Source organism: Roseovarius marisflavi, assembly GCF_900142625.1.
Taxonomy (GTDB): Bacteria; Pseudomonadota; Alphaproteobacteria; order Rhodobacterales; family Rhodobacteraceae; genus Roseovarius; species Roseovarius marisflavi.
This window is the reverse complement of the sequence record NZ_FRBN01000017.1, coordinates 1-57,028: the sequence shown is the minus strand read 5'-3', so window position 1 is coordinate 57,028 and position 57,028 is coordinate 1. Positions and strand designations below refer to the sequence as shown.

The 57,028-nt window shown below is 60.4% G+C and carries 52 protein-coding genes and 1 pseudogene (1 of these 53 cut by a window edge); 22 read left to right on the top strand and 31 right to left on the bottom strand.

Features of this window, described 5'->3' with window-relative positions:
• A protein-coding gene (locus BUB78_RS14225; protein ID WP_073199072.1) for a bifunctional transcriptional activator/DNA repair enzyme AdaA crosses the window boundary here: on the top strand, window positions 1–957 show its 3' portion. 111 nt of this gene lie to the left of the window's left edge; only the last 957 of its 1,068 coding nucleotides appear in the window; its start codon lies off the left edge, out of view; the stop codon is at window positions 955–957.
• 70 nt (window positions 958–1,027) lie between these two features.
• On the opposite strand, the gene BUB78_RS14220 is transcribed toward BUB78_RS14225, so the two are convergent.
• The 3 genes from BUB78_RS14220 to BUB78_RS14210 are packed head-to-tail and all read right to left on the bottom strand — an operon-like array spanning window position 1,028 to window position 3,137.
• The gene (locus BUB78_RS14220; RefSeq protein WP_073199070.1) at window positions 1,028–1,996 is read right to left on the bottom strand and encodes an alpha/beta fold hydrolase; all 969 of its coding nucleotides are present in this window, start codon (window positions 1,994–1,996) and stop codon (window positions 1,028–1,030) included.
• 26 nt (window positions 1,997–2,022) lie between these two features.
• Complete coding sequence (locus tag BUB78_RS14215; RefSeq protein ID WP_073199068.1) at window positions 2,023–2,652, bottom strand: pyridoxamine 5'-phosphate oxidase family protein; 630 nt, start codon at window positions 2,650–2,652, stop codon at window positions 2,023–2,025.
• Window positions 2,653–2,672: 20 nt separating this feature from the next.
• On the bottom strand, window positions 2,673–3,137 hold the full coding sequence (locus BUB78_RS14210) for a nuclear transport factor 2 family protein (RefSeq protein ID WP_073199065.1): 465 nt from the start codon (window positions 3,135–3,137) through the stop codon (window positions 2,673–2,675).
• A gap of 220 nt (window positions 3,138–3,357) precedes the next feature.
• Here BUB78_RS14210 and BUB78_RS14205 point away from each other — a divergent pair, with 220 nt between their 5' ends.
• Window positions 3,358–3,930, top strand: a complete 573-nt coding sequence (locus BUB78_RS14205) for a TetR/AcrR family transcriptional regulator (RefSeq protein ID WP_073199063.1) — start codon at window positions 3,358–3,360, stop codon at window positions 3,928–3,930.
• 54 nt (window positions 3,931–3,984) lie between these two features.
• On the opposite strand, the gene BUB78_RS14200 is transcribed toward BUB78_RS14205, so the two are convergent.
• A complete protein-coding gene (locus BUB78_RS14200) occupies window positions 3,985–4,824 on the bottom strand; it encodes a translation initiation factor 3 (protein WP_073199061.1) in 840 nt (279 codons plus the stop codon).
• Window positions 4,825–5,035: 211 nt separating this feature from the next.
• On the opposite strand from BUB78_RS14200, the gene infC reads away from it, so the two are divergent.
• The 5 genes from infC to BUB78_RS14175 all read left to right on the top strand — a co-directional run bounded on the left by infC (window position 5,036) and on the right by BUB78_RS14175 (window position 8,574).
• Entirely contained in the window at window positions 5,036–5,581 is a 546-nt protein-coding gene (gene infC, locus BUB78_RS14195) for a translation initiation factor IF-3 (protein WP_073199059.1), read from the top strand.
• A 124-nt stretch (window positions 5,582–5,705) separates the two neighbouring features.
• Window positions 5,706–6,068, top strand: a complete 363-nt coding sequence (locus BUB78_RS14190) for a DUF4177 domain-containing protein (RefSeq protein WP_073199057.1) — start codon at window positions 5,706–5,708, stop codon at window positions 6,066–6,068.
• 167 nt (window positions 6,069–6,235) lie between these two features.
• Complete coding sequence (locus tag BUB78_RS14185) at window positions 6,236–6,859, top strand: J domain-containing protein (protein ID WP_073199054.1); 624 nt, start codon at window positions 6,236–6,238, stop codon at window positions 6,857–6,859.
• 111 nt (window positions 6,860–6,970) lie between these two features.
• Complete coding sequence (locus BUB78_RS14180) at window positions 6,971–7,183, top strand: YgaP family membrane protein (protein ID WP_073199052.1); 213 nt, start codon at window positions 6,971–6,973, stop codon at window positions 7,181–7,183.
• Window positions 7,184–7,320: 137 nt separating this feature from the next.
• Window positions 7,321–8,574 (top strand): sensor domain-containing phosphodiesterase, encoded by a 1,254-nt coding sequence (locus tag BUB78_RS14175; protein WP_073199050.1) that lies wholly within the window; start codon window positions 7,321–7,323, stop codon window positions 8,572–8,574.
• Between the two features lie 14 nt (window positions 8,575–8,588).
• Here BUB78_RS14175 and uvrA read toward each other — a convergent pair whose 3' ends face one another.
• The 7 genes from uvrA to BUB78_RS14140 form a co-directional block, all read right to left on the bottom strand.
• Window positions 8,589–11,447 carry an excinuclease ABC subunit UvrA gene (gene uvrA / locus BUB78_RS14170; protein WP_073199048.1) on the bottom strand — a complete coding sequence of 953 codons (2,859 nt, stop codon included), beginning with the start codon at window positions 11,445–11,447 and terminating at the stop codon, window positions 8,589–8,591.
• A 98-nt stretch (window positions 11,448–11,545) separates the two neighbouring features.
• Entirely contained in the window at window positions 11,546–12,103 is a 558-nt protein-coding gene (locus BUB78_RS14165; protein WP_073199046.1) for a class I SAM-dependent methyltransferase, read from the bottom strand.
• A gap of 151 nt (window positions 12,104–12,254) precedes the next feature.
• Window positions 12,255–13,649, bottom strand: a complete 1,395-nt coding sequence (gene lpdA, locus BUB78_RS14160; RefSeq protein WP_073199044.1) for a dihydrolipoyl dehydrogenase — start codon at window positions 13,647–13,649, stop codon at window positions 12,255–12,257.
• A gap of 137 nt (window positions 13,650–13,786) precedes the next feature.
• The gene (locus BUB78_RS14155) at window positions 13,787–14,365 is read right to left on the bottom strand and encodes a DUF924 family protein (RefSeq protein WP_073199042.1); all 579 of its coding nucleotides are present in this window, start codon (window positions 14,363–14,365) and stop codon (window positions 13,787–13,789) included.
• 104 nt (window positions 14,366–14,469) lie between these two features.
• Entirely contained in the window at window positions 14,470–15,723 is a 1,254-nt protein-coding gene (locus tag BUB78_RS14150) for an MFS transporter (RefSeq protein WP_073199040.1), read from the bottom strand.
• Window positions 15,724–15,825: 102 nt separating this feature from the next.
• Entirely contained in the window at window positions 15,826–16,878 is a 1,053-nt protein-coding gene (queA, locus tag BUB78_RS14145) for a tRNA preQ1(34) S-adenosylmethionine ribosyltransferase-isomerase QueA (RefSeq protein ID WP_073199038.1), read from the bottom strand.
• Window positions 16,875–20,213: a YhdP family protein gene (locus BUB78_RS14140; protein WP_073199036.1), complete on the bottom strand. Its 3,339-nt coding sequence runs from the start codon at window positions 20,211–20,213 to the stop codon at window positions 16,875–16,877. The genes queA and BUB78_RS14140 overlap by 4 nt, the downstream gene beginning before the upstream one ends.
• 107 nt (window positions 20,214–20,320) lie before the next feature.
• Here BUB78_RS14140 and BUB78_RS14135 point away from each other — a divergent pair, with 107 nt between their 5' ends.
• From BUB78_RS14135 to BUB78_RS14120, 4 genes are all read left to right on the top strand, one after another.
• Window positions 20,321–20,782: a peroxiredoxin gene (locus tag BUB78_RS14135; RefSeq protein ID WP_073199034.1), complete on the top strand. Its 462-nt coding sequence runs from the start codon at window positions 20,321–20,323 to the stop codon at window positions 20,780–20,782.
• 20 nt (window positions 20,783–20,802) lie between these two features.
• A complete protein-coding gene (locus BUB78_RS14130) occupies window positions 20,803–21,606 on the top strand; it encodes a ferritin-like domain-containing protein (RefSeq protein WP_073199123.1) in 804 nt (267 codons plus the stop codon).
• 176 nt (window positions 21,607–21,782) lie between these two features.
• Entirely contained in the window at window positions 21,783–23,102 is a 1,320-nt protein-coding gene (locus tag BUB78_RS14125) for a M23 family metallopeptidase (protein WP_170865078.1), read from the top strand.
• Window positions 23,092–23,631: a bactofilin family protein gene (locus BUB78_RS14120; protein WP_073199030.1), complete on the top strand. Its 540-nt coding sequence runs from the start codon at window positions 23,092–23,094 to the stop codon at window positions 23,629–23,631. Before BUB78_RS14125 ends, BUB78_RS14120 begins: the two co-directional genes overlap by 11 nt.
• Before the next feature lie 96 nt (window positions 23,632–23,727).
• On the opposite strand, the gene BUB78_RS14115 is transcribed toward BUB78_RS14120, so the two are convergent.
• The 3 genes from BUB78_RS14115 to BUB78_RS14105 form a co-directional block, all read right to left on the bottom strand.
• On the bottom strand, window positions 23,728–24,312 hold the full coding sequence (locus tag BUB78_RS14115; protein ID WP_073199028.1) for an HNH endonuclease: 585 nt from the start codon (window positions 24,310–24,312) through the stop codon (window positions 23,728–23,730).
• Window positions 24,313–24,487: 175 nt separating this feature from the next.
• Complete coding sequence (locus BUB78_RS14110) at window positions 24,488–26,308, bottom strand: ABCB family ABC transporter ATP-binding protein/permease (RefSeq protein ID WP_073199026.1); 1,821 nt, start codon at window positions 26,306–26,308, stop codon at window positions 24,488–24,490.
• Window positions 26,309–26,373: 65 nt separating this feature from the next.
• A complete protein-coding gene (locus BUB78_RS14105; protein ID WP_073199024.1) occupies window positions 26,374–27,687 on the bottom strand; it encodes a LysM peptidoglycan-binding domain-containing protein in 1,314 nt (437 codons plus the stop codon).
• Between the two features lie 103 nt (window positions 27,688–27,790).
• Between BUB78_RS14105 and BUB78_RS14100 the strand changes: the two genes are divergently transcribed.
• Window positions 27,791–28,342: an LOG family protein gene (locus BUB78_RS14100; RefSeq protein WP_073199121.1), complete on the top strand. Its 552-nt coding sequence runs from the start codon at window positions 27,791–27,793 to the stop codon at window positions 28,340–28,342.
• Here BUB78_RS14100 and rarD read toward each other — a convergent pair.
• The 6 genes from rarD to BUB78_RS14070 form a co-directional block, all read right to left on the bottom strand.
• Window positions 28,303–29,199 carry an EamA family transporter RarD gene (rarD, locus tag BUB78_RS14095; RefSeq protein ID WP_073199022.1) on the bottom strand — a complete coding sequence of 299 codons (897 nt, stop codon included), beginning with the start codon at window positions 29,197–29,199 and terminating at the stop codon, window positions 28,303–28,305. The two genes, BUB78_RS14100 and rarD, sit on opposite strands and share 40 nt — an antisense overlap.
• 163 nt (window positions 29,200–29,362) lie before the next feature.
• Window positions 29,363–29,962 carry a superoxide dismutase gene (locus BUB78_RS14090; protein WP_073199020.1) on the bottom strand — a complete coding sequence of 200 codons (600 nt, stop codon included), beginning with the start codon at window positions 29,960–29,962 and terminating at the stop codon, window positions 29,363–29,365.
• Between the two features lie 110 nt (window positions 29,963–30,072).
• Window positions 30,073–30,642 (bottom strand): sarcosine oxidase subunit gamma, encoded by a 570-nt coding sequence (locus BUB78_RS14085; protein ID WP_073199017.1) that lies wholly within the window; start codon window positions 30,640–30,642, stop codon window positions 30,073–30,075.
• Window positions 30,635–33,646: a sarcosine oxidase subunit alpha family protein gene (locus tag BUB78_RS14080; RefSeq protein WP_073199016.1), complete on the bottom strand. Its 3,012-nt coding sequence runs from the start codon at window positions 33,644–33,646 to the stop codon at window positions 30,635–30,637. The genes BUB78_RS14085 and BUB78_RS14080 overlap by 8 nt, the downstream gene beginning before the upstream one ends.
• Before the next feature lie 62 nt (window positions 33,647–33,708).
• Complete coding sequence (locus BUB78_RS14075; protein WP_073199014.1) at window positions 33,709–34,038, bottom strand: sarcosine oxidase subunit delta; 330 nt, start codon at window positions 34,036–34,038, stop codon at window positions 33,709–33,711.
• A gap of 12 nt (window positions 34,039–34,050) precedes the next feature.
• Entirely contained in the window at window positions 34,051–35,295 is a 1,245-nt protein-coding gene (locus BUB78_RS14070; RefSeq protein WP_073199011.1) for a sarcosine oxidase subunit beta family protein, read from the bottom strand.
• 214 nt (window positions 35,296–35,509) lie between these two features.
• On the opposite strand from BUB78_RS14070, the gene ccmI reads away from it, so the two are divergent.
• Genes ccmI through BUB78_RS14055 form a run of 3 tightly spaced genes read left to right on the top strand, consistent with a single transcriptional unit; the run spans window position 35,510 to window position 37,448 of the window.
• On the top strand, window positions 35,510–36,742 hold the full coding sequence (ccmI, locus tag BUB78_RS14065) for a c-type cytochrome biogenesis protein CcmI (protein ID WP_073199009.1): 1,233 nt from the start codon (window positions 35,510–35,512) through the stop codon (window positions 36,740–36,742).
• The gene (gene ruvX / locus BUB78_RS14060; RefSeq protein WP_073199007.1) at window positions 36,739–37,215 is read left to right on the top strand and encodes a Holliday junction resolvase RuvX; all 477 of its coding nucleotides are present in this window, start codon (window positions 36,739–36,741) and stop codon (window positions 37,213–37,215) included. The genes ccmI and ruvX overlap by 4 nt, the downstream gene beginning before the upstream one ends.
• Window positions 37,212–37,448: a DUF1289 domain-containing protein gene (locus tag BUB78_RS14055; protein ID WP_073199005.1), complete on the top strand. Its 237-nt coding sequence runs from the start codon at window positions 37,212–37,214 to the stop codon at window positions 37,446–37,448. The genes ruvX and BUB78_RS14055 overlap by 4 nt, the downstream gene beginning before the upstream one ends.
• A gap of 16 nt (window positions 37,449–37,464) precedes the next feature.
• On the opposite strand, the gene BUB78_RS14050 is transcribed toward BUB78_RS14055, so the two are convergent.
• The 3 genes from BUB78_RS14050 to dusA form a co-directional block, all read right to left on the bottom strand.
• Entirely contained in the window at window positions 37,465–38,082 is a 618-nt protein-coding gene (locus tag BUB78_RS14050) for a hypothetical protein (RefSeq protein WP_073199003.1), read from the bottom strand.
• A gap of 93 nt (window positions 38,083–38,175) precedes the next feature.
• Window positions 38,176–38,955, bottom strand: a complete 780-nt coding sequence (locus BUB78_RS14045) for a phytanoyl-CoA dioxygenase family protein (protein ID WP_245813493.1) — start codon at window positions 38,953–38,955, stop codon at window positions 38,176–38,178.
• Window positions 38,956–39,111: 156 nt separating this feature from the next.
• The gene (gene dusA / locus BUB78_RS14040) at window positions 39,112–40,134 is read right to left on the bottom strand and encodes a tRNA dihydrouridine(20/20a) synthase DusA (protein WP_073198999.1); all 1,023 of its coding nucleotides are present in this window, start codon (window positions 40,132–40,134) and stop codon (window positions 39,112–39,114) included.
• Window positions 40,135–40,242: 108 nt separating this feature from the next.
• Here dusA and BUB78_RS14035 point away from each other — a divergent pair, with 108 nt between their 5' ends.
• A complete protein-coding gene (locus tag BUB78_RS14035) occupies window positions 40,243–40,704 on the top strand; it encodes a hypothetical protein (RefSeq protein WP_181444379.1) in 462 nt (153 codons plus the stop codon).
• Between the two features lie 34 nt (window positions 40,705–40,738).
• Entirely contained in the window at window positions 40,739–41,908 is a 1,170-nt protein-coding gene (locus BUB78_RS14030) for an ankyrin repeat domain-containing protein (protein WP_220084012.1), read from the top strand.
• A 303-nt stretch (window positions 41,909–42,211) separates the two neighbouring features.
• Here BUB78_RS14030 and BUB78_RS14020 read toward each other — a convergent pair whose 3' ends face one another.
• Both BUB78_RS14020 and BUB78_RS14015 read right to left on the bottom strand, forming a co-directional pair.
• A complete protein-coding gene (locus BUB78_RS14020; RefSeq protein ID WP_073198992.1) occupies window positions 42,212–43,405 on the bottom strand; it encodes a pyridoxal phosphate-dependent aminotransferase in 1,194 nt (397 codons plus the stop codon).
• Window positions 43,406–44,001: 596 nt separating this feature from the next.
• Window positions 44,002–44,292, bottom strand: coding sequence for a hypothetical protein (locus BUB78_RS14015; RefSeq protein WP_139279354.1), 291 nt, complete (start codon window positions 44,290–44,292; stop codon window positions 44,002–44,004).
• A gap of 306 nt (window positions 44,293–44,598) precedes the next feature.
• Between BUB78_RS14015 and BUB78_RS14010 the strand changes: the two genes are divergently transcribed.
• The gene (locus tag BUB78_RS14010) at window positions 44,599–45,114 is read left to right on the top strand and encodes a universal stress protein (protein ID WP_073198988.1); all 516 of its coding nucleotides are present in this window, start codon (window positions 44,599–44,601) and stop codon (window positions 45,112–45,114) included.
• 60 nt (window positions 45,115–45,174) lie between these two features.
• The gene (locus BUB78_RS14005; protein WP_170865077.1) at window positions 45,175–45,819 is read left to right on the top strand and encodes a phosphoribosyltransferase; all 645 of its coding nucleotides are present in this window, start codon (window positions 45,175–45,177) and stop codon (window positions 45,817–45,819) included.
• Window positions 45,820–45,845: 26 nt separating this feature from the next.
• Here BUB78_RS14005 and BUB78_RS14000 read toward each other — a convergent pair whose 3' ends face one another.
• Window positions 45,846–46,901 carry a hypothetical protein gene (locus BUB78_RS14000; RefSeq protein ID WP_220084011.1) on the bottom strand — a complete coding sequence of 352 codons (1,056 nt, stop codon included), beginning with the start codon at window positions 46,899–46,901 and terminating at the stop codon, window positions 45,846–45,848.
• Window positions 46,902–46,910: 9 nt separating this feature from the next.
• Complete coding sequence (locus tag BUB78_RS13995; protein ID WP_073199118.1) at window positions 46,911–47,333, bottom strand: DUF2267 domain-containing protein; 423 nt, start codon at window positions 47,331–47,333, stop codon at window positions 46,911–46,913.
• Window positions 47,334–47,444: 111 nt separating this feature from the next.
• Between BUB78_RS13995 and BUB78_RS13990 the strand changes: the two genes are divergently transcribed.
• Together BUB78_RS13990 and BUB78_RS13985 are read left to right on the top strand one after the other, a co-directional pair.
• A complete protein-coding gene (locus tag BUB78_RS13990) occupies window positions 47,445–48,437 on the top strand; it encodes a ribose-phosphate diphosphokinase (RefSeq protein WP_073198982.1) in 993 nt (330 codons plus the stop codon).
• The gene (locus BUB78_RS13985) at window positions 48,389–48,925 is read left to right on the top strand and encodes a CBS domain-containing protein (RefSeq protein ID WP_245813492.1); all 537 of its coding nucleotides are present in this window, start codon (window positions 48,389–48,391) and stop codon (window positions 48,923–48,925) included. The genes BUB78_RS13990 and BUB78_RS13985 overlap by 49 nt, the downstream gene beginning before the upstream one ends.
• 943 nt (window positions 48,926–49,868) lie before the next feature.
• On the opposite strand, the gene BUB78_RS13975 is transcribed toward BUB78_RS13985, so the two are convergent.
• The 4 genes from BUB78_RS13975 to BUB78_RS13960 form a co-directional block, all read right to left on the bottom strand.
• Window positions 49,869–51,080: an ABC transporter permease gene (locus BUB78_RS13975; RefSeq protein WP_073199116.1), complete on the bottom strand. Its 1,212-nt coding sequence runs from the start codon at window positions 51,078–51,080 to the stop codon at window positions 49,869–49,871.
• 1 nt (window position 51,081) lies between these two features.
• Window positions 51,082–51,786, bottom strand: a complete 705-nt coding sequence (locus BUB78_RS13970) for an ABC transporter ATP-binding protein (RefSeq protein ID WP_073198976.1) — start codon at window positions 51,784–51,786, stop codon at window positions 51,082–51,084.
• Complete coding sequence (locus tag BUB78_RS13965; protein WP_073198973.1) at window positions 51,779–53,050, bottom strand: efflux RND transporter periplasmic adaptor subunit; 1,272 nt, start codon at window positions 53,048–53,050, stop codon at window positions 51,779–51,781. Before BUB78_RS13965 ends, BUB78_RS13970 begins: the two co-directional genes overlap by 8 nt.
• A gap of 295 nt (window positions 53,051–53,345) precedes the next feature.
• Window positions 53,346–56,111 (bottom strand): cation-translocating P-type ATPase, encoded by a 2,766-nt coding sequence (locus BUB78_RS13960; RefSeq protein WP_084732879.1) that lies wholly within the window; start codon window positions 56,109–56,111, stop codon window positions 53,346–53,348.
• Between the two features lie 271 nt (window positions 56,112–56,382).
• Between BUB78_RS13960 and BUB78_RS21200 the strand changes: the two are divergent.
• Window positions 56,383–56,789, top strand: a pseudogene (locus tag BUB78_RS21200) (IS110 family transposase); the annotation flags it as partial.
• Between the last annotated feature and the right edge of the window lie 239 nt (window positions 56,790–57,028).

Sequence of the window (57,028 nt, the reverse complement as noted above, 5' to 3'; positions counted from 1 at the left end):
CGCCTGACCTGCCCTGCACGCAAACCCAGGCCCGAGAATTGCAGGTTTTTCGCCTCGGTCGGCGCCTGTATTGAGGCGGGTTTCAGGGCCTGCAAACGCTGTCATCCGCTGGCGCCCATGGCCAATGCTGATCCCGCTATCGCGACCCTCCTGAACGCCCTTGAAGAGCGCCCCGAATTCCGCTGGCGCGAGACCGATATCGAGGCCATGGGGTTTGATCTCTCGACCGTTCGGCGCAGTTTCAAGCGCCAGTTCGGTATGACCTTCCTTGACATGGCCCGCCACCGGCGTCTGCGCGACGGGTTCGAGGCGCTTACCGAAGGCAGCAAGGTTATCGACGCCCAGCTTGATGCGGGGTTCTCTTCGCCCAGTGCCTTTCGCGCCGCCTTTGCAAGGCTCATTGGCCGCGCGCCCGGCAGCCTGAGCACGACCGGGGTGTTGCTGGCCGATTGGATCAAGACCCCGCTTGGCGACATGATCGCAATCAGCAGTGCCACGCATCTCCACCTTTTGGAATTCATCGACCGCAAGGCCCTCAAATCCGAGATCGCCACCCTTGAAAAAGCGGTAAAAGGTCGGCTTGGCCTTGGCTCGCATGCCCCGACCGACCAGATCAGAGCCGAGCTTGAGGCGTTCTTCGCCGGTCAATCCGCCACCTTTACCGCGCCGCTGGCCCTGACTGGCACGCCCTTTGCCCGCGCGGTCTGGGCCGAGCTTCAGCGCATTCCGCCCGGCGTCACCAAAAGCTATTCCCAGATTGCCCAACAGATCGGTCGCCCCTCGGCCACCCGCGCCGTGGCCCACGCCAATGGCGCCAACCAACTGGCGCTTGTCATTCCCTGCCACCGTGTCATCGGGGCCGATGGGTCTTTGACCGGCTATGGCGGCGGGCTCTGGCGCAAGCAGCGGCTTTTGGAGCTTGAACGTCAATACAGGGGCCTTGATCAAGGGCCCTAGCAGACGGCCCCAAAAGCAGAGGGGCCGCGCCCTGTTCAAAGGCGCGGCCCTGCCTGTGTCCTTGCCTGATCTACTCGTAAACGCGATCAAGGAACTCCAGCATCTCGACCGCCATCTCGGGGCCAAATTCCTCAAGCGCGAAATGGCCGGTGTCGAGGATATGAAATTCAAGATCATTGAGGTCGGCCTTATAGGGATGCGCGCCCTCTTCCGGGAAAATCGGGTCGTTCTTGCCCCACATCAACAGCGCCGGCGGCTGATGCTCGCGAAACAGCGCCTGCCATTTCGGGTATTCGCCGACATTGGTGCCGTAATCCAGGAACAGCTCAAGCTGCACCTCCTGGTTGCCGGGGCGATCCAGAAGGTATTGCACGGTCCAATAGTTATCGGGGCTGATGGCTTCGGGGTTCTGAACGCCTGCGGTGAACTGCCATTTGGTCGCCTCAAGCTCAAAGAAGCCACGCAGAGCATCGCCGTTCTCGGTCGTTGGCGCCGCCCAATAGGCCTTGATCGGGTCCCAGAACTCGCGCAGGCCCTCGGCATAGGCATTGCCGTTCTGGATCACGAACCCGTCCACGCGCTCTGGGTCATCGGCGAACATGCGGTATCCGACCGGCGCACCGTAATCCATCACATAGGCCACGTAGCCCTCAACGCCCTTTTGATCCAGAAGCGCGGTCATCATCCCGGCGATATTGGCAAAGGAATACTCGAACTCCGTGGCGGGCGGCATCGCAGAGGCACCAAAGCCAGGATAATCGGGGGCAATCACGTGATAGTCCTGCGCCAGTTCAGGGATCAGGTTGCGGAACATATGCGACGAGGTCGGAAACCCGTGCAGCAGCAGAACGGTAGGATGCGACGGATCGCCCGCCTCGCGATAGGCGATTTCGATGCCGTCGATGCTGGCGGTCTTAAAGGCCACATGATCGGGCGAGGCGAGTTCAAGCGCCTGCGCCTGCATGGGAAGGGTCGCGCCAAGGGCAAGCGACACGACGAGCGCACCGGTGTGTAGCATGTGTTTGAAAGAGGGGATCATGGGATTGGCTCCTTTGGGTTTGGGGCTTAGGACGCGGTGCCAAGCAGATCGCTCAGCCGCGCATTCTCGGTGGTGAGGTCGGAAATTTGCGCGCGCAGTTGCGCGAGATAGGGTTCAAGCTCGGCCTCGGTGAGGCGTTGCGGAATATGGGCGGGACAGTTCCAGTCAAACGCCTCGACCGTGATCAGGATCGCGCGTTCGGGCCGCCCGACATAATCGGGATCGTGCAGGGCCGGAAGGATCTCGGCGGCGGCTTCGCCTTCGACAACCCGCGCCCTGCCCCAGATCTTGATCCGTCTGCGGTTGGGGTAATCCATCAGGATCAACGCGATACGGCTATCGCCCGCAAGATTGCCAAGGCTCACATATTGGCGGTTTCCGCGATAATCGGCGTACCCGATGGTGCGCGCGTCAAGCACCCGCAAGAATCCCTTGGGGCCGCCGCGAAACTGAACATAGGGCCAGCCGGTTTCGGAAACGCTCGCTTGGTAAAACCCGTCGCGGGCCTCGATGAACGCGGCCTCGTCGGGGCCAAGCGCCGCGCCGCCACTCACATCGGGCGACAGGAATTTCTCATAACCCGCCGCAGACCCGTGGCGCGCCTGCGCGGCGCGCACGTTGGGGGTAAAGGCGATTTCGGCAAAGGCGCGGGGCATGTCACTCTCCTTTCTGGGGATTAGAGGCCAAGGTCGCTCAGGCCGGGGTGATCATCGGGACGGCGCCCCTGTGGCCAGTGAAACAGGCGCTCTTGCGGGGTGATCGCAAGGTCGTTGATGCTGGCAATCCGGCGGCGCATGCGGCCGTCTTCGGCAAATTCCCAGTTCTCGTTGCCGTAGGAGCGAAACCACTGCCCCGCCGCATCGCGCCATTCATAGGCAAAGCGCACGGCGATCCGGTTTGTCGTCCAGCTCCACAGCTCCTTGATCAGGCGATAGTCCTGTTCGCGCGCCCATTTGCGGGTGAGGAAGGCCTCGATTTCGGCGTGACCGGTCAGAAACTCGGCCCGGTTCCGCCACTGGCTATCCTCGGTATAGGCCTGGGCGACGGCCTTGGGGTTTTGGCCATTCCAGCCGTCTTCGGCGGCGCGGACTTTCTGGATGGCAGTACTTTCGGTGAAGGGCGGAAGCGGTGGGCGGCTCATGTCTGGCTCCTTGGGGGCATGGATTGATTACTGATCGGTACACTTTGTTAACCTTAAATGTACAGATCGGTAACCCTTGTCAAATCTTTTTTCCTACTGAACGCTCAGAATTCCAACGACAATCGAATTATACCGTTGCTTTTATTTGGAATTATTTATCTGGAGAAATCACCTACCCTACCCTATATTGTGGACAGTTCAGTACATACAAAGGTAAAATATGAGACCCAACAAACGAGACAAGCTGGTGCGAAACGCGCTTGAGGTGTTCTATCGCGACGGCTTTCACGCCACCGGGATGGACAAGCTTGTCGCGGAAACCGGCATCTCGAAAACCTCGATGTACAAACATTTCCGCACCAAGGAAGAGATGATCCTTGCCGTGCTCCGGCTGCGCGACGAGCGGTTTCGCAACTGGTTTTGCCGACGCGTGGAAGAGATTGCCGACACCCCGAAGGAGCGCCTTCTGGCGGCCTTTGACGTGCTCCACGAATGGATCGCATCGCCCGGTTTCAAGGGCTGCATGTTCATCAAGGCGGTGGCCGAATTTCAGGACCCCGAGGATCCGATCCACATTCAGGCGGCGACCCATAAGCGTATGCTGCTTGAATATGTGCACGAGATCGCCGTGCGGGCCGGGGCCCGTGACCCGGCGGCGCTTGCGCGCCAGCTGATGCTGCTCAAGGAGGGTGCGATCGTGACCTCTGTGATGCTCGGCAATGCCACCCCGGCGCTCGACGCCAAAGCCGCCGCAGAGCTGTTGATCGAGGCCGCAGCCTGTCGCCAGACATAAAAAAACCCGCGCCGGAGGGGACCGGCGCGGGGTGTTTGGTCTTAGGTCGGCCGATCAGTAGCCAAGCGCGCTGCGGGCGGCCTCAAGCGCTGATTTCAGCAACTCGGGATTGTTCTGCGCCTTTTGGATCGTTTGCAGCAGCAGGGTCTTCTGCATGGCCCCAAGATCGGTGCCTTCGATCAGGCTCTTGGCGCTTTCCATGTTGAAACCGTCCATGGTCAGGGCTTCGGGCGCTTCGGCTGTGCCGGTCGCGGCCTCGACAGCGGCCTGCGCGGCATCGCCGGTTTCTACGGCAACGTCAGCCGCGCTTTCACCCGTGGCGGCCTCGACGGCCTCTTGGGTGGCGTCCTGCGCAGCGTCAACCCCATCCTGAGCGGTGTCGGTCACGGCCTCGGTGGTGGTGTCAACGGCATCAGACGCAGCCTCTGTGGCGGTATCAGCCGCCTCGGTCGCGGTCTCCGCGGCGGCATCAGCCGCCTCGCTTGCCGTATCGGCCGAAGCGTCTACAGCCTCGGCAGCCGTGTCGGCGGCGCTATCTGCGGCGCCGGTTGCGGCCTCAACGGCGCTATCGACGGCCTCTGACGCGGCATCAGCAGCTTCAGCCGCCGTATCGGCAACCGCATCGGCAGCTTCGGTTGCCGTCTCGGTTGCGGCATCCACGGCCTCGGCAGCGGTATCAGCCACCGCATCGGCGGCCTCGGTCGCGGTATCGGCGGCGGCCTCGGCGGCCTCGCCAACGGCTTCGCTTGCATTTTCAAGCGCTTCCGGGGCCTCGACCTCTTTTGCGGTTTCGCTTACCGTATCGACAACCTCTGTCACCGATTTTCCGGTAAACAGCATATAGCCACCGCCAAGAACGACGGCAGCCAAAACAATCCATAGTAGGTTCTTCATAAACCACTCCCTCATACATGCGGGTCCGGCAAATCACGCCACCCCTTCGCTTCTTGCTCTCAGATGGAGCGCAAAAAGGAAAGGTACAAGGGGGAATAACCCTTCAATCGGCTCAGATCAGCCTATTTTGGCGCTTGAAAGCTGCCCCGGCCAGGTTTACGTTGCACCCTCGAATTCACCACAAAACCAAAACGATTGAAGGAACAAAGCCATAGCCCGCAGACCTCATAACGCGCCCCCGCAACGCGACACCGGCCCTCGTATCAATGAACGTATCCGCAATGACGAAATCCGCCTCATTGGCGCCGATGGCGAAAATGTAGGCGTGGTCACACCGGACCGGGCAATGGAAATGGCCGCAGACGCCGGGCTTGATCTGGTTGAAATCTCGCCGAACGCCAACCCGCCGGTCTGTAAGATCATGGATTTCGGCAAGTTCAAATACGAGACCCAGAAACGCGAAGCCGAAGCGCGCAAGAAGCAAAAGATCATCGAGGTGAAAGAGGTCAAGTTTCGCCCCGGCACCGACACGCATGATTATGACGTCAAAATGCGCAACGTGGTCAAGTTTCTGGACAACGGCGACAAGGTAAAGATCACCCTGCGCTTTCGCGGCCGCGAGATGGCTCACCAGGATTTGGGTCGCCAGCTTTTGGAGCGCATCGCGGCGGACATCAAAGAGATCGGGCGCGTTGAAAACATGCCCAAGATGGAAGGCCGCCAGATGATCATGATCATCGGCCCCGGCCCGAAATAAGGCCAGCCTCCACCTTGGAAATTTCATGACCCCCGGCCACATGGATCGGGGGTTTTGCATGCCCCCTTGCGCCGCGCCGCCAGTCGCGTAGGATGCATCGCTCTTACAAGACCCGGAAGGTTCCATGACCGTTTACGAATACAAGGTTGTCCCCGCCCCGACCCGTGGCCGCAAGGCTGCCGGTGTCAAAACGCCCGAGGCCCGCTTTGCCCTTGGATTTGAACAGGTGCTGAACGAAATGGGTCGCGACGGCTGGGAGTATCTGCGCGCAGATATCCTGCCCAGTGAAGAACGTCAGGGGCTTACGTCAAGCCATACGGTCTATCGCTCGGTGCTTGTGTTCCGCCGCGCAATCGCCGCGTCGGAACCGGTGGTCGAGGGCCTGCGCGCCGACGCCGCACAGGCCGCGCCCGCGCCTGTTGCGCCCCCTCTGACCGCCCAGAGGTGCGACCCCGCCGATGAGACGCCGAAAACCGACAAGACCTAGACGCCCCTAAGACCGTTCTGCTTTTCATAGCATGGGGTTAGGCAATCGCCCTCGCCTGTCTGCGCAACAGCCTCGCGCAAAGGTGAGGTGATTTTTTTTGCCGTGCCCCCTTCAAATTGCCGCGTTTTGGCATACACTCTCGTCTCCGACTCGAAAAGGTAAGTCCCATGTCCAAGTCAGATCCCTTCGGTTTCGATATGTCCGTTTCTTCAGCCAAGAAGAAAAACCCGCGTGGCCGACGCGGTATGTCGGGCGCTTCCGAAACTTCGGTGCGGGTGTGCGAGCATGAAGGCTGCACCGAGGCCGGCAAATTTCGCGCCCCCAAGGCGCCCGATGTGCTTGATGATTATCTCTGGTTCTGCCAGCAGCACGTGCGCGAATATAACCTCAAGTGGAACTTCTTTGACGGCACCACCGAGGCCGAAATCAACGCGCAGGCCTCGAAGGACAAGGTGTGGGAGCGTGAAACCCGCGCCTTTACCGACCCTGAAACGCGGGCCTGGGCGCGGCTTGGCATCGAGGACCCGCATCAGGTTCTGGGCGGCAATGCCACGCAGAACCCCGGCAAGAAACGTGGCGGAAGCCGCAAGTTGCCCCCCACCGAGCGCCGTGCCGTCGAGATTCTCGAGGCCGAGGACACCTGGACCAAGGCCGATCTGCGCAAATCCTACAAATCGCTGATCAAGGTGCTGCATCCCGATATCAACGGCGGCGACCGTAGCCAGGAAGAACAGCTTCAACAGGTGGTCTGGGCCTGGGAACAGATCAGGGACAGCCGCAATTTCAGATAATTTGCGGGCTTTGTGACCTTATCACCGACCGCCACGCACCGACGTTATATCATTTGTCTGTAGATAACGGGTCATTTCGACTCGATACGTCACTCAGTCAAAGGTGCTATCATGCTCAAGAAAAACGTCGGAACAATCGACCGCGCCCTGCGTATCATCGTCGGCCTCGCGCTGTTGGCGGGCTTTTTCCTCAATCGCGACGGGGCCTATAGCTGGCTCTACCTGATCGGGATCATTCCGCTGGTAACTGGCCTGCTGTCAAGCTGTCCGCTTTACACGATCCTCGGATTGCGAACCTGCCCGATGAACAAGCCCGACGCCTGACCGGGTGCCCGGCGGGTTTCAGACAAGACGTCTAAAACCCTAAACAAATAGCGGTGGCGCCAGGCGCCGCCGTCAAGGATTTGTCCGGTATTTGCCACTATCCCTTGAGCGGTATCCATTACGCGAAAGGGACCGCCATGCAAACCGATCCACAGATTTCCCAACTTATCCCTCAGGTCACCGGGATCGCGGGGCAATCCGGCGATGCGATGATCAATACCGCCCTGGAATTTGTGCGTACCCACCTGAACATGGAGGTGGCCTATCTGTCTGAATTCATTGGTGATGACCTTGTCTTTCGCGCCGTAAGTGCGCCGGGATTCGAGGACATGTGCCATGTGGGCGGCTCGATCCCGCTGGATCAGGTTTATTGCCGCCATATCCTTGCCGGGCGCCTGCCCGAGCTTATCCCCGACACCGGCACCGAAGAAATCTGTCAGTCGCTGGCGCTGACCCACGCGATTCCGATCAAATCACACGTCAGCGTGCCAATCCGGCGGCGCGACGGCTCGCCTTATGGCATGTTCTGCTGTCTGAGCCGCAGCCCCCGCTCGGACCTGACGCCGCGCGACCTGAACGTGATGCGCGCCTTTGCACAGCTGTCCTCGGACCAGATCGACGACCGGATCATTGCCGAAACAACCCAAAGCCAGATCCGCGCCGACCTCTCCGAGATCATGACCGCTGGCAAGTTCGACATCGCCTATCAGCCGATCATGGACGCCATCGAGCGTCGTCCCAAGGGGTTTGAGGCGCTCTGTCGCTTTCGCTCTGATCCCTACCGCCCGCCAAACCTCTGGTTTGAGGACGCCGAAAGGGTGGGCATGCAGGCCGACCTTGAAATCGCGGTGATCGAGGTTGCGCTAAAGGCTCTGAAAGTCTTGCCTGCCGATATCTACCTGTCGGTGAACGCCTCGCCCGCCACCGTGGCCTCGGGGCGGCTTCCGACCGTCTTCGCGCCCTACCCCTGCGAACGCATCCTGCTTGAGGTGACAGAACACTCCAAAGTCGACAACTACGACGCCCTGCTGAGCGAACTTGCCTATCTGCGGTTTTCCGGTGTGCGCCTGGCGATCGACGATGCCGGCGCGGGCTATTCCGGTCTGCAACATATCATTAAGCTGCACCCGGATGTGATAAAGCTTGATATGTCGCTGACCCGCGATATCGACAAGGATCTGGTGCGCCGCTCTCTGGCCGCGGCCCTGATGCGGTTTTCCAGCGAAACTGACGCACAGATCGTCGCCGAAGGTATCGAAACCGAGGAAGAACTTGCCGCGCTAACCAAGCTTGGCGTGCCACTGGCACAAGGATACCTCTTGGCCAGGCCCGGTGATCTGGGCGCGGCCCTGGACTGGTTTACGACCGATAATGCCCGCTCGATAGCCTGAGCGGGGCGCATGACCTATTCCGCGGCCACCCGGCGCGCCGCCAGCATCTCTTTGAGGTAATGCCCGGTGTGGCTTCGCGGTTCTTGTGCGACCTTCTCGGGCGTGCCGACTGCCACGACCTCGCCGCCGCCATCGCCGCCTTCGGGGCCGATATCGATGATATGATCGGCGGTCTTGATCACGTCGAGGTTATGCTCGATCACGATCACCGTATTGCCACCGTCCACCAGCTCGTGCAGCACCTCTAGAAGCTTTTTTACATCATCGAAGTGCAGCCCTGTCGTTGGCTCATCAAGGATATAAAGCGTGCGCCCGGTCGACCGCTTGGCCAACTCTTTTGAGAGCTTCACGCGCTGCGCCTCGCCGCCCGACAGGGTCGTTGCCTGCTGGCCAACCTTGATATAGCCAAGCCCGACCCGCGCAAGCGCATCCATCTTGTCTCGGATGCCCGGCACCGCCTTGAAAAAGCTCTGAGCATCTTCAACCGTCATATCAAGAACGTCGGCTATGCTCTTGCCTTTAAACCGAATTTCGAGGGTTTCACGATTATATCGCGCGCCCTGACAGGTCTCGCAGGTGACATAGACATCGGGCAGAAAATGCATCTCGATCTTGATCAACCCGTCGCCCTGACAAGCCTCGCAGCGACCGCCCTTGACGTTAAAGGAAAACCGTCCCGGCTTGTACCCGCGCGCCTTGGCCTCGGGCAGCCCGGCAAACCAGTCGCGGATCGGCGTGAAGGCCCCGGTATAGGTCGCCGGATTGGATCGCGGCGTGCGCCCGATGGGGCGCTGATCAATGTCGATCACCTTGTCCAAATGCTCCAGCCCCTTGATGGTTTCGCAAGGCGCCGGTGTCTGGCGCGCCCCGTTCAGCCGCATGCTTGCGGTTTTGAACAGGGTTTCGATGGTCAGGGTCGATTTCCCCCCGCCCGACACGCCCGTCACACAGACGAACTTGCCAAGCGGAAACTCGGCCGTCACCTCCTTGAGGTTATTGCCCGTCGCCTTGACCACCTTGAGCTTTTTGCCATTCCCCTTGCGCCGCTTGGCAGACACAGGAATTTCGCGCACACCCGACAGGTACTGCCCGGTGATTGATCCGGCATCGGCGGTCACCTCTTCCGGCGTGCCGTGGCTGACCACCTGGCCACCGTGAATGCCGGCACCGGGGCCGATATCGAACACATAATCGGCGGTGCGAATGGCCTCTTCGTCATGCTCGACCACGATCACCGTATTGCCCTGATCACGCAGATTGCGCAGCGTGGTCAAAAGCCGCCCATTGTCGCGCTGATGCAGCCCGATACTTGGCTCATCCAGAACGTATAGCACCCCCGTAAGGCCCGATCCGATCTGGCTCGCCAACCGAATCCGCTGGCTTTCGCCGCCCGACAGCGTGCCGGAATTTCGGCTAAGCGTCAGGTAATCCAGACCGACATTGTTCAAAAACCCAAGCCGCTCACGGATCTCCTTGAGGATCGCGCGGGCAATTTCGTTCTTTTGTTTGCCAAGGTGCTCAGGCACGGTTTCACACCAGGCATAGGCCTCGCGGATCGACATCTGCACCACTTGGCCCACGTGCAAATCGGCGATCCGAACCGCCAATGCCTCTTGCCGCAGACGAAACCCACCGCAGGTGCCGCAGGAGCGATTGTTCTGATAGCGCTCGAATTCTTCCCGAATCCAGTTGCTATCGGTCTCGCGATAGCGCCGTTCCATATTGGGGATCACTCCCTCGAACACGCGGCTCACCTGATAAATCCGCCCGCCCTCGTCATAGCGAAACGGAATTTCCTCTTTGCCCGAACCATGCAAAAATACCTGTTTCACATGTGCCGGAAGGTCCCTCCAGGCGGCGTTCTTGTCAAACTCGTAATGCTTGGCAATGGATTGAATTGTCTGGGTAAAATAAGGGGATTTACCCTTACGCCAGGGCGCAATCGCCCCATCGCTGACCTTGAGCGCCTCATCGGGCACCACAAGGCGCTCGTCGAAAAACCGCTCGGCCCCAAGGCCATCACACTCGGGACAGGCGCCAAACGGCGCGTTGAACGAAAACAGCCGCGGCTCGATCTCGGGGATGGTAAAGCCGCTGACCGGACAGGCGAATTTTTCCGAAAAGGTCACCCGCTCGGGCTCGCCCTCTTTTGGAGCGGTTTCAAGGATCGCGATCCCATCGGCAAGATCAAGCGCTGTGCGAAAACTATCGGCAAGGCGGGTTTCAAGGCCTTCCTTGATCACCAGCCGGTCGACCACAACGTCGATGTCATGGCGGAATTTCTTGTCAAGCGTGGGCGGCTCGTCAAGCTCGTAAAACGCGCCATCAACCTTGACCCGCTGAAAGCCCTGCTTGCGCAGCTCAAGAAACTCCTTGCGGTATTCGCCTTTGCGGTCGCGCACGATCGGTGCCAAAAGAAAGGCGCGCGTGCCCTCCTCCATCCCCATCACGCGGTCGACCATATCCTGCACTTGCTGCGCCTCGATCGGAAGGCCGGTGGCAGGCGAATAGGGCGTGCCCACACGGGCAAACAAAAGCCGCAAATAGTCGTAAATCTCGGTCACCGTGCCGACGGTTGACCGGGGGTTCTTCGAGGTGGTCTTTTGCTCGATCGAAATCGCCGGACTCAAGCCGCTGATGTGATCCACATCCGGCTTTCCCATCATCTCGAGAAACTGGCGCGCATAGGCCGAGAGCGATTCGACATAGCGCCGCTGACCCTCGGCATAGATCGTGTCAAACGCAAGACTCGACTTGCCCGAGCCGGAAAGCCCGGTGATCACAACCAGTTGGTCGCGCGGAATATCCACGTCGATATTCTTGAGGTTATGCTCGCGCGCGCCGCGCACCTCGATATACTTGAGATCGGCCATTCTGCCCCCCGGGGTTCACGTGGCTTACAAATAGGTGAGAGTGGCCATAGTTCCAAGTCAAATTTGCGAACGTACCGTGAACATGGGTGATCGAGCGCCTATTTATGCGCTAGCGCCCAGGAACAGATTGGAAAATCCGGCTCATCCGTAAGATCATCGGTTTCCGGATCATAGACCGGTGGCCATTCGCCCTCAAGATTGCGCCGCGCCGCATGACGGTTGCCCCATTGGCGCGCGTTGATCTTGCTTTCGTTAAAGCCGGCCTCGATCAACAGGTTCTTCAGCCCCCGCGCCGTCCAGCGTGAACAATCGACCGGATCCCCGTGATAGGGAATGAAAAACGGCACCGCGACCCAGAAATATCCGCCAGGGCGCAACATCTCAAGAACATGGCGGGTTGCCGCATAGGGCCTGTCCAGATGCTCCCAGACCTGATTGGCCAGAACCAGATCAAAGCTCAGCGTGTTGCCCTCAGCATCGCGATAGGGCCCCTCGCAGATGTCATACTTCGGATAGCGGAACCGCTGATAGCTCTTGAAGTCGAACCGCCGCCCGTATTTCCCCGACACCTCGGCCGCATCCATCGTCGACGGGTCAAGCGCTGCCATCCACCGTCGCGAGGATTTCTGCATCACGATCCGATTGATACTTGCCACTGCCCCCCCCCTGATTTCTGCACACCCAATAGTGCAGGCGCATGAAAAAAGGCGCAAGCGTCACCCGCCCGCGCCCTCATGTTTCTTCTTGCTCTAAATATCCCGGGGGAGTCGCGTTTTCGCGACGGGGGCAGCGCCCCCCAATTCCCCCCTAGATATGGATCGCGCGGCCATAGGCCTCAAGCACCGATTCATGCATCATCTCGCTTAGGGTCGGATGCGGGAACACGGTATTCATAAGATCCTCTTCGGTGGTCTCAAGCTGGCGCCCGACCACATAGCCCTGGATCAATTCCGTCACCTCGGCGCCGATCATATGCGCGCCCAAAAGCTCGCCGGTCTTGGCATCAAAGATGGTTTTCACAAGGCCCTCGGGTTCGCCCAGGGCAATCGCCTTGCCATTGCCAATGAACGGGAACCGTCCGACCTTGATCTCGTAACCTGCGTCTTTCGCCTTGGCCTCGGTCATGCCCACGCTGGCCACCTGCGGATGGCAATAGGTACAGCCGGCGATGCTTTCGGGCTTGACCGGATGCGGATGCCCGCCCGCGATCAGCTCGGCCACCATCACACCTTCATGGCTGGCCTTGTGCGCAAGCCAGGGCGCGCCGGCGATATCGCCGATGGCATAAAGCCCCTCGACACCGGTGCGGCAATATTCGTCGGTCACCACATGGGTGCGGTCCACGGTGACGCCAAGCGCCTCAAGCCCAAGACCCTCGACATTGCCGACAATGCCCACGGCCGAAATCACCGTGTCAAACTCCTGCGTCTCAACCTTGCCGCCCACTTCGATATGCGCGGTGACCTTGCCCTTGCCGCGATCAAGCTGCTTGACCATGGCTTTTTCCATGATCTTCATGCCCTGTTTGACAAAGGCCTTCTTGGCAAAGGCGGAAATCTCGGCATCTTCCACCGGAAGCACGCGATCCATCACCTCGACCACGGTCGTATCGGCGCCAAGCGTGTTGTAAAAGCTGGCAAATTCGATGCCAATCGCGCCCGAGCCGATCACCAATAGCTTTTTCGGCATCCTTGGCGGCACAAGCGCGTGCTTGTAGGTCCAGACAAGATCGCCATCCGCCTCAAGCCCCGGCAATTCACGCGCCCGTGCGCCGGTGGCCAACACGATATGCTTGGCCGTCAGCTCCTCGGTGCCCTTGTCGGTCTTGACCGTGACCTTACCCTTGGCGGGCACTGTCGCCTCGCCCATCAGCGCGGTCACCTTGTGCTTTTTGAGAAGATGCCCAACCCCGCCATTCAGCTGTTTGGCCACCCCGCGCGAGCGTTTGACGACCGCATCAAGGTCATAGCTGATGCCCTCCGCCTTGAGGCCGAACTCCTTGGCGCGGTGCATCAGGTGAAACACCTCGGAACTGCGCAGCATCGCCTTGGTGGGGATACAGCCCCAGTTGAGACAGATACCGCCCATATGCTCGCGCTCGACAATGGCCACGTTCAGGCCAAGTTGCGCCCCCCGGATCGCAGCAACATAGCCTCCGGGACCTGCCCCGATTACGATCATGTCAAAAGCCTTAGACGCCATGCGGCCCTCCGTTTTCAAATTTAGTTTGGTATTAAACTATTTTTAGACGGACCACAACGCAGCAACGCGCACGGGCTGTGCAAATACCCGGTCACGATGTCGTCGTCGTAAAATCCTGGAAAACGACCGCCCGTGGCTCAGGCGGCTTCCTTGAAGCGGCGCAGCGTGGCGCCATAGCCACCTTCGGCCACATAGTCACGCTCCAGAGCCGTTGAGGGGCGCGAAAGCGCGGCATTGCGATAGGGAAAGCGACCAAACTGGCGGATCACTTCACGATGCGCGCGCGCATGCAACAGGTTCTCGGGGCCATGCACCGGCATCCGTTCGCACAACAGGCGCACACAGCGCTCCTGATCACAGAGGTTTTCGGAATGCATCAAGGGCAAATAAAAGAACTGTCGCGCCGGCTCATCGACCTTCATATCCCAACCGCGCTTGATCGCAACCTTGGCGGCTGCAAGCGCCGGTTGATCAGAGCCAAAGGCCCGTGCATCGCCGCGAAACATATTACGAGGAAGCTGATCCATCAGAATAATATAGGCCAAAGTGCCCGTGGGATAGGTCAGCCAAAGCCCATAGGCCCCCTCTTGTGCCTTATGCCATGCGGGCTCAAAGCGATCGCGAACCATCTGATCCAGTGCATCGGAGGCCTCATACCACCTCTTCTGCCCAACCTCATCCAACCAGAAACTCAGCACATCTTCGGTCGCAACCATAGGGTGAACTCCTCATTTTCCTATGATGTTCATCTCAAGTAAACGGCAAAAACGCCATTTGTCACAGTAACTTATTACTACAAAAGGGACACAAAACGGGCCTGTCAATCAGTTTGCGCCTCTTGTGCGGTCTCTATGGCGTAATCTTGCGCAAACTCCACAGCCATTGGCGAAGACGAGAAGGAAACCGGTGTATAACTGTCGGTCTCACTCACCGAGGGGGCGGCGCGCTGTGTCATCCGATAGATGGCATAGCCCACCAGCATGAACATAAGCACCGCCATATAGAGAAAATAGCCACCCGGCCCCATCGCGCCCATCATCCAGCCCACCAAAAGCGGGCCGGCGATCGCGCCAAGACCGTTGATAAACACCATGCCCCCGGCGGCGGCGGCCATATCGTCATGCTCCAGAAAGTCGTTGGTATAGGCAATCAGCAGCGAATAGAGCGGGTTGGACGTGCCGCCCACCAAAAAGGCCGCGACCAGAAGCATCCAGAAATTGGCTCCGAACACCATACCGATCAGCGCGCCGATCCCGGTCATGACGGACACGCCGGCAATAAGTTTGCGCCGGTCCATACGGTCCGACAACCACCCAAGCGGATATTGCACAAACACCGCCCCGACATAAAATGCCGCCACAAAGCTTGAAATCTGCGCGACGCTTAGCCCCACTTCAGCGCCGTAAACCGCCGCCATGCCAAACTGCGCGGCAAAGACACCACCGGTCAGGAACATGCCGACACAGCCAAGCGGCGAAATGTTCATGATCTGACGCAATGACAGTGGCTTGGTCGTGTCAAAGGCCGGTGTCGGGCTGACCGATAGCAAAATCGGCGCAAAGGCAAGCGACACGAGAACCGAGGGAATTACGAAAAGCACATAGCCTGCCGGATCGGCCATCACCATGATGCCCTGCGCCGACACGATGCCGATCATCTGCACGATCATGTAAAGCGACAGGGATTTGCCGCGTGTCTCATTGGTGGCCGAATTGTTGAGCCAGCTTTCAGCCGTCACATAAACGCCCGAAAAACAGAAGCCGATCATCACCCGGCCAACGGCCCAGGCCCAGGGGTCGGCAATCGTCGGATACATGATCAGAACCGCCGAGATCAGCGAGCCAAGCGCGGCAAAGACCCGCACATGCCCGACCCGGCGGATCATCTCTGGTGCCATCCGCGACCCGGCCAGAAAGCCAAGGAAATACGACGACATGACAATCGACATCTGAAAGGTCGAAAACCCTTCCAGCGCGCCGCGCACGCCCAGAAGGGTGCCTTGCATGCCATTGCCGACCTGCAACATCATCATGCCAAGCAAGAGGGCCCATGACCCCGACAGCACCTTGAACATCGCACGTCTCCTGTTTCTTTAAATCAGCCTAACAGACTGCCCCGTGATCGCAGGGCCAAAGGCGACTCACTTTGGTCCCTGCGCGGCCCCCGTGACAGCGTTTCACCGGGGGATCAACAAGGAAGCATCACCATAGGAGAAGAAGCGATAATTTTCAGTGACCGCATGCCGGTAAATCTCGCGCAGGCGATCCTGGCCGACAAGCGCCGAAACCAGCATCATCAGCGTTGATTTCGGCAGGTGAAAGTTGGTCATAAGCGCATCGGTCACCCGGAATTCAAAGCCAGGATAGATGAAGATGTCAGTCTCGCCCTGCCACGGCGCAATCTCTCCGGTGGCGCGCGCGGCCGTCTCTATCAGGCGCAGCGCCGTGGTGCCAACCGGAATGACACGCCCGCCCGCCGCACGTGTCGCGGCGATGTCGGCGGCGGCCTCGGCGCTCACCTCGCCCCATTCGGCGTGCATTTTATGGGTCGTCACATCCTCGACCTTGACCGGAAGAAAGGTGCCCGCCCCGACGTGTAGCGTGACATGGCTAAAGGTGACGCCCATCCCGGCAAGCTCGGCCAGAAGTGCGTCGTCGAAATGCAGCGAGGCCGTGGGCGCCGCAACCGCCCCCGCATGGCGCGCCCAGACGGTCTGATAGTCGGTCTTGTCCTGCGCATCCGCCGGGCGCCGCGCCGCGATATAGGGCGGCAAGGGCATTGCGCCAGCCTCGGCGAGGGCGGCATCGAAATCTTCGCCCGCAAGGTTGAAGCGAAGCCGCCCCTGCCCGTCTTCCTTGGCCTCAAGTGTCGCCGAGAGATCGGGAGAAAACACGATCACCTCGCCCTCCGAGATCTTTTTCAGCGGCTTGATAAGCGCGCTCCAGCTGCCATCGGCGCCGGGCTCCAGAAGGGTGACCTCGATGCGTGCGGCACTCGGCCCCTGCGCGCCAGCGCGGTGACGCAGCCCGCCCAATCGCGCAGGAATGACCTTGGTGTCATTCAACACCAGCCGATCCCCTGCCCGCAGCCAGTCGCCAAGCGCACTGACCCGCGTGTCGGTGATCGCATCGCCATTCGCCACCAACAGGCGCGCCGAGGTGCGCGGGCGCGCGGGCCGCGTGGCAATCAGCGCCTCGGGCAGTTCAAAATCAAAATCACTTAGCTTCATCTGTCCTGTCTTTGATTGGCAGGGGGTGTCTCCTGCGTGTCGTTTGTGTCTGGTGTCTGCGCGGGGGCATCCTCCAGCGTCGGCGACGGCTTGCGGAACAGGTTGCGCAGCGCCCCCGGTGCCAGGGCCGACAGCGGATTTACCGAGACACGCGGATCAGAGGCAAGGCCCTTCAGCTTGTAATTGAACCCGAAAAGCCCCTCGCCTGCGCGACTGAACATGCCGCCGAGCGAATTCACCAGATAGACCGGAGACACAACCCCCCGCATGTTCATTCGCCCGGTGTCCATATAATAAAACCCGTCCATTGACACGCCGAGCACTGCGCCAACCGCGCTGCCCTCAAGCAAGGTCAGGCGTTCCGGCGTCAGGCGGAACCTGGCATCGACCCGCGAAAAGTGCAGCCCCTCACCGTTGAGCTGCTCCAACAGGCCAACCACGCTGATCGTGTTCAAAAGTGCCGCAAGTGCCGGGGCCTCCTTGATGCGAAACTGGTCTATGGCAAGCGTGCCGTCATAGCTGCCCGGTTCGGGGGCCGGGGTCAGAATGAGATCCATCTCGCCCTTGCGCGCCTGTTTCAAAAGCCCGGCCGAGCGCAGTACCCCGCCCGCGTCCGCCGACTGAATACGAAACGCGCTGCGCCCGTCCCTTGGCACCACGCGCCCGTTGACCGACGTCGCGCCGTTCACCTTGCCGGTAAAATTGCCATCCGTGCCGCCCGCTGTGTCAAGCTCTGCGCGAAAATCCATCAGCGCGATCCCGTCTGAGACCTGCAGGCGGTCAAGCTGCAACGACACCGGCCCCCCTCCAGAGCCGTCTGCGGCCCCGCCACCGCCCTCGCCACTCAGAGAGGTCTGGCGCAGATCAATCGTACCGCCGCGCACCTCGACGCGTGGGCTTTGCCCGGCGCCACGCCCGACAAGTGTCACCGGCGCATTCAGCCAATCGCCGATTTTGACGCTGCGAAAGGCCGCGCGATCGAGATCGCCACTGGCGCTCAGGGTAACGCTGCCGCGCGCCTCAAGCCCGCCGCCGGTGAACTCAAGTCGATCAATATCGGGCGGCTCGCCGATTGTGCCCGCGACCTCAAGGCGCCCGGTGGCGGCCTGCGGCAAGGCCCAGCTCAGCTGTTTCAGGCTAAGCCCGACCCCCGCAAGGCGAGAGCTTAGCTCGAAGCGCGGCGGCTGGTCCCTGGCGAAGTTGATCGCGATATCCGCAGGCCCCGCCCCCGAGATGCTGCCCGGCGGCAGGCCGATGTTGAATTCGTCGGCGAATTGCTCTGAAAGCTCGATCACCCCCGACACGCTACTGTCGCCAACCGCGCCATTGCCAAGCGGCAACCGCCACGCGCCACTGACCGGCACCCGCCCGATGCGCGCGTCGCCGCCAATCTCGATGCCGGAATTGCTGGCGGCCACCTTCAATTTGCTGGCCGCCAGCACCCGGTCCCTGACCAGCGTTTCGCTGCGCACCTCGGTCAGGGTTCCGGTCACGTCATAGGCCACCTCGGCGGGAGTGAGCTTGGGTTTGAGCAACAGATCAAGCTGCCCCTTGAGGGTCGCGCGGCCATCGGCCAGCGTCACCGGCTGCCCGGCCTTGCTCAGAAACCGGAACGGCTCTTCATCAAGCAGCGACAAGGCGGCTGTCACGGTGCTGTCGGTCTGCAAAAGCACGCGGGCGGGCCCGTTTTTCAGGCGCACATCGGGGATGATGAAACTGGTGCCGGAAATATCGACCTTGCCGCCCTGGGCGGCCACCACGTGACCGCTTTGCGCGCTGATGACAAACCGGTTGTCATAGATCGACGCGTGGCCAATCCCCTCCGAAATCGGCGGCACGCCCTTGAGAAAGCGGGCCTGCAGCCCTTCAAAATCAAACCCCAGAAACACGTCGGGGCGCGCATTTGGCGTGGCGCGCAGGGCAAGTTGGATATTCTGAAGATCGGCCTTCTGCACATTGTCGGAAATCCAGTCGCGCGTCTTCGGCTTGAGGGCCAGCGGCCACAATTCCAAAAGCCGCTCTGGCGCAAGCGCGTCCATCCGACCATTGAGCGCCACATCCCAACCATCCGTCTGGCCGCGCACCGTACCATCCAGCACAAAATGCTGGCCCTGATCGGCAAGGCTCAGTTCGCCCACCGACAGCACAAAAGGGTCAAGCTGAAGCCGGATATCGGCCGCCGCACGGTCAAGAAGGACCGGCTCGGGATAGAAATCCGCCGGATCGGCGCTGATGTCGCTGACGCTGATCTGGGCCTGTAATTCGCGCGGCCAGCCATCTTCCATCCCCACCAAAAAGGCGGTGCCCTCGGCGCGCGCCGAGACCCATTCGCTATCGACGGAAAGTTCCGAAAAGCGGATTTCGTTGGCTTTGGGATCATAGGTGAAATAGCTGCGCGCCGATTCAAACGCAATTGGCGCAGTGGCGGGGGTGGGTTGCAGAACGCCGGCGCCGATCTGAAGCGTCGCACTCAGCGGCCCAAGTCGGCCCTCGCCATCAACCGAGGCCCGAAGCGCCCCCGAAATCGGCGCATCCAGCGCATCAAGCCAGGCCAGGGCCGGCGATTGCCCGGAAATGTCGCCCGAGGGCATATCGTCGAAATTCACGCCGAACTCCGCCTCTTTGCTGCCAATCTCACCGCTATAGCTGACCTCCAGCGTGGTGGCATAGTCGCGCGCGCCCAAAAGCGCGACATCGCCGCGAATGCCGATCTGCGCGCCCTCCCGCGTCAGCAAGACGCGCCCGCCATCCACACTCCAGGCGCGACCGGCGCGTGCATCCTCATAGCGCAGCGTCAGGTTGCCCGCCTCGATCCGGCTGAGTGCGGCGAATTGCGGACGGCTGAACACCGCGTCGATCTGATCGGTCAGGCTGGCAAAGCTGGCGCCATCCGCACCCTCGAAAGCAATCGCCAGAACGCCATCGGCGCGCCGCCGCAGGATAAGGCGCAAACCCGCCAGCCGGATTGACGAGGCCTGGATCCTGCCCTGCAACAACGGATTTGGCGCGACGGTGATTTCAAGCTCGGACAGATTGGCCACCTGCCCGCTGGCATCCGCCGACAGATCCACATCGCGCAATAGAAGCCGCGGCACCAGATCCTCGCTGACCACCATCGACATATCGCCAAAGGCAAGCTGCCCGCCCGGCAGATCGGCATTGATCCGCTGCGCAATTTTCTGATGCAGCCATTCGGGCGCCGTCAGCCGCGTGCCAATCGCCAGCATCGCCAGCCCCGCCCCGACCAGAACCAGAACGCAGACACACAATGACAGGCCCAGCCCAAATCGCCCGAGCCGCCGTTTTCGCGTGACTTGCTTGTCTTTATTGCTCATCTGTTCCGATTGGGTGGCTTTGTGCCGCCCTTTGCTGCCTCTTGGCTTTATTCTCGCCTTTTGAGTCCTAATATGGAACTCACAATTTCGCATCACAAGGAGCACTCATGCCCGACACATCCGATATCGCCCCCGATTTCACCCTGCCGCGCGATGGTGGCGACACCCTCACCCTGTCGAGCCTGCGCCCCAAAGCGGTGGTTCTGTTCTTTTATCCGCGCGACAACACCTCGGGCTGTACCAAGGAAGCCGTCGCGTTTTCCGGCCTCAAGGACGCGTTTGACGCCGCCGGGGCCACAATCGTTGGCATTTCCAAGGACAGCGTCGCCAGCCATGACAAGTTTCGCGACAAACAGGGGCTCAGCGTGCCGCTTGTGTCGGACGCCGATGATGAGACCTGCGAGGCCTACGGCGTATGGAAGGAAAAAAGCATGTATGGCAAGACATTCCTCGGCATTGAGCGCTCGACCTTCCTGATTGACGGCGAGGGGCGCATTGCGCGGGTCTGGCGCAAGGTCAAGGTGCCGGGGCACGCCGAAGAGGTGCTTGAGGCGGTCAAGGCGCTGTGAGCGGTCAAACCCTGTCGCAAATGGCCGTCGAGGTGCTTTGCACCGCCGACGGCCATGAAAAAACCGCCCTGTCGCGCGCCCATGCCAAGACCTGGTTCGCCGCCCGCGCCGCCGGGCAGGACATTCCCCTGGGCAACACCTCGCCGCCCCTGCAACCGGCCCGCCCCGCGCGACCGGAACTGCTTGACCCGCGCGACGTGCCGCGCCGCCGCCCCGGGTCTGAAAAGGGCCGGATCGCCATGCTGCATGCGGTGGCCCATATCGAGCTGAACGCTGTCGATCTGCACTGGGACATCATTGCGCGCTATACCGATACCGAAATGCCGATCGGATTCTACGACGACTGGGTCAAGTCGGCCGATGAAGAATCCAAGCATTTCAACCTGATAAGCGACTGCCTTGAAGCCATGGGAAGCCATTATGGCGACCTGCCCGCCCATGCCGGCATGTGGCGCGCCGCCGAGGATACCGCCGATGATTTCATGGGCCGCCTCGCCGTGGTGCCGATGGTCCTTGAGGCGCGCGGCCTTGATGTGACCCCCGGCATGATCGCGCTGTTCACCAAGGCCGGAGACACCGCCGCCGTCGAGGCAATGCAGGTGATCTATGGCGAAGAAGTGGCGCATGTCGCCTTTGGCTCGAAGTGGTTTCACTTTCTGTGCGGGCGTCACAACCTTGATCCCAAGGACGTGTTTCACGACCTGGTGCGGCGCTATTTTCACGGCTTTCTCAAGCCCCCCTTCAACGAGGAAAAGCGCGCCGAGGCCGGAATACCCCCCGATTTCTATTGGCCCCTGACCGAAATACCCTCTCCAAAAGGCTAGCCAAGCCCTTGGACATCGGCGGTTTTTCGCCACTATGGCGAGAAACGGCCCAATATACGCCTCATTTGGTCAAAATTCTTGCCCAAACGTTAAGCACTGGCTAAGCACTCTGTGAGACGCCGGGATCGTAAAAAGAGCGTCAGACGTTGCGAAGGGTTAGGTAGGGACGAGACCGCGTGAGAACACGACTTGCGATCAAAATGCACGCCATATTAGAGCGTTACTTTCCCGAACGTCGGGTCTTTTTGCGGTCTGATACCGACACCCGGTTCATCCGGCTGCGCCCCGCCACTCAGCTGATTGCCTTCTCGGGCGCTGCTGCGATTGTCGCCTGGGCGATCATTGCCACCTCGATCCTTGTGATGGACAGCATCGGCGCCGGCAATTTCCGCGAACAGGCCAAACGCGATCAGCGCACCTATGAAAACCGCCTCAATTCCCTGTCGCATGAGCGCGACAAACGCGCCGAAGAAGCGATTGCCGCCCAGGAGCGCTTTAGTTCCGCTCTCTCGCAGATTTCGGCGATGCAATCGGAATTGCTCGCCTCAGAGGTCCGCCGCCGCGAGCTTGAAACCGGGATCGAAGTGATCCAGACCACCCTGCGCCGCACCATGACCGAACGCGAAACCGCGCGCGAAGAAAGCATCGCATTAGCGCTCGCGCTCGAAGACGACGACGCATCAGGGGGCGCGTCAGACGGAGGCGCCTCCAATGACGGAACGCTTGATTTCCTCACGGCCGCATTGTCGGACGCCGCCCAGCAACGCGATGACACCATTGCCAACGCCGAGGATGCGCTGGTCCATGCCGATGAAATGGCCCGTCAGATCCGCCTGATGCAGGACCAGAATGAACAGATATTTACCCAGCTTGAAGACGCGATGACGATCTCGGTCAAGCCCCTCGACAAGATGTTCCGCGATGCAGGCCTGAACACCGACAGCCTTATTAACACAGTGCGTCGGGGGTATTCTGGTCAGGGTGGCCCGCTGACGCCGCTGTCGTTTTCCACCCGCGGCGAGGCCCCCTCGCCCGACGCCGAGCGCGCCAATCGCATCCTGGGTGAGATGGACCGACTGAACCTTTACCGGATCGCCGCCCAGAAAGCGCCCTTCTCGATCCCGGTCAAAAACGCCTTCCGCTATACATCCGGCTATGGCATGCGGTGGGGCCGGATGCATCAGGGCACCGATTTCGCCGCCGCCCATGGCACCCCGATCCATTCAACCGCCGATGGTGTGGTCATTCATGCCGGCTGGCTGTCGGGATATGGCCGTCTGGTCAAGATCCAGCACGAGTTCGGCATCGAGACCCGCTATGCCCATATGTCGAAAATTCGCGTAGAGGTCGGGCAAAGGGTCTCGCGCGGACAACAGATTGGTGATATGGGGAACTCTGGACGTTCCACGGGCACGCATCTACACTATGAAATCCGCGTCGGCGGCAAGCCCGTCAACCCCATGATATATATCAAGGCTGCAAACAATGTTTTCTAAGAGCAAAATCAACGACCCCGCGCAAAAGCCGACCGAGGCAAAGCCGACCCCGACGGAAAACCGTCTTGATGCCGCACGCCCCGACACATCGGGCGCATCGAGCACGGAATTCAAGGCCTCGGCCCCCAAGGCCAAGCCGCCTGCTTCGGTGCTCTCGTCGGATCTGCATGTGACGGGCAACCTCAAGACCACCGGCGACATCCAGGTTGAAGGCACGATCGAGGGTGACATCCGCGCCCATCTTCTGACCATCGGCGAAGGTGCCACCGTCAAGGGCGAAGTCATCGCCGATGATGTGGTCATCAATGGCCGCATCGTGGGCCGTGTGCGCGGCCTCAAGGTGCGCCTGACCTCGACAGCGCGGGTCGAAGGCGACATTATCCACAAAACCATCGCCATCGAATCCGGCGCTCATTTTGAGGGCTCTGTTCAGCGTCAGGATGACCCGCTCAGCGGCAAATCCAACACGCCCAAGCCGGTCGCCGCAAGCAGCGCGCCCCCGGCATCGGCCGCCGCCAAACCGGCCTAAGCCGAAGCGCAGACGAAACCTTATCGCAAAAGGCGCCCTGCCCTGCGGCAGCGGCGCCTTTTTCACATGCGTAGGGTGGGTGAAACCCACGCCCCTCTAGGCGTCAAGCTCTGCATCCCAATAGAGAAAATCCATCCAGCTTTCATGCAGGTGATTGGGCGGGAACTTGCGTCCCATATTGCGAAGCTGTTCTGCCTCCGGCGGGCGCGGCGCCTTGCGCAGGCTCATCCCCGCTTGCCGGAGGCTCTTGGAGCCCTTGCTCAGGTTGCAGGGGCTACAGGCCGCGACCACGTTTTCCCAGCTTGTCACCCCGCCACTGGCGCGCGGCACGACATGATCAAAGGTCAATTCGCCCTTTGCGCCGCAATACTGACAGCGAAATTCATCCCTCAGAAATAAATTAAAGCGCGTGAAGGCCACGCGCTTTTGAGGTTTTACATAGTCTTTCAACACGATGACGGAGGGTATCCGTATTTTCATGCTCGGGCTTCTGACACAATGGTCATACTCCGCCACGATATCGACCCGCTCAAGCCAGGCCGCCTTGACCGCCTCCTGCCAGGTCCAGAGCGACAAAGGATAATAGGAGAGTGGCCGGTAATCGGCGTTCAGCACAAGCGCCGGATAGCTCCGTAGCGCGGCCGGTTCTCTGACAAATTCCGTTCTGAAATCGCCGTCCATCTGACTGACTTCCCCTAACCCGGATCATGGTTGCAACTGGTCCAGGGGCGGGCGCCCCCGCACCTTCCTAATATTTACTATATATCGCGTTGAAAAACTGGCAAGGGCGATATCTAGCGCTCATATGCCGCCAATACATAGGAACCTGCTGCAACGCTTTTGTGACAGATCGCGCCTAGGCCGCAACCTCGTCCTGTTCACGCGCCTGACGCTGCCATAGCCCGGCATAGCGGCCCTGACGCGCCAAAAGTTCGGCGTGGCTGCCTTCTTCGACCACGCGGCCCTCTTCCAGCACGACAATCCTGTCGGCATCGGCAATGGTCGAAAGGCGGTGCGCGATGGTGATCACCGTGCGCCCCTCGGCGGCCTTGGCAAGCGCGCCCTGAATGTCACGTTCGGTCTGGGTATCAAGCGCGCTGGTGGCCTCGTCCAGCAGCAGGATCGGAGGATTTTTGAGCAGGGTCCGGGCGATCCCGACACGCTGTTTTTCGCCGCCCGAAAGCTTGAGCCCGCGTTCGCCCACCTGGGTGTTGTACCCCTCAGGCAGGCTCACGATGAAATCATGGATCTGGGCAGCACGCGCCGCCTCTTCTATCTCGGCCTGGGTCGCGCCGTCGCGCCCATAGCCGATGTTATAGCCGACCGTATCGTTGAACAGCACCGTATCCTGCGGCACGACGCCGATCATCGCATGCAGGCTCTCCTGGGTCACGTCGCGCACGTCCTGGCCATCAATCAAAACCGCCCCAGATTGCACATCATAGAAGCGAAACAACAGCCGCCCGATGGTCGACTTGCCCGAGCCCGACGGGCCGACCACGGCCACCGTCTGACCGGCCGGGACATCAAGCGTAACCCCCTTCAAAATCGGCCGCTTGCTGTCATATCCGAAATCCACGGCCTCAAGGCGCACCGACGCGCCTTTCACTTTTAGAACATGGGCGCCCTTTTTGTCCTTGACATCTGGCGACTGCTCTAACAATTCGAACATTTCGCCCATGTCGACCAAGGATTGCCGGATCTCGCGATAGACCGTGCCCAGAAAGTTGAGCGGCATGGTAATCTGGATCATATAGGCGTTGACCATGACGAAATCGCCTACGGTCATGGCTCCGTTTTGAACGCCGATGGCCGCCATCACCATGACCGAGACAAGGCCGCCGGTGATCAGGAAGGATTGACCGAAATTCAGGAAGGCCAGCGAATAGGAGGTCTGCAACGCGGCGCGCTCATAGCCCGCCATTGCCGCGTCATAGCGCATCGCCTCGCGGCCTTCGGCGCCGAAATACTTGACCGTCTCGAAATTCAAGAGACTATCGACTGCCTTTTGATTGGCGTCGGTATCCTGGTCGTTCATCTCTTTACGCAAACGTACGCGCCATTCCGTGACCTTGAAGGTAAAGGCCACATAGGCCGCGATCACGCCCATCACCACGGCCAGATACCAGATGTCGAACAATACCCAGAGGATGATGCCGATCATCAGCAGCTCAAGCACCAGCGGACCGATGGAAAACAGCAGGAACCGCAACAGGAATTCAACGCCTTTGACGCCCCGCTCGATAATCCGGCTAAGCCCGCCGGTCTTGCGCGTGATATGATAGCGCATCGACATCGCATGGATATGGCGAAACGTCGTAAGCGCAAGCGAGCGCAGGGCCCGCTGTGCCACGCGCGCAAAGATCACGTCGCGCAATTGCTGAAAGCCGACATTCATCAACCGCGCCATGCCATAAGCCACGGTAAGCCCGACCGCCCCCGCGCCGAGCATCCAGGCCGCCGACTGGCCCTCGCCGGCCAGAGCATCCACCGCCGCCTTATAGAAAAAAGGCGTGCCGACCGCGACGAATTTGGCCACGAAAAGCGCGATGACCGCCAGCACGACGCGCCGCTTCACCCAAGGCTCATCGGCGGGCCACAGGTATGGGGCCACGCGCCGAATGGTGCGCCAGCCGTTTTTGGGCATTTCAGAAGTTGTCACCTGGGCATGGCGCATGGGCAAGCCTTTTCAATCACTTGTCCCACACATAGGCCGCCGATAGCTCAATTGCCAGCCCCGCCCTATTGCGGCAGGGTGAACACCTGTCCGGGATAGATCAGATCGGGGTCGCGGATGCGGTCGCGATTGGCCTCATAGACGCGCACATACTTGATGCCCTCACCGTAGGCCTCGCGCGAAATTGCCCAAAGGGTCGATCCGGGCTGAACCGTGACGGCGCGCACGCGGGCCGATTGATCGGCATTGTCCTGCACGGCCAGGATCGCCTGATCTTCGCGCTTGAAGGGCGTCTCCACGCGCGAGATGACCGTGCCGTCGGCGTTCACCTCATCGACACGCAGGGTATAGACCCCGACATCGACCTCTGGAAGGTCGCTGTTCCAATTGCCATCCGCCGCCACACGCGACGTCGTGATCGGCGCATTATCAAGGTAAATGCGAACGAATCCAGTGCCTTCGGCGCGGCCAGACAGCTGGACAGTGCCCTCGTCGGAATAGGTGATCGCATCAAGCGCCACGCTTGACATGACCTCGGGCGCCGCCCCCGCTGCAACCGGGGCCTGAAGCACCCGCACGCCAGACTCATCAGCCAGAAGAACGGTTGGTGAGGCCGCAAGCTTTGCCGACTCTGGCGCGACCACGGCAGGAACGGTGCCGACAGAGGCCGCGGGCTGCGCCGCCTCGGTCACCTCCGCCTCAGGCGCCGACGCATGCTCTGTGATCACTGTCGTGACCTCTGGTAATGTCGGATTTCCCGTCGCGATCTCGGGGACTGCGGATTTGAGTGCGCCGCTTTCCGAGGTGGCTGTCTCTGGCGCAGGCAGCGTCACGGCGAGCGGTGGTTCGGCCTCGGTGGAGGCCACCTCTGCAACAGCGATCGGGGTGGCCGCGATGATGATTTCATCGACAGAGGCGAGCGTTTCGTCCCCCTCGGACGCGGCCATGCTCAGCGACAGAACACGCGGCTTGTCGCTGGTGGGGAGATCCAGAAACTGCACGAATTTCCCTGCATTATCAGGGGAAACCGTGGCAATCGTGATGCCATCCAGCAGGATCGAAATCATCCAACCGGGCGCGCCCTGACCGGCGACAAGCATCTGCCCGTCGGGGTCAAGCCGGAAGGTGTCGATTGACGGCGGATCGGGCATCGCGGGCGCGGGCGCCACCTCTGACACGACAGCATCGCTTGTCGTGTCCGCCGTGTCGGGCGCTTGCAAAACCGGCTGGGGTCGGACCACGACGGTTGGCTCCGGAGTGGGTCCTTCTGCGGGATCAAACAGACCGCCGAAATACATCGCAAGACCGGCAAATGCAATCACCACGGCCCCCGCTGCGCCAAGCGCGGGCCCAGTTCTTAAACCGGCGAATTTGCTCATGTTTTCCCTTCCGCCCCGTCCCCAGCACAGTGCACGGTTGCCGCAGAATAGCAACAAGGCTATCACGGGTCAAAGCAACCATTTCCTGGCTTGGGGTGATTTCATGACAGTCCTGTCCGTCTGTGTCTTTTGCGGCTCACGTCCCGGCAAAAACCCACGCTATAGCGAAGACGCGACCGCCGTCGGTGAAATGCTGGCGCAAAACGGCTGGCGGCTGGTTTATGGCGCGGGCGATGTCGGGCTTATGGGGGCCACCGCGCGCGCGGCCCAAAACGCGGGCGGCGACACCTTTGGCGTGATCCCGGCCCATCTGATGCGCCTTGAGGTCGGCAAGACGGACCTGACCCGTTTCGTGGTAACCGAGAACATGCACGAGCGCAAAAAGGTCATGTATATGAACTCGGATGCCATCGTGGTTCTGCCCGGCGGCGCCGGGTCGTTGGACGAGTTTTTCGAAGTTCTGACATGGCGTCAGCTCGGCCTGCATGCAAAGCCGATTTTTCTATTGAGTACAGAAGGCTACTGGACGCCCCTCATGCAATTGATGGATCATGTGATTGACCAGGGTTTCGCCGACGGCTCTCTTAAGGACTTCATGCAGCCAATTGTTAATGTTCAGGATTTGATGATCGCCCTGCGCGCCGCCCTGTCCTGACGCAGGGATGCGGTGGTATAGATCGCAAGTGCGGTCCAGATCATCACGAAGGCAATAGCGTGCCAAAAGCTGAAAACCTCGCGAAAGAGCAGTGTTGCCACCAGAAATTGCAGGCTGGGGTTGAGGTATTGCACCAGGCCCACCGTCGCCAGCCGGATACGCTTGGTCGCATAGCTGAACATGACCAGCGGGACCGCCGTCAGCGGGCCGGAAAACACCAGCAACGCGCTGTCACGAAACGACGTGCCAAAGGCGCCCTGCCCGTCCGAGTGAAGCCACCATAAAATAGCCAGGGCAATCGGTGCCAATAGCAGGACCTCGGCGGTGACCGACACCACCGGACCGACAGGAAGCCCTTTCTTTACAAGGCCGTAAAGCCCGAATGACGAGGCCAGGATAAGCGCGATCCATGGCGCCACGCCAAGGCCGATGGTCAGTGTCACCACCGCCGCCACCGCAAGCGAGACCGCCACCATCTGTGCCCGGCCAAGGCGCTCGCCAAAGGCAATCGCGCCCAAGAGCACCGCCACCAGCGGGAAGATGTAATAGCCAAGCGAGGCCTCGACCGCGCGCCCGACCTGAATCGAGGTGATGAAGACGAACCAGTTGGTCGAGATCATAAGCGCCGCAAAACCGATCAAAAGAAGCGACCGTCGCACCCGAACCGTTTGAACCAAAACCGAAATCCGCCCCTGCACCAAAAGGATCAGAGCGAAAAAGACACAGGACCAGAGCGTGCGATGCGCCAGAATTTCAATCGGCGGGATATGATCCAGCAGCTTGTAGTAAATCCCCGAAAGCCCCCAGACCGTGCAGGTGGCGACCATCGCAATGATGCCTTTAGTCTCCTCGCGCATGGGGGGTCCTTTGGGTTTTGAATGCTCTCGAACTGCTGCCTGATCCGCTGCGCTAAGGCAAGGCGATACGGGCCAAATTTCCGCCAAGGCACGAAAAAGCCCCGCTGACACGCGCCAGCGGGGCAATCATCAAGGGCCGGACACGGCCCCGAGGTGGATCAGGTCAAAGCCGCGAGGCGACGTTTTCCCAGTTCACCAGGTTGTCGAGGAAGTTGGTGAGGTAGGCCGGGCGCTTGTTGCGGAAGTCGATGTAATAGGAATGCTCCCACACATCACAGCCCAAAAGCGCGGTCTGACCAAAGCAAACCGGGTTCACGCCGTTCTCGGTCTTGGTGACCTTGAGGCCGCCATCGGTGTCTTTGACAAGCCACGCCCAGCCAGAGCCGAACTGACCGGCACCAGCGGCCGAAAACTGCGATTTGAACTCGTCAACCGAGCCAAAGCTGTCGTTGATGGCTTTTTCAAGCTCGCCGGGCATGCCGGTCTTGGTCGGGCTCATCATTTCCCAGAACTGGTTGTGGTTCCAGAGCTGGCTGATGTTGTTGAAAATGCCGTTTTGCGCCACGGCACTCTTGTCATAGGTGCCGACAATGATCGCCTCAAGCGACTTGCCGTCCCATTCGGTGCCGGAAATCAGCTTGTTGCCGTTGTCGACATAGGCCTTGTGGTGCAGGTCGTGGTGATACTCGAGCGTTTCGGCGGACATGCCATGCGCGGCAAGCGCGTCGTGGGCATAGGGAAGATCGGGAAGTTCAAAAGCCATTGGGTTATCCCCCTGTTCTGTGCGTTCAAATCAGATGCCCCATACATGGTGGCCTGATCCGTCAAAGGTCAACCCCGCTTGACGGAGTTTTTCTGTCGGGTTTACCGGGATCAGGCGAAATAGCCCACTTCGCCGCCGGGTTTTGCCGAGGTTTTCAACAGGTTAAAGGCGTAATCTGCAATCGAGCGGAAACAGATCAGATGAAACGCGCCTGCCTCGTCAAGCCAGAAGGCGGCCGGCACCTGCGCCATGCGGGTGCGGCGGAACATGCCGGGGGTAAAGGCCTCGGGCGAGAGATCGACCGGACAGACCTTGGCCAGAACCTCGCGTGCGCCCGCGCCGCTGATGCGCAGGAAGGTCCGCGCGTCAGAGACGTTGACGGCCAGGAAATGTTGACCTGCGAGGGCGGTTTCGATCTTTTCGATCACCGCCGCCACATCGCCGTAAGGGCACATCAACAGCAATTCGTCCGGCGACATCCAGAGCGCGGCGGTGTCCTTGCCGCTCAGCGCCTGACGCTGGCCCGGCATGCCAAGGCCGGTGGCGGATTTGACGGCGGCCTTGACCTCTTTGCTGGCAAGATCCCCGCGCAGGGTAATCATGCCGTGCAGGCCCTGATCCTCAATCCGGGCAAAACCATCATAGCTGGCCCCGGCCAATGCGCTGACTGCGTTAGACATTCTGCTTCTCCCCGTCCTTGTCGAAGAAGATCGGATCGACGATCTTCGCCTTGACGATCCCGCCATCCACCTTTGGAATTTCGATCACATCGCCCATCCGGTCGGGCCCATCAAGCACAAGGCCCATGGCAATCCCGCGCCCGAGGGTCGGCGAATAATAGGTCGAGGTGACCCGGCCTTGGGTTTCGCGCTGACCATTGGCGTTGTGCCCTGCGGCCGTGGCATAGGCGCCATCCGGCAGAACCGAGCCATCGAGGGTTTCAAGCCCGACCAGCTTCCAGCGGTTGGGATCGGCCATATGGCTGCGCTCTTGCGCGCGCTTGCCAAGATAGTCGTCCTTTTTCTTGGAAATCGCCCATTGCATGTTGAGATCCTGCGGGATCACCGTGCCGTCGGTTTCATCGCCGATCATGATAAAGCCCTTTTCGGCGCGCATCACGTGCAGGCCTTCGGTGCCATAGGGCATCACGCCGAATTCTGCGCCCGCCTCAAGCAGAGCATCCCAAAGCGCGCGGCCATAGCTTGCAGGCACGGCGATTTCATAGCTCAGCTCGCCCGAGAACGAAATCCGGTAGGCGCGAGCAGGCATGCCCGCCAGCGTCAGATCCTTCCAGCCCATAAAGCTCAACCCGTCGGCGGAAATGTCATCCGAGGTCAGCTTTTCAAGAACCGTGCGGGCCTTGGGGCCGACCACGGCGATCTGGGCATATTGCTCGGTCACATTGGCGGTATAGACCTTCCAATCCCACCATTCGCATTGCAGCCAGTCTTCCATGTGGCCATGGATCGACTCGGCGCCGCCGGTCGTGGTGTGGCACAGGAACGTATCGTCGTCGATCCGCGCGACCACGCCGTCATCCATCAGAAAGCCGTTCTCGCTGCACATCAAACCATAGCGGCAGCGCCCCGGTTTCAGGGTGCTCATCATGTTGGTGTAGAGCATGTCGAGAAACTTGCCCGCATCAGGCCCTTTGACGATGATCTTGCCAAGGGTCGAGGCATCGAGCAGGCCAAGCGCACCACGGGTCTGGTTGATTTCGCGGCTTACCGCGTCGCGGTGGCTTTCTTCGCCTTTCGGGAAGCAATAGGGCCGACGCCATTGGCCGACCGGCTCGAAATGCGCACCGTTGTCTTCGTGCCAGCCGTGGATCGGCGTCTTGCGCAACGGTTGGAAAATCTCGTCGCGCGCTTCGCCACCGATGGCCGCCAGAGAGATCGGCGTATAGGGCGGGCGGAAGGTGGTTGTGCCGGTTTGCGGAATGGGCTGATTGAGCGCATCCGACAGAATGGCCAAGCCGTTGATGTTGCTCAACTTACCCTGATCCGTCGCCATGCCGAGCGTGGTATAGCGCTTGGCGTGTTCAACGCTCTCAAAGCCTTCGCGCGCGGCCAGTTGCACATCCGACACCTTGACGTCGTTCTGGTAATCCAGCCAGGATTTCATCCGCAGATTGATGCCCGCGCCCTGCGGCATGAGCCAGACCGGCATAAGCGGCGCCTCATCACTTGCCGAGCCTTGCGGCGCGGCGGCGCTCTTTGGCTTGTGCCCGGTGGCCTTCGCCGCGGCCTTGCCCGCCGCGTCGGCGTCCGCCAGCGTCGTGGCCAGATCGGCCGCGCCATTGGCCGCGCCGGTCGCGATGACAAAACCTTCGCCACTTGCGCCGAGCGGCGGTTTGGTCGGGTCAGGACGGAAATGGGCGCGCTCGGCGTCCCAGGTCAGCTTGCCACCGCAATGCGACCACAGGTGCACCACCGGCGACCAGCCGCCCGACATGGCGACCGCGTCGCATTTGATTTCCTCAAGCACGGCGCCTTCGCCGGCTTGCGCACAGATCGCCACGCCGGTGACCCGCTTGCCGCCTTTGACCGAGGCGATGGCCTTGCCATTCTCGACACGGATACCAAGCGCGCGCGCCTCGTCGGCAAGCGCCCCGCCGCCCGAGGCACGAGCGTCCAGGATCACCGGGATATCGAGGCCAAGCGATTTGAGCGTGATCGCGGTGCGGTAAGCATCGTCATTGTTGGTCACGACAACCGTGCGGTCGCCGATCGAAACGCCGTAGTTCACCGCGTAATCGCGCACTGCCGAGGCCAGCATGACGCCGGGGATATCGTTCCCGGCAAAGCTGAGCGGGCGTTCGATGGCGCCGGTGGCGGTGATGATCTGGCCTGCGCGAATCCGCCAGAGGCGGTGACGCGGCGCGTCAAGTTCAGGCGCGTGATCGGTGATCCGCTCGTAGCCGAGCGCATAGCCGTGGTCATAGACCCCCGCACCCATGCAGCGATTGCGCAGGGTGACATTTGGCATGTCCTGCAATTTTGCAATGGTGGCGTCGATGAAGGCCTCGACCGGCGCGCCATCAACAGTGCCGCCATCGACCGGAGCACGACCGCCCCAATGGGCGGTCTGTTCCAGAACCATCACCTTGGCACCCGATTGCGCGGCGCGCAGGGCGGATTGCAGCCCGGCCACACCGCCGCCGATCACCAGAACGTCGGCAAAGGCATAGAAATGCTCATAGCGGTCGCCATCGCGGTCTTTCGGCGCCTTGCCGAGGCCGGCAGCCTGACGGATGAACGGCTCGTAGACATGTTTCCAGAACGGGCGCGGATGGATGAACATCTTGTAATAAAAGCCCGCTGGCATGAAGCGGCCGAGTTTGGCGTTGACCGCGCCGACATCGAAGTCGAGGCTCGGCCAGTGGTTCTGGCTTGTCGCCGAAAGCCCGTCAAACAGCTCGGTCGTGGTGACCCGCTGGTTCGGCTCAAAGCGCGCGCCTGTGCCGAGGCCGACGATGGCGTTCGGTTCTTCGGCGCCGCTGGCGACGATGCCGCGCGGACGGTGGTATTTGAACGACCGCCCCACCAGCATCTGGTCATTGGCGAGCAGGGCCGAGGCCAGCGTATCGCCTGCATGACCGCGCAAGCGTTTGCCGTTAAAGGTAAAATTGACGGCGCGGGCCTTGTCGAGAAGGCGGCCGCCGGTGGCCAGACGTGTGCTCATGGGTTAGACCCTCGTGCCTGTGGCTGCGGTGAGAAGGTGAGTATTTGTGCCAAGAAGAAGGATCATGAGAAGTCTCTCCAGGTCCAGCCGGGGCGTTTGGCGGTAATCGCGTCGCGGATGTGTTTTGGCGGCTCAAGGGTCTGGGCGGAATAGGTGCCGAAGACCTCGAGTGTCATGGTATCGCGGGCCGCGAGGAACCACTTGCCGCAGCCATTGTTGTGGCGCCAGCGTTCAAAGTGCACACCCTTGGGGTTTTCCTTTGAAAACAGGTAAGTGTGGAACTCATCATCGGTCGAGCCGGGGCCGAAGCGCTTGAGGTGCGCCTCGCCACCGCCGTGAAATTCGGTTTCTTCGCCACGCACGCCGCAGCAGGGGCATTCCAGGATCAGCATTGGTCGTTCTCCTTAATGCGCGACGCCGGCGGCGACGGATTCATCGATAAATCGGCCCTGGTGGAAGCGATCAAGGCCGAAGGCGTCAGTCAGGGGCGAGTGGCCCTTGGCGATCATTTCGGCAAAGCCCCAGCCCGAGCCGGGGATCGCCTTGAAGCCGCCGGTGCCCCAGCCACAGTTGATGAACATGCCATCCACCGGGGTTTTGCTGATGATCGGCGAGCGGTCACCCGTGACATCGACAATGCCGCCCCACTGGCGCAGCATCTTGAGGCGGCTGACCATCGGGAAGGTTTCGACCAGGGCGCGCACGGTTTCCTCGATATGGTGGAAAGAGCCGCGTTGGGTGAAGTTGTTATAGCCGTCGGTGCCACCACCGATGACCATTTCGCCCTTGTCGGATTGCGACATATAGCCATGCACGGTGTTGGCCATGACCACGCAATCCATGCAGGGCTTGATCGGCTCCGACACAAGCGCCTGAAGCGCGACGGATTCGATCGGCAGGCGGAAGCCGGCCATATCGGCGAGGTGGCCCGAATGGCCCGCCACCACGACGCCAAGCTTGTCGCAAGCGATCTCGCCGCGATTGGTGCTGACGCCGGTGACACGGCCGCCGTCGCGGGTGATGCCGGTCACTTCGCATTTTTGCAGGATATGCATGCCCATGTCAGAGCAGGCCCGCGCATAGCCCCAGGCCACCGCATCATGGCGCGCCGTGCCGCCGCGCGCCTGCCAGAGACCGCCGAGCACCGGATAGCGCGGCCCATCCAGATTGATGATCGGCACGATTTCCTTGACGCGGGTGGGCGAAATGAACTCGGTCGTGACCCCTTGCAGGGCATTGGCATGCGCGGTGCGCTGATAGCCGCGCACCTCGTGTTCGGTCTGCGCCAGCATGATCACGCCGCGCGGCGAATACATGATGTTATAGTTCAGGTCCTGGCTGAGCGTCTCATAGAGAGCGCGCGACTTTTCATAGATCGCCGCCGAAGGGTCCTGAAGGTAGTTCGAGCGGATAATCGTGGTGTTGCGCCCGGTGTTGCCGCCCCCGAGCCAGCCCTTTTCAAGCACCGCTACATTGGTGATGCCAAAGTTCTTGCCGAGGTAATAGGCGGTCGCAAGCCCGTGCCCGCCGGCCCCGATGATAATCACATCATACTTTTTCTTCGGCTCGGGCGAGGCCCATGCGCGTTCCCACCCCATATGGTGGCGAAGCGCTTCGCGGGCGATGGCAAAGGCGGAATAACGTTTCATGCGCGGCCTCAGGTCTAGTGGATTCGCAGGCGATACTGCGGCTGCGACCGTAATGCGCCGCGCCCGGCTTGGAAAGGATACTCTGGGCGGCGATTTGCGCACCAATTGCGACATTGCGACAACTGGGCGCTGCCTGTTGACGGGGGCGTGACCACTTGGCCCTTTTTTCCGCGCGCCTGCGACGTTACATGGGACCGGCAAGAGGGGGAAAACCATGGGTTTCTGGATCATCGTCGCGGCTTTGGCCATCGCAATCGGGGCGGTTCTGGCGCTGACATTGTTGCGGGGGCGTGTCGGGGATGCACCGCCGGCGGCCTATGACCTTCAGGTCTACCGTGATCAACTCAAGGAGGTCGATCGCGACCTTGCGCGCGGTGTGATCGGCGCGGATGAGGCACAGCGCCTGCGCTCTGAGGTGTCGCGCCGGGTTCTGGCGGCGGATGCGCAATTGCGCATGGGCGGCGAGGATGGCGGCCAGCCGCGCCTTGCCGGGGGTCTTGCGGCGGGTCTTATCGTGGCGGTGATCGCGGGGGGCGGTTTGCTGATCTATCGACAGGTCGGCGCGCCGGGGTACGGCGATCTGCCGATTGCCAAGCGAATTGCCGCATCCGATGCGGCCCGCGCCGAGCGCCTGCCGCAGGACGCGGCAGAGGCCCGCCTTGGCCCCGTCGAAGAGGCCATCCCCGAGGGCACAAGCGAGGATTACGTCGCGCTGATCGAACAGCTTCGCAAAACCGTGAAGGAACGCCCCGAGGATCAGCAGGGCCTGCAATTTCTGGTGCGCAGCGAGGCGGCGCTTGGAAATATGGCCGCCGCGCGCCGCGCCCAGCAACAGCTTATCGCGCTCAAGGGCGACGCGGCCAGTGCCGCCGATCAGGCGATGCTGGCCGATCTCATGATCAATGCCGCCGCTGGCTATGTCTCGGCCGAGGCCGAAACTGCCCTGCGAGAGGCGCTCCGGCTTGATCCGCGCGAACCCAGTGCGCGGTTCTATCTTGGGCTTTATTTGATTCAGGTCGACCGCCCCGACGGCGCGTTTCGCACCTGGCAAGCGCTGCTTGAGGAAAGCACGCCCGACGCGCCATGGGTCGCCCCGATCCGCGCTCAGATCGAGGGACTGGCGGCACGCGCCGGGGTGAAATACACCCTGCCCCCCGTGAGCGGCTTGCGTGGGCCGACAAGCGAGGACATGGAGAACGCCGCCGGGATGAGCGCCGAGGGCCGTCAGGACATGATCCGTGGCATGGTCGCAGGGCTGGCCGAGCGGTTGTCGACAACCGGCGGGACCGCCGAGGAATGGGCGCGCCTTATCAATGCTTACGGCGTGCTTGGCGAGGCCGACAAGGCCAAGCAGGTCTGGACCGAAGCGCAGGTGGTGTTTGCCGCCAATCCGGCAATGCTCGACACCCTGCGCGCCGCCGCAGCCAATGCCGGGATTGCCGAATGATTATCGAGGACATTCAAGAGCTTGGCGCCGCCCTGCCAAAGGGACAGCCGATCATGGGGCTGGACCTTGGGGAAAAGACCATCGGGGTGGCGATCTCGGACCGGCTCTTGTCGGTGGCAAGCCCGCATGAGACCGTGCAGCGCAAGAAATTCGGCCTTGATGCCGCGCGCCTGCTTGAGATTGCGACGAGCCGCGAGGTCGGCGCGATCATCCTCGGCCTGCCGCGCAACATGGACGGATCCGAAGGCCCGCGATGCCAGTCAACCCGTGCTTTCGCGCGCAATCTGGAACGGCTGACGCCGCTGCCCATAGGGTTCTGGGACGAGCGCTTGTCGACCGTGGCCGCCGAAAGGGCGCTTTTGGAGGCGGATGCGACCCGAAAGCGTCGCAAGGAGGTGATCGACAATATCGCCGCGGCCTATATCCTTCAGGGAGTATTGGATCGTTTGCGACATATGAGGGCCGCCCTGTGACCGATGAAACCCCGTGGAAACGCAATGAGGTCGACTCGCCCTGCGTCAAGGTCTGCGTGGTGCATCCCGAGGCGCGGATATGCACCGGCTGTCTGCGCACCATCGACGAGATCACCCGCTGGTCAAAAATGGCCCCCGAGGATCGCCGCGAGATCATGGCCGCCCTGCCCGACCGCCAGTCTATGCTGCGCAAACGCCGCGGTGGACGCGCGGCACGGGTTTCGCGCGGGTAAGGCCATTCTGTACGACCTATGCGCGTTTGCGATGATGGCCGGATGATCCGGGATCGCCGTGCAATCGTTCGATCATGGCATCGAAATCCCATTCCTTCCGTGCGCGTAAGCGTAACGGCATTTGCGGTGAAATCCCCCGCATGATGTGCCGCTTTACCTGGCCAACCGTCAGACACGGCCGCGCCGGGCGGCCGTTCAGGGCCCTGCCCGGGTTGGTCGAGCTCTGTACGTAGTAGCTTTGACCACCGTCATCAGATTGCAGCGAATTTGTCGTGCCACTGGCGGTGCCGATATAGGTGCTGGTCTCCCCGGCGGCAGGGCCGTCTACCGCAGTGACCGCGCCGGTATGGGTGATGAATTGCACGATGGCGCCGGTGTCGTCCGCCAAAGCGGTCGAGTCACCCATCTCAATTCCGGAAAAGCCCGGCGTCGTCGCGTCGATCACATAGACATCCGTCCCCCGAACCGTACTTTGCAATGTCAGGCTACTGAGGGAAATGGTGTGATCGACACGGCCATCGGACCCGTAGATGACCACCTCATAGGCCGAGATATCCGTACCCGCAGGAAACGCGAGTTCGATGAATTCAGGAGAATTCCCGTAGTGGTCGTATTCCGAGATATAGCCGGGCATCAAGTCGCCTCCCACTGCCTGCGAGAGAAGCATAACATCACCCGATTTCACTTCGGTTAACGCCGTAACGGCGTGGTTGACGCCCTATCCCATTCAGGGGGCCAAGAGCCAGTCCGCTGACGAGTGATCGCCAAATTCCGGTCGGAAATAGGCGATCATCCGACCCTCTGGCGGGGCCTTGGCGCCCCGCCCCCAAGGCGCGACACCGTGCAACGCCAGCCGGTGGACCAGGGAAACCCCGCCAAGCGGCACCGGCAGGGTCACGCGCGGGCAGGTTTCAAACACCTCGCGCCGTGTGGCCTGATAGATGTCGGTCAGGTCAACCTCGCCCCACTCCTGTGGCGCCACCCCGTCAAAGGCCCGTTCAAACGCCCGGCGCATGATGTGATGACTGCCCTCCCAGACCACAAGCGGGCTTGCCTCTGGGGTGCAATCGGTGAGAGACACCCCGAGGATATAGGCATGGCGTTCGCGCAGCATCCGGCGACGCTCGGGGCCGATGGCCAAAAGCCCGTCCACATGCGCCGCATCTCGCATGCGGCGATACCGGAACGCCGCCTCGCTTTCGCCTGCGCGTGGCCGGGGATAGCCCGGATAGATCACCGAAACCTGCGCATGGTGGAGCGGTAGCCTGCCATAAAGTGCCTGCGCCACGCCGTAACCCGCGCCGGTCAAGGGCCCGCTTTGCGCCACCGCCCCGGTCGTGTCATTGGGAAGACAATCCACACCGACAAACCATGTGCCCTCGCATTGCAGGCCTTCGGCTGCTTCCTCCGGGTCATGGATCCGCATCAAAGCCGCGCTGCGCGCAAGCTCTGCCCAGGCCAGAACGCCCGGCTCCGGCGCAAAAACCGCCCACCCCTTATCAAGCAAGGCCGTCACCAGCCAAGCGCCGTGCGCCGCATGTTGAACGCCATCAGCTGGGGACTGCCCCCGGCCACCGCGCGCATCTCCATCATCTGCAATAAAGGGCCCGTATCGGCCTTTTGGACAGCCATAATCATGCTCCAGCCTCAGAATGAACGCGGCCTACACCGACGCGGCCCGCGACGCCAGTTCGATTTCTGCCAGGGCCTGCTCCAACAGAGCGGGCCCTGCACCGGGGCGATGTACCCCTTCGGACAACATGCGCCGCCAAATGCGCGCGCCAGGACGCCCGGCAAACAGGCCCAGCATATGCCGGGTGATCTGGTTAAGCCGCCCGCCCGCCACAAGATGCGCCTCGATATAGGGCAGCATGGCGCGCACCGCCCCTTCGGCGGTGGCATCCGGGCCGCTGTCGCCGAAAATGCGCCGGTCGGCGGCCGCCAGTATATCAGTGGGCTGATGATAGGCGGCGCGCCCCACCATCACCCCGTCAAGCCCCGCGTCAAGAAAAGCCTCGACCTGATCGAGCGTGGTGATCCCGCCATTGACCGACAGATGCAGCGCCGGAAACAGCCCGCGCATCGCTTGCACCAGCTCGTAATCCAGCGGCGGGATATCGCGATTTTCCTTCGGGCTGAGCCCCTGCAACCAGGCCTTGCGGGCATGGATTATGAACCGCCCAACCCCGGCGCTTGCCACCCGCGCGAGGAATTCGGGCAACACCTCCTGAGGCTCCTGATCATCCACCCCGATCCTGCATTTCACTGTTACTTCAAGTGGTTGTGCGGCAATCATCGCGGCGCAACACTCGGCGACAAGGCCCGGACTCTTCATCAGCACGGCCCCGAACGTGCCCGATTGCACCCGATCGCTCGGACAGCCGACATTCAGGTTGATTTCCTGATACCCAGCCTCAAACCCAAGCCGCGCCGCCTGCGCAAGTTCCTTCGGGTCCGATCCCCCAAGCTGCAACGCAACCGGGTGCTCGGCAACCGAATGATCCAGCAAATGCAGCGCATTCCCCCGCACCAAAGCCGGCGCCGTCACCATCTCAGTATATAGCAACGCCCGCCCCGACAATTGCCGGTGCATATACCGGCAATGCCGGTCGGTCCAATCCATCATCGGCGCGACGGATAAACGGGACCCATTGAGAACATTATATTTTTTATTTTTATCAGCCATTTACCGCTCAGCTATCCGTCCCGTTCTTGTCTCATATGTTGTAATTCTCGCCCATTTTTGGCATAGTTTACAACAAATGTTGCAACTCAGGCCTCATGTTGTAACCCCATGGGTACCATCATCAAGCGAAAGCGGAAAGACGGCTCCACTTCCTGGCTCGCCCAAATCGCGATCCGGCGAGCAGGAAAGACGGTTTTTCGCGAGAACCGTACCTTCGAGCGCCGCTCGATCGCGGCGGCCTGGCTCGAGAAACGCGAGAAGGACTTGGCGAAACCCGGTGCGTTGGAGGACTTCCGCGCAGGCGACCACAAACGCCGCGATGTAACCCTCGCCGATGCCATAGATAAATATGTCGATGATAGCGCAAAGGCGATCGGTCGGACCAAATCCCAAGTGCTCAAGAGCATCAAGAATTTCGACATCGCGGGCAAGCCCTGCGCTGAGATCGACAGCGCGGACATCGTCGCCTTCGCAAAGGAAAAACTGAAATCGGGTGTGACGCCTCAGACGGTGTCAAACTACATGTCGCATAGCCATCGAGAAAATCCTGGTGGCTTGGAGGGGCCATGATCCCAGTCGCCAGTTCCATGTCGCTGCATGCTTGGTGAAGCTTCGACAATTGCCCAGCATCGCTGAATTTGAACCGGATCTCGCCTATTTATCTGCCCTTAGCGCTCTTTCGTCTGGAAGTTTTGAGGAAGCGCGCCAGCATGCCGAAAAGGCTTTGGAACTTTGCATGACGTCGTCCATCGGGCCATTGAAACTGAAAATCGCAAAGCTCAACTTCTCAATGACTGTTGCTCAGGATGCGTTCAACCGTGGCAGTGCGGAACGCAGTTTTCGAATTCTTTGCAAATCAGTCCAGCCTCAAGATGCAGCTCGCTGGAAACTCGGCGAAGGCCCGATCGATTATTCAATGCGGTTGGCTGCCGCCGATCACGCGGCTTGGTTCTGGGACAACATTGTTCGCCCGTATGAAGGGGTGGAAATCGAAGTGCCGCTTCAACAAGAATCCGAGATCATTCGCGCATACGCAGGTTTGCTTCTGTCGGGCGCTTCAGAGGACGAGGTGCGCGGGTTCATCAAGCAGTTTCGCGGCAAGCTGAAGCGCAAGCTAAGAAATGTGCGTGGCGACACGTTCTTCACTGTGACATCAAAGATGGTGCTGGATCTTGTGCGTGTGAAGCGGCAAATACCGACCCATTCCGGGATCCCCAAAGAACCCGCTGAACGGGCCAATTCGATGGCCGCAACGCATTTGAAGATGGTCGGCTTGCTGCCCAGAGACGTTCTGGAAGCGCGTGACTATCTAAAACAGACGGCGTTGATGTTGGCCGCCGATCGAAATGATGTGGACATGGTAAAAGCACTCGTCGATCGCCTCGTGTATGATCGCATGCGTGACGGAATCAATGCTCAGGATGCGCTTGGCCGGACAGCATTGCATTCAGCAGCCAAGGTCGGAGCTGATCGATGTTTTGAGATTCTTCTTGCTGCTGGCGCGAACCCGACGCTCCAGACTTACACCGGAAAGACACCTGCCATTTTTGCCGCAGAATTTGGGCGGGCTACGATCTTCGAAATGAGATTGGCATGTACGGCATATCAAATGGGTAGAAGCGAGCTTGGGGAAGCGTGCGATCTGGCGCAGTACTCCGCAGAGAGTTTCAAAGCAAAGCGCAAGGAATATGCCATTCAGCTCGTTGAACGGATACACGGACAGTGGGCAGATCTCGACCACGGACGGGCGGCTTGTCTATTTCCATCGCAATAGTGTCGCCAACGATGGATATGACGATCTGAACGAAGGTGACACCGTCGAATTGAGCGTCGATGTCAGAGATGCCGATGAAGGGCCTCATGCCAGCTTCGTGCGCCCCGTAAGCACCCTGCGTTTTGTTGACAAGCCTGACTGAGAAACCTGTTCGTCACGGTCAGGCGAAGACCAGTCTTCGCCCACAGCATTCCGCCTGCGAACGCAACCAATCGAGTCGAGTGGCGCTCAGGCAGCCTCGGCCATTAAACGTGGTCGAGTGACGCAACGCACCGATCCATATTATCAGTGAACAAGGTCGCGTCAGGCCCCAAAATGGGCCTCCAGTCGATCAAATGCCAGGTTGATCACGTCGTCCTCGACACAATAGGCCATCCGGACATGGTTCTCGCCCGACGGACCGAATGCGCTGCCTGGCGTGACCGTCACATGCACCTGGTCCAGCAGATCGCGCGCAAACCGATCAGCATTGTCATGGCGAACAAGTACACGGGGAAAGACGTAATAGGCGCCCTGCGGGCGGACATAGCTAAAGACATGCGGCAACCGGTCAAGCCGCTCACAAATCAATGCACGACGACGGTCCAATATGCGTTCAAACTCGACCAGGTGAACCGGTTCATTCTCCAGCGCGGCCAGCGCTGCGATCTGGCTTATTCGAGGAGTGCAGATCATCGTCAGATCGTGGATCTTGACGATCTCATTGCGCAGTGCTTCGGGGACGACCATGTATCCGACCCGCCAACCACTCATGGCGTAGGCTTTTGAGAATGTAAAAAGATAGGCGATGCAGTCAGCGACAGAGGGATCGGAGGCAAGATTGAAGAAGCGGTCGCGGTTGTCATAGACAAAGTGGCTGTATGGGTCATCGATAATGATCAAAATACCATGGGCACGGGCGATGCGCGCCGCCCCCTGCAGCGTTCTTCTGGACAGTATTGCACCGGTTGGGTTCGACGGATTGACCAGAACGATGGCCTTCGTTTTCGGGCTGATCAGCTCTGGCAGAGCGTCGATGTCCAAGTCCCACCTCCTGGCTTCTTTCATGGGCCAGAAAACCGGCACACCGCCATTGAACCGGATCTGTGAAATATGTGACACGAAACCGGGGTCAGTGACGATGACCTCATCCCCTTGATCCACAATTGCGTGGAAAAGGGTCTGAAGCCCCTCCATGTTTCCCGCCGAAATCATCACCTGCTTGTCAGGATCGACGCATTGTCCTGTTCTGTGTTCGTGTTCTCGTGCGGCGGCAACGCAGAGCTCGGGCAGTCCGCCGGGCAATGCGTACATGCCGGCCTTTGGATCGTTTTCCAGCGCCTGCTTGGTTGCGGTCCGAATTGGGGCAGGTGTCCGGAATGACGGCAGACCCCACGCAAGCGACGCCGCGTCGGGCACTTTCGCGTTCAGGATCGACATCTGTTTGATCGCCGACATCTCCAGATTGCAGGATCTGTCGGAGATCAATTGCGATTTCGAAATTATCGTCTGTTCCATATTGCGTGCCACACTGCCAAGTTTCCGATTTGATGAAGGCTCTCCCGGCGGTCAGTGTAAACGTTCGCAAGTGGTTCTGATTGCGATTGATCAAATCAGCGCCAATCCTGTTGTCTGAATCATCAACCGATGCTGCAGTGCGGCTCTCGCAGAGCTGATGGGGTGGATTGCTCATGCTCCAACCGGCGTCGTTTTGCACCGTGGTGCAGCTTTAATGATCTGCGAGCGCAGAGGAGCCGCCCCCTGCAGGTCAAGACAATTGGGATCAATCTCGCCACGAGCCTCTTTCAGGGTTACGGGATCACTGAAAGTGACGAGGGCGCTTTCAACCTGCCTTCGCCGCGCACTCAGCTATTGCCGTTGTTCGCGCGGCTCAGTCCTTGCCTCGTCGGCATGAAAGCCAGTTCCACAAGTCATTACTGGGCGCGTCAGTTGACCGGGCTGGGCCATTAGGTTCGCCAGCTAACCCTTGTACGTCAAGCCCTGTTCCACACAGCCAAGCCCTCAGGAAGGGGGTCGTCTCGATCGCTGTGCGCAACGGGTCTTGGCGCGGCAGAGTGCCATCGCGATATGTAAGGCCTGTCCTGACCCGCATTTCAAGATGCCTCTGCCGTTTTCGAGGCTGCCTTATCCGTCATTCCGCCGAAAGCAACCGCAAGCGTTTCCTCGGTCCGGTCTTGCATTTCGGTGGCGGCATCACTCAGGCCGTCCACGCAAAGCACTGTCAACTGTCGGGTCTCCTCGCCATAGTCCTGTCGCGCGGTATCAAAGAAACCGCCCCGGAAAGACCGCGCGTGCCCGGGTGTCTGCAAATGCGCAAGGTCGCTCATGAGCCGTTTGTCGTGATCCAGGCGCTCGCCGAGGAACGAAACAAACTCCTGAGTCATGGCAACCAGGCACTCGCATCCTATCATCTGAGCCTCGGACCAGGGCGCCATCGAATGTCTGTTCCACGCAAGAGCCACAAAGGGAAAGTGCGACGGAGCATTCGGGCGGTTGGAATTACTTTGATGTTTTCCAACCATATCAAGCTTGCTTTCATGTGAATCCCACACTGACAGAAAACGGGCCTTTCGCGGTGACGGCAGACAACGGACAGGACCGGCGAACTTGGCTCAGATTGACTGCGCTCAAGCGACTGCACAGCGAATCATGCAACCGTTCCACCTTCGGGTCACAGGAGGAAGATCAGCATGACAGGTAAAATCATTGTCGCCACAGACGGGTCTGCCACGGGAAACCGGGCGGTCGATTTCGCCGCCGCGTTGTCGGAAAAATTTGGCAAGGATCTCTGCGTGGTGCATGTACTGATGTACGGCAGGCCCTCGAAGGAAGTCGCAAAAATGGCGGAGAGCGAGGGGATCGTGTTGCCGGTTGCGCCCGATGATGCGACCAGGCAGAGCGCATTTTCAATGCGCTTTCCGAGTGCCGCCGACGAAGTGAGCATGGCAAAGGCCATCTCGGCGCTCGGAGATCGCATCGCCGAACATGCCAAGCAGCGCGCTCAGGATGCCGGTGCCCGCAACGTGACGATCCAGATGTGCGCTGGCGACATCGCCGATGAAATCCTCGATGTGGCCGAAGCCGAAAAGGCGGACGTGCTCGTGCTGGGCCGCAGAGGTCTGGGCCGCGTGCGCGAGGTCTTGCTTGGCAGTGTCTCACAGAAGGTGCTGCACAATGCGGATTGTACCGTCGTCATCGTACCCTGATGCAGAGGTGAGGTGAGGCTTTGACTGTTCACAGACGAAAAAGAGGCCGGCCTGAGGCTTTTGGAGCGCCTGCCTCCGCTCGATCCGAAAGCCACGGTGGTGCTGGCATTGCCGCGCGGCGGCCTGCCTGTCGCCGACGTGATCGCTGACGCACTGGAGGTTCCGCCTGATATCGCCCTTGTCCGGAAAGCCGGCTTCCCGGGGCAAACGGAACTTGCCATCGCCGCCGTGACAGACGGGGACGATCCCCAAATCACCATCAGCGCAGACATGGCACGACGGGTCGGCATAGATGATGCGCAAATCACAAGGCTGGCCGAGCGTGAATTGCCGGAAATCAGCCGCCGACGGCAAGTCTATCCAAAAGGCCGTGCCCCCATACCGCTGGTCGGCAAGACCGTTGCGGTGGTGGTCGATGACGGCATCGCCTCGGGCGCAACCATGCGGGCTGTGCTGAGTTTCGGGCGTGCGACCGACCCCAAGCGCCTGATCGCAGCGGTGTCGGCCGGGCGGCCCGACACGATCGCCGAGATCGAACAGGATTGTGATGAGGTGATCTGTCTCGAAAGCCCGTCGAACTTCCGGGCTGCGGGGCTGCACTATCGGCACTTTGATCACGTCTCGTACGCGACGGTCATCGATATTATTGATTGTCACGCACACAAGCGGCCCGCGCAGTCCCGCCCTGCCCTGCCCCATGACTGATGCGGGTCGTTGCAGAGCAACGTCGCTCAGATTTCGCCGGCTTTTGCAAAAAGTTGCGCCGCCGCTGCGACGTTCTGTTTCGTTTTCGCGCGCCACTTGGCCGGGGTCGCGACCTCGATGTCGCGAAAATGGTTTGCGGCCAAGCGCGCCCGCGTCAGCAATGCAACCCCACCGTAAGCGGTAAGCAGAGCAAGAGACGGCGGCGCAATCGCGTAAGACATCTTCACCAGCATCACCGCGCGAATCCATCCGGCTCCCTGCAAGGCGCATTCGAGACCGAGCGCGTTGATTTCGTAGAATGGATCAAGAACACGCATCCCGTGATCAATCTCAAGGCGGTCAAAGACGACGGGAGGCCTGGTCAGGCAGACATGTTCGCAGCGCAAATCGCCATGCCCCTCGACCACAAGACCCAGACGCGCCCGTTCGACGATTTCTTCTCGGCATGTCTTGAGTGCAGCAACCGCGAAGTCGACAGTCTGCTCTGGTGCGGGAACACCGGTGGCAGAGGCCATTTCGCGCAAATGTGTCGCGGCAGTCTCGACGTCTTGGAGCAGGCGAGGATAAAAGACGGCACCGGGGTCAGGCAATTGCGGTTGGCGCCGGTAAAACCCGACGAGCAGATCGCAAACCGCCTCGATCTCGGTACATTCGGGTGCGGGGCCACAGACAAGGCGACGATCAAGCATCTCTTGCTCCGGAAGCCGAAGGGATTCGATCAGCCAGTCGACAACCCGCCCGACGCCGCCAAGGGCCAGCGATCCGTCGGCGCGCCGGACAAGTGGAGTCAAACTACGATAGACGCCGCCGGAAAGCGCGCGATTCAGCCGAAACTCCTCCCGGCAAAGCCGCGCGCGCGCTTCGAAAGACACCTGATCGACATGCATCAAGCGGACCGGCTTCTTCAGTTTCCATGCCCTGTCGCTTGTGAGATAGACCAGCGAGGCGTGGGTTTCGATGCACTTCGGAGGTGGCTCATCCGGCCAAGGCGCGCCGCTTCTCAAAAAGGCATGCAGTTCTGCCAGCGACCCCTCGCCGGACGCCAATGCGTCCTTTATCGGCTCGGTTCTCGCTGATGACATATGCATGAATTAATCCCAGAGCTCCTGAATCGGGCGCCGCATTGACTGCTTCACCTGCTGGAACTCGCCCCACGAGATATGGCGGCGAAGCAGGTCGAACACGGCACCGACGGCGCGTTCGGGATCTTCGAGCGGCGTTCTCTGAAACCGGGATTGGACACGTTTCAAAAGATCCGCCTTGTTGCGCGGTTTGACCGGTGTCTTTGACGGGTCCCAGCCATCGTAATAGACACCGCGGACAAGCACGGGGAGCTGCGCTCCGAGATCCGCAGCTTCATCGACGGTCAGGAAGTCCCGGATCGTGTGGAGCGTTTCACATAGCAACACATACGCCTGCGGCTTCTGCCAACCAAGGTCGTCGCAAAGTTCGTTGAGCCACTCGGCGAATACCTGGGGGGCATGATGTAAGATCGGGATTTCCTTGATGGTCATTTGAAGGCCTTTCCTGCGGTGGCACCATTGTTTCAGCATTCGCACGCGCGTGGGAACGGCGCATTGACCGCCGTCAATTCGCCCTGTGCCGAAAGGCGGTATAGAGGTGTCATGTTGTTTTTTGCACTCGACCGATCAAAGACGCTCGGCCTCAAGGTCGCCAAGGCTGGCGGGTTTGATCTCGCACTGCATGAGGAGCGCGAGTTTGAAGGAGGCGAGCACAAGGCGCGTCCGCTTGCGGATGTTGGCGGGCAGGATGTTTACGTGCTGCAGTCCCTGAACGGAGAACCCGTTGCGTCAGCCAACGACAAGTTACTGCGACTGTTGTTTTTTCTGGCCGCGTGCCGCGATCACGGCGCAGCACGTGTCACGGCGATCGCCCCCTACCTTGCCTATTCCCGAAAGGACCGGCTGACAAAGACGCAAGATCCGGTGACGACGCGATATGTCGCGCAATTGTTTGAGGCAGTGGGTGTCGATACCGTGATGACCCTCGAAGTCCACAACCCGGCGGCTTTCCAGAATGCATATCGCTGCCGGACGCTGCACCTTTCCACCGAACACCTCTTCGCCGCAGAGATCGCAGGGCGTTCGACCGACCGACCGGTCGCTATCGTCTCGCCCGATCCCGGCGGCGTGAAGCGCGCGCAACTGCTTCGCGAGGCCTTGCAGGAAACCACCGACAAGGACGTGCCGTTCGGGTTCATGGAAAAGCGCCGGAGCGCCGGGGTGGTCTCCGGCACACATTTCGCGGGCGAGGTTGACGACTGCGCTGTTTATATCGTCGATGACATGATCTGTGGCGGAGGCACGACCCTGCGGGCCGCCGAAGCGGCACGCGCGCACGGCGCGGCAGAGGTACACGCCATCGTCGCGCACGGATTGCTGACCAATGATGCAGTGACGGCATTCGCGCAAACATCCCTGGTCGACACGATCACCCTCACCGATAGCACGGCCCCTGATCCCGCATGGGCCGGACGGCTTGGCGACAGGTTGCGGAGCATCTCCTGCGCCCCGATGATCGAAAATGCCATACGGCAGGAGCATGACACATGGTCGGCGCAAGCGGCCTCGATCAGACCGCGAAACGCTTCCGGTTGACGGTCGTCAATAACGCCGGTCCCGGTACCGATATATTGAAATCAGTAAACTCAGCTGGAGGGTACGAGATGAAGATCAACGATGCAATGCACCGTCAGGCCGGTTGGACTAGCGCCGATATACCTGTCAGCGAGGTCGCCAAGATCATGATGAAGAGCGATATCGGCGCCATTCCCGTCGGCAAGAACGACAAGCTGATCGGAATGATCACAGATCGGGATATCGCGCTGCGGGTTGTCGCCGAGGGCCGTGTTCCGGCGAAAACCACGGCCGAAGAGGTCATGACGAAAGGCATCATTTTCTGTCACACAAACGAGACAGTCGAGGACGCCATTCACCTGATGGATCAGAAGAAGATACGTTGTCTTCCGGTCATTGACGACAAAAAGAGGCTCGTGGGTATGCTTAGCCTTGGCGACGTCTCGCATGCGGTCGGCCGTGACTTGTCCGGCGAACTTCTGCATGCAGCTGCGAGTCACCATCCCTGAGGCTCCGCAAAACAATTGGTCGGTACAGCTCATCCCTGAAGCAAAGCCAAAGCCAGGGGAAATGAGGCCCACCCCCCTGATTGGGATCACACTTATTGGCTTCCTCGTGATAGCCGGTTGCAAAAACCTGACGCCGGAGCACGCACGGTGGTTGGCGTCGCGGGCGGCGCGGCAGCTGGCTTGATCACTGCGGATGCGTTGAGCGCGGATGACGACTGGCGGTTCGTCGCGGCGTTTGCCGCGGCGGCGGCGGGTACGCTCGTGGCGCAAAATCCGGCGACCGGCCGCTGCGCATATGCGCGGGGCGACGGCACCTACTATACGACTGTAGATATGTACGGACTCGCGGGAGACTTCCGATACCATCCCGGACTCGGGAAGGAGGAAGGTTTCATGACGGAGGATGAGCGGGAAATTCAACGTAAACTTCGGGGTCTGCAGCACGCCATGATGCTTTACGTTGGTGACCCGCCAGAAGGCCCGCAATCCGGATTGCCGCAGCCGACTGAACCGCAGCCGGTGCCTGCCCCACCTGAGGTCCCGCGACCGATTGACCCCGCTCCGGCCCCCGCCACGCCAGAAGATGCACCCCTAGATAGATCCGGAGATCCCGCGACCGCCCCGCGAAACCCGAGCGCGAGGCTCATGCCTGAAAACCAACGCCACAACGGCGCTTAATGGCTTGGGCCTTGGTCTGTTGTGGCCCGATAAGCGCGGGTTTACCACAAGCAGCTGCGCCCCGGAGGGCTGATCCTGACAGCGCCTCCCACTGCGGCAAGCGGGGTTCCGATCAACCTGTTGGCACTGGAGAATTCACAGGAAAAGAGCGGAAATCTGATCGACGAAGCGTTTTCACGGATGATGATTTCAAGACCGGGCTAAAGGCTGGGACCAATGTCTTCCCTGCATCTGCGCGGTCCTGAAAGCGGTCCATTGCTGCGCCTCACTCATGGCGCAGGGCGTCAATTGGGTTCAACCGTGCGGCGCGGCGCGCCGGGAAATACCCGAAGATCACACCAACCGCCGCCGAAAAACCAAAGGCCAGCAGGACAATTTTCGGGTCCGGCATGAACGGCACCGACAGGGCATTGGCCCCCACCAGGCCCAATATCAACCCCAGCACAATCCCGATCAGCCCGCCGATCAGCGACAGCACGATGGCCTCGACCAGAAACTGCGACATCACCTGATGGGCCTGCGCGCCCACGGCAAGCCGGATGCCGATCTCGCGCGTCCGCTCGGTGACCGAAACCAGCATGATATTCATGATCCCGATGCCGCCCACCAACAGGCTGACCGCCGCCACCGCCGACAAAAGCCCGGTCAGGATATCGGTGATGCCAGACAGCATTGTCGCGATCTGTTTCATGTCCATGACGGTGAAGTCATCCTCTTCGCCCTGACCAATGCGGCGGATTTCACGCATCAGACGCTCGATCTCCTGCTTGGCGCGCTCGGTCGATACACCGTCATGTACGGCCACATAGAAGAACGACACATCCGAATTTCCCGCCACCCGGCGCTGATAGGTCTTGAGCGGCATGATCACGAAATCGTCCTGGTCGCTGCCAAAGGTCGACGCCCCCTTGGAACGCAAAAGCCCGATCACCTCGCAGGACAGGGTTTTGATCCGGATCGTCTCACCCAACGGGTCAGCCGTGCCAAAAAGCTCTTTGCGCACGGTTTCACCCAGAATGCAGACCGGCTTGCCGGATTGAAGCTCTGACGGTTCAAATATGCGCCCGCGCTCAACCTCCCATCCTGCCGCCGAAAAATAACGATTATCGGTGCCAGTCACATCGGTGCGGTGATTTTCATTGCCAAAAACCGCACGCGCGCGTGTCGCGCTGAGCGGTGCCGCAATGTCCACCACGCTGAGTTGATCCTGAACCCGGTCATTGTCGCGCAGTGAAAACAGCGGTGCCACCGAACTGCCCGGGCCGCCCTGCATGGCGTCCTGTCCCGGCATCACCATCAGCACGTTACTGCCCAGCTTTTCGACATCCGCAGTCACCTGCCGCGCCGAGCCCTGCCCCACCGTGACCATCGCAATCACCGCCGCCACACCGATCACAACCCCCAGCACGGTCAAAAAAGACCGCAACGCATTGCGCAGGATCGCCTGAAGCGCAAGTTTGACCGTCTCCCACAACATCTCAGCCCACCTTTCGCGTTGGCGCATCGCGCTCGACCCGGCCATCGACCATCCAGATCAACCGATCGGCATATTGCGCCATGTCCTTTTCATGCGTCACCATGATGATGGTCAGCCCCTCGGACCGGTTGAGATGCTGCAGCACCTCCATGATCTCGGCGGATTTTTTGGTATCAAGGTTGCCGGTCGGCTCATCCGCCAGCACGACCCTCGGGCGCCCGGCCAGCGCGCGTGCGATGGCGACGCGCTGTTGCTGCCCGCCCGAAAGTTCCGAAGGGTCATGACCGGCCCGATCAGAAAGCCCCATTTTCTCAAGCGCCTGCATCGCCAGCGCCTCGCGCTCTGCGCGCGACAGGCCCTTGTAGATCAACGGCAGAATGACGTTATCAAGGGCACTTGTGCGCGGCAAAAGATTGTAGCCCTGAAAGACAAAGCCAAGATAATGTCGCCTGAGGAGCGCCCGCTGGTCGGCGCTCAGGTTGTCGACCTCGACACCGCTGAAAAAATATTCCCCACCCGTCGGCGCATCGAGACAGCCGATCACGTTCATTGCCGTGGACTTTCCCGATCCGCTGGGGCCCATGATCGCCACGAATTCGCCTTCGCGTATCGTCAGATCGACGCCGTCGAGCGCGCGCACTTCGGTCTCACCCGCGCCGTAGATGCGCGAAATCCCCTTGAGCTGAATAAGCGGGGTTTCAGCCATCCGTCTGATCCCTGATGACCAGATCACCGAGTGCAATCGCGCCCTCCAGTATCTCGGTGACATTCCCGTCGCTTGGCCCGGCGCGAATGGCGATTTCCTGTGCCACGCCGTCGCGCAGAACCCAAAGCGTTTTGCTGTCGCCTCGACGCACATCACCGCCGCCCGACGGGATCAACATGCCCAGCAATCCGCTGCGATCCTCCTTTTCGTCAGGGGCGAGCGGCGGAGCGTATCTGAGGGCGGCATTGGGAACAGTCAGCACATCGGTTAATTCGGCCACAGTAATATCAGCTGTCGCCGTCATGCCGGGACGCAATCGCAGGTCGGAATTGTCGATGCTCAGGATCGCCTTGTAGGTAACAACGCCGTCAACCGTCTCGGGCGCGAACCTGATCTCGGCGATCTCTGCCGGGAACCGTTCTTCGTCATAGGCATCAACGGTAAATTCGGCCCGGTTACCGACCGCAATCTGACCGATATCGGCCTCGTCCACGTCAACGCGCAATTCCATCTGTGTCAGATCTTCGGCAACCGTGAACAGAACCGGCGCCGACAGGGAAGAGGCCACGATCTGCCCGGCATCAACCGCACGATCAAGCACGATCCCCTTGATCGGCGAACAGATGCAGGCCTTGTCCAACTCGGCCTGTTGCAGATCCAGATTGGCCTCGGCCAGGGCCCGGTCTGCCTGTGCCGACTGCAATTCGGCTTGCGCGCGAATATATGCGGCCCTTTGCGAAACAAACTCCTGATGCGAGGTGATCCCGCGCTGTTCCAGTCTCAGGCCGGTCTCGTACCGCTCCCGGGTTTCATCCAGCGTTGCCTGCGCCATCGCAACCCGTGCAATTGCCGAATCCAGCGCCGCCTTGCGCACGGCAAGCTGGGCTTCAAGTTTGACGGTGTCGAGTTCGGCCAGAACCGTGCCGACGTCAACGGGGTCATTGTAATCCACAAAGACATTCGCCAGCGTTCCCGACAGCTCACTGGAAATCTCGACAAGGTTTGTTGGTTCCACTGTGCCGGTTGCGGTGACCGTAACACTGAAACTTGCAATTGCGGCCTCGGCGGTCACAAACCGCACGTTGTCTTGCTTGGCGTTGCTCAGCATCCAATAGGCAGCACCGGCGGCGACAATCCCGATGAGACCCAGATACTTGATCCAGCGGGCCTGCCACCATTGAGACACACCTATTTTCAGGGTTGCCGCGATATCGCTTTCGGTCTTTTGCATCTCTGCCTCGGGAAAGGGGAGGGTTCGTTTCATCCTAGTGATTTGGGGGTAATTTCACCTGACCTAGGTCAAGTTGGTTGAAACAGCAGTTTTGCTGGCATTTGAGGATCGAATGGGTTTTTCGCGGCCCGGGTCCTGACGCAGACCAATGCTGCCCGAGGAACATCCGCGTATCGTCATCGCCGTATTGCCCTGAGGTCGTTGTTTGGGCAGGTCTGCCATCATATTGTCCTGGCGGCCTTTTACTGGCGATTACAGCGGCATCACTGAAGCCCGCCAAGAAGGGTGCAACACCAACGGGCGTAGTCCCCCCGGGCACCTGTCTACATCAAACCTGACGGCTTGCGCCGCGATGCCGGATCGCGGAGGCTATCAGCCCGGTTTGCCCAAAAATCAGCGGCACAAGGCTCATCCCAAGAATAAGTCCCCAAGACGTTGCATCCGGCAGGTGCAACTCAAGCGCCTCTGACGCCACGGGTATGAACAGGGCCATAAACAGCAGCCCCAGACTCAGGACGACGCCCCCCCAGACAAATTTATTGCGCGTGACCTCGTTCAAGATTAAACCCGACCTTGGATCGCGCATGTTGAACACATGCCACAACTGCGCAAATGCAAGCGTCAGGAATGACACTGTCACGGCTTCCTGAACCGGCAGGTCGAGGATTTTCATCGCGACCACCAACGCCCCGAGGGTTGCGGCTGTGATGCTAAGACTATGAAGCACAATCGCCAGCCAGATTGCGCGTGTCACAATAGGTTTGCCGGGATCGCGGGGCGGACGTTGCAGGATCTTGTCACTGCCTTCGCTGGTGCCCAATGCAAAGGCCGGAAACACATCCGTGACAAGATTGAGAAACAGAATTTGCAGCGGCAAAAGCGGCAGCGGCAGGCCAGAAAGAATCGCAATGCCAACCACCAGAACCTCACTCAGATTACACGACAGCAGATAGGTGACAAATTTCTGAATGTTCCTGAATATGACCCGTCCTTCCCGGATGGCCGCGACAATCGAGCCAAATGCGTCGTCGCGCAGGACCATGTCGGCCGCCTCACGCGCGACCTGCGTGCCACGAAGCCCCATTGCGATACCGATATCAGCCTGCCGCAAGGCGGGTGCATCATTCACTCCGTCCCCGGTCATCGCGACAATTTCCCCATCTTTCTGGCAGAGCGAAATCAGATAAAGCTTTTGCTCCGGGCTAACCCTGGCAAAAACGTCTGCCGACCTGATGGCATTGAGTTCGTTATCCGACATCTGCGTTACCTGCGGCAGGCACCGACCTTCGATCACCGCAGGATCGTGGTCAGCAAGCCCCACGGCGGTCGCGATGTTCTTTGCGGTCACCGCATGATCGCCGGTCATCATGATCACGCGAATTCCTGCCGACCTGCATTTTGCAATTGCCCCTGGCACGTCTGATCTTGGGGGATCGACCAGTCCGATCAGGCCCAGGAAGGTAAGCCCCGCATAGTCTGCCGCCTCGACGTTATCGACCCCTTTGGTGGCCACCGCCAGAACCCGCATGCCCCGCGCCGCCATTTCATTCGTGCGCACCTGCCAGATATCCTTCAGGTCGCCTGAAAGGTCTGACACCGTTTCGTCATCGTTGATAATTTCCGTGCAGGCATCCAGCACGGCCTCTGGCGCACCTTTGACCCACATGACAGGTTGATCGCCCGCTTGGTGAATTGTCGCCATCAGCTTGGTGGTTGAATCGAAGGCAATCTCGCGCAGCTTTGGAAAGTGTCGCATATAATCGGATTTGACTTTTGCCGCAGCGCTTGCCGCAAGCAGCAAGGCCTGCTCCAGCGGGTCACCCGTGTTTCGCGTGTCGCCCTCACCAAGCTCGGCATTGTTGCACAGCACGCTCGCGGTCAAAATCTTGTCCAGACAGGGCACTTGCGCGGCGTCGATGGTTTCATCGCCCAGAGTTATGGCCCTATCTGAAACCGCGTAGACCGCCCCCGGACAGCCGATTTCCCGCACGGTCATCTTGTTTTCCGTCAGCGTACCGGTTTTATCCGTGAAAATTACGGTGGTCGCCCCCAGCGTTTCAACCGCCGACAGGCGTTCGATCAACGCATTCTGACGGGCCATGCGCCACATGCCACGCGCCAACGCCATTGTCGCAACCACTGGCAGGCCCTCGGGGATCGCCGCCACCGCCAATGCAATCGAGGCTTCGATCATCAAGAAAACGTCGCCCCCCTTCAAAACGCCCAAGACCCCCAGCAACACGACAATGCCCAACGTGAACGTGATCAGTTGTCCGCTCAATCGCTGCAACTGGCGCTCAAGCGGCGAATGTTCCGGCATGGCCTGTTCGACAAGTTTGGAAATACGCCCAAGTTCGGACTGCATGCCGGTGGCCACCACCACCCCAATTCCGCTGCCACGGGTGATCGAGGTGCCCTTGAACAACATGCAGGGCCGGTCACCGATTGCGCTGTCGGCATCGACGGCGGTCACAGCCTTGTCGACACCAACAGATTCGCCCGTCAAAGCAGATTCGTCAGCGGACAGATTGGACGCTTCAATCAGACGGATATCCGCCGTGACCACATCCCCCCCTTCCAGTAAAACGATATCTCCCGGGACGATTTTGGTTGCGGGCAACATCATGGCGCGACCGTCGCGCTTCAGCCGGGTCGCCAGACTGCCCAGAACGCGCAACGCTTCCATCGACCGCGCCGCGCGCCATTCGGTGACAAAGCCGATCAGGCTGTTGATCACAAGAACCAGACCTATCGCGATGCCTTCCTTCCATTCCCCAAAGGCAAAAGCGATTGCCGCTGCTCCCGCGAGCAACAAGACCACCGGGCTTTCGAACTGATGGATCAAAAGGCGCAGCCCACTGGTTCGCTCCCGGAATTTCAGAATGTTGGGACCGTGCCCAGCCAACCTTGCAGCGGCCTGGGCTTCGGACAGGCCGGTCGTTCCTGAGGTCTCCAGCAATGCGATCAAGTCGGTCGCACTTGTTGCATGCGGATATGCAAGGCCGGATTTCAGAGCAATCCCGCCCAGGTCATCGGGCTTCACAGTACCGCCCACCACGTCATTCTTCGCCGACAAACGGTTCTCGTCAGGCATGTGCACTTTTTCCCCCAGACTGGGTTGATCGGCGGCGCGAACCTGGCATTCAGAGCCCGGTCATCCGGTGAGAACCGCAGGAACGGGCCGCCAAGCCAGCACCAAACCGAACCCCTGACGTTTTTGCGCCAGGACCCCTGCCGAGGACTTGATGCATGTCAAATTCACGATCGAGTTCATTGGCATTCTGAAACTGAGCTAATGGGATGATCTGCGTTCCCACCAAACAGCAGCTATTGTTGCGGACATAGGTGGAGAGAGGAGCCTTCAGATGAATATCGTGGTTTTGGGCATCGATCCGGGCAAGACCGTTTGCAGCCTTGCAGGATTGGACGCAGCGCGAGCTCTTGTGTTTCGCAAGCGCGTTCAGCGGCATCGGTTGCCGGATTTTCTGGAGGGTCTGCGACTCTGTGTCGTGGCAATGGAAGCCTGCGGAGGCAGGCGCATCACATCGGACGCTTGTGCCTTCGACACGGGCGCCAACCTCAATTGATGTCGCCGCTTTATGTCCGCCTCTACGTCAAAGTCCACAAGAACGACGATCGTGATGCGGAAGCGATTGCCGAGGCGGCGACGCGCCCGACCATGTCGTTCGTCGCGATTTAATCGGAAGAACAGCTCGATCTTCAGGCCTTGCATCGCGCCCGCAAGCGGCTCGTGACCGAAAGGACACGCCTGTGCGCGACGCAGAGTTGCGAGCTGGGCCATGATAGAGAAGCGAAACCATCAGAATCGGGCCTGTGCCTTGACACCGGCGGAAAATGTTGACCGGTCAAAGGCAAGCCAAAACCTGAACAGAGCCAACCTATAACAGCGGACTCTCAGGGCGGCATGTATGAACCGCCTTCCCCTGCAAACGTTTTTTAATGTCCCTTTGACCCTGCTTCTATGTATTCGGTCTATTTGTGGGGCAAAGT

Bases quoted from the DNA above. Each gene is read 5' to 3' on its own strand.
- BUB78_RS14220 (WP_073199070.1), bottom strand. From the start codon at position 1,996: ATGATCCCCTCTTTCAAACACATGCTACACACCGGTGCGCTCGTCGTG.
- BUB78_RS14215 (WP_073199068.1), bottom strand. From the start codon at position 2,652: ATGCCCCGCGCCTTTGCCGAAATCGCCTTTACCCCCAACGTGCGCGCC.
- BUB78_RS14210 (WP_073199065.1), bottom strand. From the start codon at position 3,137: ATGAGCCGCCCACCGCTTCCGCCCTTCACCGAAAGTACTGCCATCCAG.
- BUB78_RS14205 (WP_073199063.1), top strand. From the start codon at position 3,358: ATGAGACCCAACAAACGAGACAAGCTGGTGCGAAACGCGCTTGAGGTG.
- BUB78_RS14200 (WP_073199061.1), bottom strand. From the start codon at position 4,824: ATGAAGAACCTACTATGGATTGTTTTGGCTGCCGTCGTTCTTGGCGGT.
- BUB78_RS14190 (WP_073199057.1), top strand. From the start codon at position 5,706: ATGACCGTTTACGAATACAAGGTTGTCCCCGCCCCGACCCGTGGCCGC.
- BUB78_RS14185 (WP_073199054.1), top strand. From the start codon at position 6,236: ATGTCCAAGTCAGATCCCTTCGGTTTCGATATGTCCGTTTCTTCAGCC.
- BUB78_RS14180 (WP_073199052.1), top strand. From the start codon at position 6,971: ATGCTCAAGAAAAACGTCGGAACAATCGACCGCGCCCTGCGTATCATC.
- BUB78_RS14175 (WP_073199050.1), top strand. From the start codon at position 7,321: ATGCAAACCGATCCACAGATTTCCCAACTTATCCCTCAGGTCACCGGG.
- uvrA (WP_073199048.1), bottom strand. From the start codon at position 11,447: ATGGCCGATCTCAAGTATATCGAGGTGCGCGGCGCGCGCGAGCATAAC.
- lpdA (WP_073199044.1), bottom strand. From the start codon at position 13,649: ATGGCGTCTAAGGCTTTTGACATGATCGTAATCGGGGCAGGTCCCGGA.
- BUB78_RS14155 (WP_073199042.1), bottom strand. From the start codon at position 14,365: ATGGTTGCGACCGAAGATGTGCTGAGTTTCTGGTTGGATGAGGTTGGG.
- BUB78_RS14150 (WP_073199040.1), bottom strand. From the start codon at position 15,723: ATGTTCAAGGTGCTGTCGGGGTCATGGGCCCTCTTGCTTGGCATGATG.
- queA (WP_073199038.1), bottom strand. From the start codon at position 16,878: ATGAAGCTAAGTGATTTTGATTTTGAACTGCCCGAGGCGCTGATTGCC.
- BUB78_RS14140 (WP_073199036.1), bottom strand. From the start codon at position 20,213: ATGAGCAATAAAGACAAGCAAGTCACGCGAAAACGGCGGCTCGGGCGA.
- BUB78_RS14135 (WP_073199034.1), top strand. From the start codon at position 20,321: ATGCCCGACACATCCGATATCGCCCCCGATTTCACCCTGCCGCGCGAT.
- BUB78_RS14130 (WP_073199123.1), top strand. From the start codon at position 20,803: ATGGCCGTCGAGGTGCTTTGCACCGCCGACGGCCATGAAAAAACCGCC.
- BUB78_RS14120 (WP_073199030.1), top strand. From the start codon at position 23,092: ATGTTTTCTAAGAGCAAAATCAACGACCCCGCGCAAAAGCCGACCGAG.
- BUB78_RS14115 (WP_073199028.1), bottom strand. From the start codon at position 24,312: ATGGACGGCGATTTCAGAACGGAATTTGTCAGAGAACCGGCCGCGCTA.
- BUB78_RS14110 (WP_073199026.1), bottom strand. From the start codon at position 26,308: ATGCGCCATGCCCAGGTGACAACTTCTGAAATGCCCAAAAACGGCTGG.
- BUB78_RS14105 (WP_073199024.1), bottom strand. From the start codon at position 27,687: ATGAGCAAATTCGCCGGTTTAAGAACTGGGCCCGCGCTTGGCGCAGCG.
- BUB78_RS14100 (WP_073199121.1), top strand. From the start codon at position 27,791: ATGACAGTCCTGTCCGTCTGTGTCTTTTGCGGCTCACGTCCCGGCAAA.
- rarD (WP_073199022.1), bottom strand. From the start codon at position 29,199: ATGCGCGAGGAGACTAAAGGCATCATTGCGATGGTCGCCACCTGCACG.
- BUB78_RS14090 (WP_073199020.1), bottom strand. From the start codon at position 29,962: ATGGCTTTTGAACTTCCCGATCTTCCCTATGCCCACGACGCGCTTGCC.
- BUB78_RS14085 (WP_073199017.1), bottom strand. From the start codon at position 30,642: ATGTCTAACGCAGTCAGCGCATTGGCCGGGGCCAGCTATGATGGTTTT.
- BUB78_RS14080 (WP_073199016.1), bottom strand. From the start codon at position 33,646: ATGAGCACACGTCTGGCCACCGGCGGCCGCCTTCTCGACAAGGCCCGC.
- BUB78_RS14075 (WP_073199014.1), bottom strand. From the start codon at position 34,038: ATGCTGATCCTGGAATGCCCCTGCTGCGGCGTGCGTGGCGAAGAAACC.
- BUB78_RS14070 (WP_073199011.1), bottom strand. From the start codon at position 35,295: ATGAAACGTTATTCCGCCTTTGCCATCGCCCGCGAAGCGCTTCGCCAC.
- ccmI (WP_073199009.1), top strand. From the start codon at position 35,510: ATGGGTTTCTGGATCATCGTCGCGGCTTTGGCCATCGCAATCGGGGCG.
- ruvX (WP_073199007.1), top strand. From the start codon at position 36,739: ATGATTATCGAGGACATTCAAGAGCTTGGCGCCGCCCTGCCAAAGGGA.
- BUB78_RS14050 (WP_073199003.1), bottom strand. From the start codon at position 38,082: ATGCCCGGCTATATCTCGGAATACGACCACTACGGGAATTCTCCTGAA.
- dusA (WP_073198999.1), bottom strand. From the start codon at position 40,134: ATGGCTGATAAAAATAAAAAATATAATGTTCTCAATGGGTCCCGTTTA.
- BUB78_RS14035 (WP_181444379.1), top strand. From the start codon at position 40,243: ATGGGTACCATCATCAAGCGAAAGCGGAAAGACGGCTCCACTTCCTGG.
- BUB78_RS14020 (WP_073198992.1), bottom strand. From the start codon at position 43,405: ATGGAACAGACGATAATTTCGAAATCGCAATTGATCTCCGACAGATCC.
- BUB78_RS14015 (WP_139279354.1), bottom strand. From the start codon at position 44,292: ATGACTCAGGAGTTTGTTTCGTTCCTCGGCGAGCGCCTGGATCACGAC.
- BUB78_RS14010 (WP_073198988.1), top strand. From the start codon at position 44,599: ATGACAGGTAAAATCATTGTCGCCACAGACGGGTCTGCCACGGGAAAC.
- BUB78_RS14000 (WP_220084011.1), bottom strand. From the start codon at position 46,901: ATGTCATCAGCGAGAACCGAGCCGATAAAGGACGCATTGGCGTCCGGC.
- BUB78_RS13995 (WP_073199118.1), bottom strand. From the start codon at position 47,333: ATGACCATCAAGGAAATCCCGATCTTACATCATGCCCCCCAGGTATTC.
- BUB78_RS13990 (WP_073198982.1), top strand. From the start codon at position 47,445: ATGTTGTTTTTTGCACTCGACCGATCAAAGACGCTCGGCCTCAAGGTC.
- BUB78_RS13985 (WP_245813492.1), top strand. From the start codon at position 48,389: ATGGTCGGCGCAAGCGGCCTCGATCAGACCGCGAAACGCTTCCGGTTG.
- BUB78_RS13975 (WP_073199116.1), bottom strand. From the start codon at position 51,080: ATGTTGTGGGAGACGGTCAAACTTGCGCTTCAGGCGATCCTGCGCAAT.
- BUB78_RS13970 (WP_073198976.1), bottom strand. From the start codon at position 51,786: ATGGCTGAAACCCCGCTTATTCAGCTCAAGGGGATTTCGCGCATCTAC.
- BUB78_RS13965 (WP_073198973.1), bottom strand. From the start codon at position 53,050: ATGAAACGAACCCTCCCCTTTCCCGAGGCAGAGATGCAAAAGACCGAA.
- BUB78_RS13960 (WP_084732879.1), bottom strand. From the start codon at position 56,111: ATGCCTGACGAGAACCGTTTGTCGGCGAAGAATGACGTGGTGGGCGGT.